Below are 57,447 nucleotides of genomic sequence, written 5' to 3' on the forward strand. Positions count from 1 at the left end.
CTCCTTATCTGGATGCCAAATCCGATACACGCCCATTTCAGGGAGCGCCGGCTCGAGTCGGTCCCCGAGTCGATATGGCTCAGACCACTCGAGTCCCATCCAGTTCGATCCAACTATATCCTCACTGTGCTCCCATGGAATCGGACCACGTCCAGCCGCGCAGTTCGGTTCGACCTCATCCATGCTCATAAATATATCCTCTGGTACTTATTAATGAAACCCAAGACTATATTGGAAATCAAAATATTGTTCTTAGAAGTGATCTACGAGATAGACAATAACAGTAAAAATGAGAGCTGCGATCACTCCAGTACGCATCGATTCCCAGAAGGAGTCTTCGCCGAAAAAAAGCCAGAAAATACTCCAAGCAAAAAGAAATCCACAGATTGTCAGAAGAACGTATCGAATGCGTGTCATCCTCATAGACCCGTGTTCAGAGGTATTGTCCTTACTCATGAAAGTACATGTTCCAAATTTTACTTCCAATGAATATATTTCTTTCGGGCTCTGGTGAATCGCCGGATAGCACGGACTTCGACCGTCAAATCTAGGAAGGTGAAGCGGGAAACGGCAGATGGTTCATGTCCAAAATCTCCCGCTTCACTGAGAATGTTGTGACGTGAGTTCCGTGAAATCATCCTGATGTGTCGTCTACAATATCAGGCGTGCCGTTACACAGTAAAATCCAACGCTCTATGGCAATTCACCACGGCCCTGACACTCTATAATAAAATTTGAGCTATATTAAGCGAGACATGTTGAACCTGTACTTACTGTTTGTCGGGTAGTCAGAGAGAGGGTGGGAACTTTTCTATGACACCCTGCTACTCGTGGTAGTCCAGAGTCGAGTTGCGAACGGAAACGCGAGGAGGCCGGTCGTGACGAGGCCGGCATTGAATAGCAACGCCAAGAGAGTCGCTTCCCCGCCTATCACTGAAAACGGGTCACCTGGCCACGTGTAGGTAGTCGAGAGCGCAGCACTAACCACCAAAGTCCCGACAGCAGCGAGTGGAGTGAGTACGCCGGTCGTAATTCGGAACTTCGCGGTCGTGTGTTCCATACCGGTTATTGTACTACCAGGAGGAACACCGTTCATCCGATACGTTTCGTCTGCTTATATATCCGCGAGGGCCGTAGACTAGCTCTAGGACGAATACGGCGACTTACAGGTCTGTTTCGAGTAGTTGACTGATCGCATGTGCCTCTCCTCGACGAAGGAGTTCCGAGGCGGTCGAGATGGCACAGTCGAGTTCAGCTGCGACAGTCTCGATTCCGTTTCGTCGTGGCACGTCGAAGTACCCAACATCCCACGCGACTCGGAGTGCGTCCTGTTGGCGCTCGGATATCGAGGTCTCAAACGTCATGACGCCGTCGCCGATTTTTAGGATCTCGATCGAAATTCCCTCGGGGATCGAATCCGAAACGGCTCTGAGATCGTCAGGATGACCAACGACGGTCATTCGCATCGTCTGATCGGAGCGAAACTCGATCGGAGGGACGATCACGACCGTGTCCTGTGCGAGCGAATCCATCATCGACAGTCCCTGCGGACCGAGCTCCTGCCGGAGGTAGACGAAGAACCCGTTCTCGTCGGTCGTGAGATCGTACTCGAGAACCGATTCCTGCTCGGCCAGTATGGACTCGTAGGCGTCCGGGCTCCCGTAGACGAACGAACTGATGGTTTCAACGCCGTCGACAGACTGGCCACCCAGAATGATCTCCCGGTCCAGAGCAGGTGACTCACAGAGCCCCCTGTGGAGGGGGATAAGCGCCTCGTCGCTGTACCGGAGCTCTACAGACATCGATTTCATTAGCTACGCCATTGGAGCGAGACTACTTGAATCACCGATACGCTTCGGGAATGGAGCCAACCCAACTGTCGATCAAGTCATACTATGCGAATTCGATCGCGCCGAGGGTTGATTCTCGGCGGACTCGCACTCGGTACCGCCGCCTGGTTGCACCGGTCTCTGCGTCGTTCCGACTCTTCTTCGACGGACGAGTTCATCGACGAGCGGCACATGCGGGCGTTCCTCGTTCGTCGCCGTATCGATCCACAACACGTCGACGCGATCAGAGAGGCTGTCTCAAAAGCGATGTTCGAGGACGAGCCAAGCGCGCTCCTCAGCCTCGACGGCGCAACGACAGCGTCGCTCTTCCTCAACCGAGATCCGACCACTCCTGAACTCGTCTGGTACGTCGAACTGCCTCGGTCTACGATCGCCGACTGGGATGATCCCGAGGCGACTGTCTCAGAGGCGTTCCCCCTCACCCACGACGCGCTGGCCGACACTGACGAGACGATCGAGCGTGAATTACTCGTCCACGCGGTGAATCCGCTTCGGCCCCGGACGGATGTCTCCGACGGAGTGGCGTCCCAGCGTATCACGGATGCTGGGGGTGAGCGAACGGCGGATATAGCGTTAGTGAGCGTGTGGATCGCCGCCGGCCTTCCCGAACGTCTCGCAGACTGGTTCACGGCCCTCACGCATCGATTTAAAACAGGCGAATTGAATCTCGGCCCAATTGAGACGTGGAGTGTCGAGATGATCGATATGGAGAACATGTATACGGAAACACTGTTCCTCGAACGCAGCGCGACCGGGTACGAACTACTGAGTTACATGGAGGCCGACGAGATGCAACGAGTCTACGACGCTTACTACGACACGTGGAATCCGGTCGCTCGTGTGTCGGAGATCGCTCTCAACTGGGCGCTCAGAGATCCGAGCCCGATCCTTGACTATCCGCTCGAAACCGACTTCGAACTACTCGCTCATGCCGTCACACCGAATCGACCACGACGAGTGCCAGACCTCCCTGGTCATCACGAGGGCGCTGGTGAACCACGAGACGGCGACAACTTGGGATGAGAAACTACGTCGACCGGATGTCTCTCTGGAGAGTGCACTAAAACTTGCCTTCCGGTAGCACAGAATGATTCAAGAAGATTCGTCACCTACCCTTCCTATCACCAGCTAATGGCGTCCAAAAATTCTTCTGAAATTCCTGAGGACACGTACGTAGAGCTCATCGAAGCGACGATTTCAGCAGTATACGAGACCGGATATGCCGACCTCGGTGTACGGGACATTGACGCTAAATTCAGCAAGAGCCGCCAACTCATTCACCATTATTTCGACGGGAAAGACGAACTGATCACCGAATTGCTGGTATACCTTCTTAGCGATGAACACGAGGAGATCGCGAGTTCGATGGACGCCGATCCATTGACGAAGCTCAACGCTGAACTCGACAATATTTTGCTGAGTACGTACATGGACGACGACGAGTTCTGGAAGGTCTTCACGGTCGTCTACGAAATCCAGGCCCAGGCCCACCACAACGCAGAGCACCAGCGACTTCTCAACGACCTCACCGATGAGTACGTCGCCCACCTGAGCGAAATTCTTCAAGACGGAATCGATAAGGGAATCTTCAATGACGTAGACCCGCAACAGATAGCGATGCTGATTAACGATCTCATCGCTGGTGCTCACATTCGGAAGATCCACCTCGGACAGGACGAGGCACCTGGCAATGCACGCGAGACGATCGACCAACTCATCGTTTCTCGCTTGTTGGTCAATTCGTCGACGGACACCATGTCGGGAATATGATCCGCTGTCCACGTGGGTTTGCTACTCGTTTGACGGTATAACTCACGGCAACAACCGAGTAGCTATTGTGATCGTACCGGTTCCGGCTAGCCGACATCGTGGGTGTCATAGACGTCTTCCTGCAGTGTTGATCTCACTCTCTTTTATGGTGTACCGGCCGCTGAGTAGGCCTGCGAGTACAACGGCTGTTCAAGTTCGCGCGTGGTAGTTCACTACGTTAGGCCCCACACCACACCGAGAAAGATACCGAGAACCATACCAAATGGAATCCCTATCGTGATATCACCCAGTGCGAGTCCAAGAGCGGCTCCTAGTAGCGGTCCGAACGCAATCCCCAGAGCCATCTTATTCGAATCTATTTGGTCGTCTTCTTCGTCAAACACGTGCTGTCTTTGGACTTTCGGTGAGATAAACCCAGAGATCTAGTGGCATGTGAGTTCCCTAGCAGTACCGCAGTCTCTCAAGATAGTCCGCGGCGAGAAGCGGTCATTCGTTACCCGCGTGTGGGAATCGGATGGTGGAGATCGTACTGAAAACCGGTGTGAGAGTTCAGACCGCAGGAAGGCTCGAAACACTTGGGCGGCTAAAAAGTCGTATTAACTGCCAGATAGAGCTCTGACTGCTATTGTTTCAAATAGTTGCATAGCGAAGAAGCCGCGTTAATCACTCGATAGTGTTATGACTGGTATTTGTGCGTACTCGTGTAGTTATGTGGAAAAGACGTTCTGTGCTAGCGACTGGAGCAGCGCTGTCGGTCGGGACCGGACTCGCTTCGGTGGGGGCTGGAGCCTCTGAGGCTGACGTCGACGAACTTCCGGATCCGGATCGCGAGCCGGGACCGAACGAGGACTGGCCGTCACACCGAGGCGACCCCGGTCACGCCAGATACATCGCGGACGGCCACGAGTTCAGCGGCGGTGAACTCGAGGCCGCGTGGTCCGTGGAGGGCGCGGGCGCGGGTACTGTTGCCGTCGCCGACGAGACGGTCTATACGTCGACCGACGATGGCGTCGTCGCCCTCGATGCGACGGACGGCACCGTCCGTTGGGAGAATACGGATATTGATGCGGAAACGCCGTCGGTCGCCGGCGAAAGCGTCTATCTCAGCGGGACCGAGGTCGTCGCACTCGACCGGTCCGATGGGAGCGTTCGCTGGGAAACCGAGTTCGATCCCGAGGAGGAGATCGTCTGGCAGACGGTCGCCTACGGGGGCGTGTACGCCGTCGCCGACGGCACGCTGTACGCACTCGAGGCCGACGACGGCTCGGTTCGGTGGGAAAAGGAGTCGATCACCGCTGCGCCGTTCGGTAACGAGGAGGACGAGTACGAGTTCGTGACGCCGCCTGCCGCGGCAAACGGCGTGATCTACAGCGTCACGGGTGCCGGTCCGATCGCTCTCGAACCCGAGACAGGTACCGAAGTCTGGCAGGAAGGAACCTACATTGGCCCCCGTGTCAATACCATCTACGCAACGTCGGCAGCGGTCGGTTACGACGCCGGTGCCGAGGTGGGGTGGCCGTTGTACGATGCCCAAACTGGCGAGTCTATAGCCATAGGCGACGGGATGAGTGAAATAGCGTTCGGCGAGGAGATCCATGTCGGCAGCGCCACCAACCAGGGGTACTCCGGCGGTTCGATCCGCGGCGACGAATACAATTGGGATCTCGACGTTACGTACACCTACGGGCAACCCGTCATCAGCGGAAAAACTGTGTACGCGTATCTCACTCAGGACACGCTCAATTCCGAGGAGCGGAACTACGATGAGGTCCTCGTCGCCCTGGACAAGTATGACGGGTCCGAGAAGTGGGTGCTCTCGAAGGATGATATGCCGGTCGGATCGATTCGTGCGATCAGCGGCGAGACGATCTACGTCGACCACGACGGCGAACTCGTGGCGCTTCGAGACGAAAGCGGCGAGGACGACCAGCCCGACGAGGGTGACGAGAACGACGATACGGACGACGGCAACGACGAGGGAGATGGATCCGATGAGAGTGACGAGAACGACGACGTGGATAGAGAAAACGACAAGCAGGATGGTTCCGACGAGGAAGACGACCAGCAGGACGGCGAGAACGACGATACGGACGACGGCAACGACGGAGAGTCCGCCGATGACGATAACAGCGATATCGGGAACGGGAACGACGGCATGGAGGACGCTGGAAACGAAACGGACACCGAGAACGACACTGACGACAACGTGCCCGGCTTCACGACCGGTACCGGACTTTTTGGCGGGGCGCTCGGCCTCGAGTGGCTGCGCCGAAAAGCCGGCGTCGACGAATCGACCAGCGCGAATGACCCGTCTGAGTAAGGGTCCCGGGTCGAGAAAAGTAGGACGAGATCGCTGAGCAACAGACCGGAATCCTCGCCTGGCCGATTACGTTTTCACCGTGTCCGTCGCACTCGGATATTCTCTATCCGTAGAAAAATCTCAGCAGATCACAACCCATTGCGTTATATCGGTTCCCTGTACTGGCCGTTTGCCGGGTAGTCACAGAGAGGATATGGGAACTGTTCTATGATACCCTGAACACTAGCAAGCTATTTACCGGTCGGAAAATATGGGTGTGGTATGGATACCATTAAAACGAATTCGCTTAGTCGGCGGTTTGGCGATGTGAACGCCGTTGAGTCACTGGATCTCACGGTCCAGAAAGGAGAGATCTACGGATTTCTCGGACCGAATGGGGCCGGAAAGTCGACGACAATCAATATGCTCCTCGGGTTTACCCCACCGTCGTCGGGATCGGGAACAGTGCTCGGCTACGATCTCGAGTACGAATCGGTGGCCGTTCGCCAATCAATCGGCGTCCTTCCGGAGGATTTCGGGGTATACGGTCGTCTGACCGCGCGAAAGCACGTTCGCTTCGCTATCGAGACGAAAGGCGCGAACGACGATCCGGACGACCTTCTAGCGCGTGTCGAACTCGCGGACGTAGCTGACCGGACCGCCGGCGGCTTTTCAACCGGGATGAAGCAACGTCTCGCGCTGGCGATGGCGCTGGCCGGAAATCCGGATCTCCTTATTCTGGACGAACCCTCGTCCGGTCTCGATCCGAACGGAGCCAGGGAGATGCGCGCGATCATCCGTGAGGAGAACGAACGTGGGACGACCGTCTTCTTCTCGAGTCACATCATGGAGCAAGTAGAGGCGATCTGTGACCGTGTCGGCATTATGCGTGACGGGCGCCTAATCGCCGAGGACGCCATCGACTCGCTCAAAGACAGATTCGACGCTGATTCTCGACTCGTGTTCACGCTCGATACCGTTGCAGACGATATTGTTCCCGCCTTAGAAACGATGAACGGCGTCACCGACGTCAACGTCGATGGAAACGACGTGTCGGTCGTCGTGGCCGACGCCAGCCGGAAGGCACCTGTTATCGAGGCGGTCGGAGCAAGCGGTGTGACCATCGAGGACATCCGGATTGATGATTCCTCACTCGAGGATCTCTTCGCGACGCTCACTACCGGCGAGCGTCCGACTTCACGGCATGCAGAAGAGAACGCCGCCAATACCACTCAACTGATCAGAGAGGCGGACCAATGAGCTGGATACACGTCGCCCGGAAGGACTTTGCGGACGCGCTTCGGTCGAAGTTACTCTGGGTTCTGTCGGCCCTCATGATTTTAGTCGTCGCAGGCATTTCTACGATTCCTCAACTGTTGTATATTCCCGGCGAGGGGCCTGCTCCGGGATTCGACGAGGGGATGAGCTTCATGTTTACATGGATGACCATGATGGTCTCGCTCATCGGATTGGTCGTCGGGTATCGAGCGATCGTTGGAGAGCGCGAATCCGGAAGTATTCGATTTCTCCTCGGACTGCCGAACTCTCGACGCGACGTCGTCGTCGGGAAGGTGCTCGGCCGTGCCACTGTCGTCGCGGTGCCAACAGTGATCGGCTTTCTCGTGGGTGCGGTCGTGATCCTCGCCCTCTACGACGGCTTTGCCGTGACCGACTACATCGGCTTGCTGGTGTTCGCACTCGTCATCGGACTGGTGTACGTCTCGGTTGCCGTCGCCGTCTCCGCTAGCGTCAACACACGAGCGAAAGCCGTCGGCGGCGTACTCGGGATCTACCTGATCTTCGATTTGCTCTGGTGGGCGGTCCCGATGGCAATTTACTGGCTCCTTGAGCGCGAGTTACCCGGCTCGACGGATCTACCGGCGTGGTACGTCCTAGTCGAACGCCTCGGGATCTGGGAACCACTCGGGATACTTTCGGGGACGCTCGTCGACATTGCCGGCGTGGAAACCGTCTCCACGGCCGACCGACTCGCAGGCGATGTCCCGTTCTTCCTCGAGACGTGGTTCGCCTGGGTGATCGTTGTCGCATGGATCGTGATTCCACTCGGTATTGGCTACTATCGGTTCAATCGAGCGGTGATGAGCTAACTTCTCGAAAACCGTTGGAAGCCGCGCAAACTGAACGGAGAACGATCGAGAACTGGACGGGACCGACCACGTTGCTCGCCACCGCCTGTGTCACGCAGTGTCCGTTATCGGAGTACTCTGGTATCTATCACGAGTATACAGCACCGTCGAGAAGGTGAGCTTCGAGATCACCAGCATACTGGACTTTACAACCGTGTGCACAGAAGCAGCAGTTCCACGTTCTGGTCTATTGACCCACCTCCAACTCTCCGCTGGCCGTTACGTTTTCGGAAACGTCCGAGTGAACTGCGCTCGTTCAATCATCACGTCGGGTGTCTGCCGGAGCGAACGCCGTGCACAAAACTGTTGTGCGTAGGACATGAGATCGGCGATATGAGCACGACTACTGCAACAAAGCGCCTTCCATCACGGGTAGCATGGGTGTTGGGAAGTATTTCCCTCGTACTTGGGGTCACCGCCGCCGAGTATCTCGGGGCGGGTCCTGTCGGGGCGGTTGTCGGAACTGCTGTTCTGATGGTACTACTAGCGCTCGTGTATGAATCTGTGTCCTACTGAGATACCGTCTATTTCTCGTAGAAGAGTCGTAGGAGGAGAAGCGGACCAGTTGTTCACTCCGCGAGGCAACAGCTATTCTCGCTGAATCAGGCGTTGAACGCTCTCACGGAGTGGTTTGTAAGGCTCTGTTGAAATCAGCAGCGGCTAACAAATTTTGAGCGGAAGTACAGAGCACTCACCTACCGTCGCGCAGTGATAGCTACGTTGCCGTCACCAAAGTTCATTTCATGATACGTAACCAAGGGAGCGTATGGATACTCTCGAGCTTGTCTGTTCTTCGTGTGGGCGGACCTATACCGATCAGTGGCGGTGTGAGTGTGGCGGCGTCCTTGACTTCACTCATCAACCACTTCCGGCGTCCGACCGGCCAGATCCCGGTCAGTTCGATACGCGAGACGGACTCTGGTCGTTCGATATGTTCCTCCCCGTCGAGAAAGGCCCCTCTTTAGGTGAAGGGATGACGCCGCTTGTCTCGTCAACAACGTGGGATGCCGAGTACAAACTCGAATACATCTCCCCGACGGGCAGCTTCAAAGATCGAGGTGCAACCACGACGATCAGCCATGCAATCCAGTGTGGCGCAGATCGAGTCGTCGAAGATTCATCGGGGAATGCTGGGGCTGCCATCGCGACCTATGCGGCTCACGCTGGACTCGACGCGGAGATCTACGTTCCAGCATCGGTGAAAGACGCGAAACTCCAAGCAATCGAACGGGCCGGTGCAACGCCTGTTCGAATCGAAGGTGGACGCCAAGCCGTGACTAATGCATGCATCGAGGCTGTCGAATCGGGCGATGCATGGTACGCGAGTCACTCGTGGAGTCCAGCGTTCTTTGCTGGGACGGCGACGTTCGCATACGAAGTCGCACTCCAGCGTGACTGGAACGTCCCTGACGCGATCGTGATGCCACTCGGCCATGGAACGCTGTTCCTGGGCGTGTACCGTGGATTCAAGGCGTTGTCCGAAGCAGGGTGGATCGATACGGTACCACGTCTGCTCGGCGCGCAAGCCACAGGATATGCCCCGATTGCGAGCGAACTCAACGTAGTCCCCGAGAGCGAGAACGATGTCGCAGATGGCATTCAGATCCGGGAGCCAACGCGAAAACAACAACTTCTGGATGCGATTGCTGAGACCGACGGTGATGCGATTGCGATTACGGAAGATGCGGTGCAAACGGAGTTAGATCGACTCCACGAGCACGGATTCTACATAGAACCGACATCAGCGATTGCGCCTGCGGCACTTGCGGCGTATCGAGAGCGTGGAACGCTTGAGCCAGATGCAGACGTGGTTATGCCACTCACGGGGCATGGATTAAAGACGTAACCGGACGGAACGCTCATCGATACGTTCGCATCTGTAGTGTGCGTGTGTTTCACGCTAAAATATATCTGAGAAATATTATTTAAACAGAGACGTTTGTAATTAGGTATGGCGGCTGGCTGATAGCGACGCTGGCCTGCCGGTGTCTAGAAGAGCAGTGCTCTCGTGCGGTTCATCGGAACACTCCGCGTTCTGAGGACGTTTCACCGTCGCGGGTCACTATTGGTGAAATTGCTATCAAGATTAACGGTGAGTGGTCTTCCAAAGTTGAAGACGACAGTGAGTTGGACTCAGGTGTTTGTGAGAGACGCACGTGAATATCTAACACGGAGCTTTTAAACATAGCACCGAGTTTCTGTGTGAAATCATGCCGATTCGGATCGAAGTCCGTATTGATGGCGACTCTTACCACCAACGATGGTGTCGGACTGTACTACGAAACACAGGGTGAGGGACCACCGCTCGTATTCGTCACTGCCTGGTCCAGCACGTTACGATTCTTCGAGAAAAACATTCCCGACCTCGCTGAAGACTACCAAGTAGTCGCATTCGATCATCGGGGCCACGGCGAATCGGAGAGACCCGGACACGGTTATCGCATCTCACGACTTGCGATGGATCTCAAAGAATTAGTAGATCACCTGGATCTCACTGATGTTACCGCAGTCGGATGGTCAATGGGAGCAGTCGTACTGTGGTCGCATCTGGAACTATTCGGCAGTGATCGCATTTCGAAACTGGTCTGTATCGATCAATCCCCAAAAGAAAATCTCGTCCCGCAGGACTGGGACCAACAGCGGTGCTTCGATGTCGAAGCGTTCACGAAACTTGCGAAGGACATCGAATACGCCGAAGAAGACGTCTTCAGCCGGATGGCCGGTCGGTACGATTCCCTAACGCTCGGAGAATCAGGGTTTGTGGACGAGATGGTGAACTGCTCGAAGACGGCGAAAATCGAACTCATGCGGGATATTCTCAATCTTGATTGGCGGACATTCCTTTCCGAGATCGAAATCCCGACGCTGGTGTTCGTCGGCAGAGATAGCCGAGCAACGCCTCCGGAAGAGAGCGCGTACGTCGGCGACCAAATACCCAATGCTGAAACTGTGTTCTTCGACGACGCTGGCCATATGCTGTTCTGGGAGAACCCGGAGCAATTCAACGAAATAGTCCGAAACTTCACTAACTGAAGAGCAGGTACTTAGTCGCTATCTGTCTCCTATTGTGCTGCTTCTGCGACAAAATTCTTGATAACCCGACTCTCGGCTCGGTGGCGCAACCGACTTACCGCGGATTTGTGGATGTCAAGAACGTCCCCCAACTCGGCGAGCGTACAGTTCCGAGGAGTCTCGTAGAACCCCCGCTCGACTGCCTCGGTAATGAACTCCCATTGGCGATCCGTGAGTATCTCACTTACAGCGTGTGATTGGACGAGCGACACAATCTCGTACGGAATGCCAGCCGCTGCTAACTCGTCGGTATACTTCGATAGCCGTTCGTGTGAGGCCGCTAGTTCGACGGAAAACCATCCATTGCGCAGGATCGTTGGGTAAATTGAGATATTCTTCGACTTGCGGAGCGGATCATACGATTTCGTTGCTGAGGTCTGAAACTGGAGCAACACCATCCGCTCATCGGTATGGTAGACATCAACTGCGTCTACTTCGGGTGTGTTCTCGAATCGCCGAACGAGTTCATCTCCCTTGGGCGTCAGTACTTCGAGAATAACGAACGCACCGTCGTCCCGTAGCTGGGTCGCCAGCAATCTGAACTCGGCATCGGGGAACTCGCTCGAGATCGTTGCCAGCCAACCGTCCACCGCTGTCCCGTCGAGTTTCACCTGAATTTTGGGCATCTCAGCGGAGAGTCGGCTCCCGAGGTATATAAAGGCAGAAACTTGTTCCTGTGAAGGCACACGATTATCGCTCGCATAGTACCAGACGTGGTTGCAGTGAACTCACAGACCGATACCTGCACTGACACCGACGAGGAACAGTATCAATGACGGACTCACCACCAACCGCCCAATTAGAGGCGAATAAGCAACTTGTCCGCCGCATTCCCGAAGAGATCTTTGCGGAGGGTGATCTCGATCTGCTCGACGAACTGTATGCCGAAGACGCTGTCGAACGCAATGCGATGGGAACTCACCGGGGCCGACCGGCGATTCGAGAGTCCTATAACAGTTTTCTCACCGCGTTCCCCGATGTCTCGCAGACCGTCGAGAATATCGTTGCGGAAGGAGATCTAGTCGCAGTGCGTATCACGAGTCGTGGGACACACACGGGTGAGCTTGGAGGGATCGGACCAACCGGAACGGAGATCGAGGTTCAGCAGATGTTTTTTGCCCGCATAGAGGACGGGGTGATCGCTGAACGATGGTTCTTGCCGGATAATCTCAGTCTCTTGCAACAGCTTGGTGTCATCGACTTTCCACCGACGTGATAACCGAAGGCCCACCGCGTTACTGAGCAGGAGTCGAAGTGTGGCTCCAGTAGCACCGTCAGTTGGCTCACACTGTCACACGATAACGGCAAAGTAGGATCGCTCACAACGACACAGAAGGAGAATCCTACACGGGTGACGGAAGAGGCACAATGGGACCAATTCGATGGTTCAGCACCTCTAGTAGACCGACTCGAGGCTCTCACTATCATCAAAGAAGTTAATAGGTCAAAAATTTGGTGACTTCCCTCATCACGGATGGGGACGACGATAGCCGACACCAGATGCATTATATAGGAGATGTCCGTGTTAAGCCCTCCAATGAACGCATCGGCGGTGCCCCAAGCGCCTCGGAGAACAACATGAAGAAGTATCTATGTTTTAATAATATTCAACTTGTTTCCGTTGTGACTCGCCATCTGATCTATCAAATTCGTTCCGGAAGTATCTCTTCCTTGCCGTCGAATTCATTCACGATCCATGTCTCAGAGGAATGACTCGAACGATGTGAGGGTGTGGCGGCGGTGGACGGCAAGCAGTCTCTTGCTTCTCGCCGCCCTCGGTGCGGTATATGCGTTCGGGACCTCTATTACGGCTGTCCGAACAGCCGGTCCCGAGGCGGTAATCGCCGAGAGCTGGCGGCTCTTTGGTCTTCTCGTCTTCGCCGGAATCTTTCTGTTACTTGCAGTTCGACCGCGACTGTACCCTGGCATCTGGGAACTGGCAATCTTCCACAAGGCTGTGACGGCAACGTACCTGTTTACCTTCGCCAGCGATGCTCCGGACGCCACGGGCACGGCTATCGCCGACGGTGTGTTGGCCGTCGTAATCATCGTCGCGTATCTGCTCGTCAGGGCGGACAGGAACTGGGAGGGGTTCCGAGACCGCCAGCCGACTGAAGAGAGATCAGTTCGATAGTCCGGTTGCTGGCCACGTGTACCCGAGCAATGACTGACCGAGTCGGAGGCTGCATCGACTAGCCTCCTTCGACGTGTAACGGAGAGACAGCACGACCGCCGAATCAGCCACCGGAACCGCGGACCAAAGTAGGCGCTTTATCCGACGATGTGGCTAAATATATGCGCCCCTAACGTTCAACCAGATGGTTGATCAACAGTCGGACGATCAGGACCTCGACGCGATCTTCCAAGCGCTGTCGCACCCAACGCGACGCGCGCTCATCGAGGAACTCGCCGAGGGGCCAAAGAGCGTCTCGGAACTCGCAGAGCCCCACGACGTCTCGCTGGCCGCGGTATCCAAACACCTGCAGGTTCTCGAGGATGCGGGCCTCGTCACGGGGGAGAAGGACGGACGAGTTCGGCGGTGTCACCTAGACGCCGCTCCGCTTGGCGAGGCGTTCGGCTGGCTGACCCGTTACCGCGTCTTCTGGGAGGATCGATTCGACGCGCTGGCCGACCACCTGGAGACGGACGAACGATGAGACCCAACACGACAGATGAAACGTACCGAAACGACGGACGCGATCCTCAGCATCCGGCGGACGTTCGACGCATCACGAGAGCGCGTGTTCGACGCGTGGACTGATTCTGAGCAGGTCGACCAGTGGGTGGGGGCCGACGTCACGGCCACGACCGAAGAGATGGACGTGCGACCGGATGGTGTCCGGCGATTCGAGATGGCGGATCTCGAAGGCGAACCGTTCCTAAATCGGGCTGTCTATAACGAAGTTGAGCGGCCTGGGCGTCTGGCGTACACGCACGTCTCGCCAGGTGGCCCTGAGCAGTTCCAAGTGGCGGTATCCTTCGATGACGGAGGCGGAGGAAAACGGATCTCACCACGGAGATGCGCCTTCCGTCGGCTGTAGTTCTTGATTAGGCTGTGGAGTCCGGTGCCGACGACGGGCCGTGGGGAGACCACCCGTTCGAGAGACACTGGGGCAAAAACCGCCGTTTCGGGCACCAGTCTTCGTCCGCACGCACCACGCTCGCCCGCCGCTGGAAAAGGACGATGGTCCCTCGTTCACCTGCGTGACCGACGGCGTCGAGAGCGCACTCGAACAGGCACGGGAAGCCGCGGACGAGCGTCGTTCGGCAGTTGATCACCACTAGACTGCTCGACGAGCTGGAGCTCCACATAGCTCCGTCCTCCTTGGATCCGGAGCCAGGATGATCGAAAACCAAAATCAGACGGTTGCGACGAATCCATCCGTTCGTTGCCTGTATGGCAACTCCGTTGAAAAACTGTAGAGTACGTTGATTAGTTAGCCTGATCAATTAGCCCGATTGATTAACCTAACTCGTACGTCCGCCCGGTCGAATCGGCCACCGACAAGTACTGCTCGCGAGCGCAATCGAGCGAGTAGGTCGGACAGTTCACAAAACGCTATACGACTGGAATACAAGAGTTCTGCAAGATGAATGCGCTAAAGCTTGACATGGTCCAGTACGATTGTCCGTACATTCGGACCACTCGAGAACACGATGTCGCCTTTCACACCCAACACTGGGATTTCAACCAGGCGGATCGGACGCTCGAGACACGGTTGCTCGTGGTCGGGGAGAGCCCGGAAGAGTTACACGGCGCACTCGAGACGCTCAACGGCTACGAGATGCTTCGGGGGTACGAACTCCTGTCTCGGAAACAGAATACGGCGCTCGTCCGCTCGCGGATCGGTGAAACTGACGCCATGCAAACGATCCGTGAGAACGCCGGTTACGTGACCGGCCCGTTCGTGATTCGAAACGGCAGTGAAATCTGGAACGTCGGCTTCGATAGATCGAAGTCAGCAGAAGACGCGCTCTCAGAACTCGATGCGTCGAACGAGTTCACGATCAAGGGGAACGATTCGATCCATATCGATGACTTCTTCGATATCCTTCAGAACGTCGAATCCATCGGTTCGATGCTTCGGGCGCTCCAGAATCTGACGGACAGGGAGCGCGATACGCTCGAGGCCGCGGTCGAGAAGGGCTATTTTTCGACGCCGCGGGGAGCGACCCTAGACGACGTTGCTGCGGAGTTCGACATCTCGAAGATGGGTGCCTCGAAGAACCTTCGCCGGAGCCAGCGAAAGGTTCTCCGACGAGTTGTTCGCGTGATGAACGACGTCGAAGCCCAGATGGAGTTAGAGGACGAACGATGGGATTAGGGGAGACGTGTCGACCGCTCAGGAGCGGTAGAAACCCGTAGATGCTCCGAGGAGTGATCGGATCGTTCCCATCGAACTCTTCATGCAGGAGTCAGCGGGGCCCGCCTATATTTTCAAGAAGAGAACGACCAGGTTGATCACCATCATCGCGACGAAGCCAACGAGCCAGAGTTCCATATCTTTCACCTCCGTTAGAGTTTGAAGATCGGTTTGACGTGTTCTGGGACGTTCTCACCGCTGGCCCCTTCGGTCAGAGACGAGACGAAGATCGTCACGGCGATCGAAACGGAGATCGCGATGAAGTAAAAGTCCATCCCGATCGGAAACGCGTACCCAAGCTGTGTCGCAGCCAGCAGCGTGACGTTGAGGAAGAGCGACGCGGCAAGTCCAGCAGTGACTCCCTCTCTACTCGCGCCTTTCCAGAGCAGCCCGACGACCACAGCAGGAATTGTCCCGCTAACGAACGTGCCCCAGCCGAATGTTCCGAGGATCGCGACAAGGTGGCCGCCGTACAGGCCGAAGATAACCGAACCGACGCCGACGACGAGGACCGCCGCTCGTCCCAACCACGTTTCCCGCTGTTCGGAAACCTCCCAGCCCATCGCCCGCACGAAATCGCGGGCGATCGCGCCGGAGGCGACCGAGAGGAAAAATGCCGCGGTGGACATGATCGCAGCGACCAGCCCCGCGTAAATGACCATCTGTAAGACGATGTGCAACCGATCGACGAACTCGAAGGCGGCCATGTCGGGGTCTGCGAGCGGTTCGACGCTTCCGGACGCAACCAGGTAGAGCGCAACGAAGCCGATGAGCAACCAGAGGATGCTCCCCACAGCATAGGTGACACCGCTGACGAGGCCGACGGTTCGGAGTCCTTTCGGATCGTCAATCGAGAACATTCGCTGGAGGACCTGTGGCTGTCCCATGACGCCGATACTGAAGACGACTGGCCAGATTAACAGCAGGCCAGGTGCAGACTCTTCGGCGAGCCCCCAGCCGTCGAGCATCTGGGGAGCAAACGCCTTCGTCACATCTGCGCCGGTGAGTTCGCCGGCCTCGACGACAGTCATCGTCGTGTTTTCCATCCCGCCGGCGATCTGGAAGAACCCGACGACGACGCCGACGACGCCCACGAGCATCACCGCGCCCGTGTACGCGCCCGCAAGCTGGGCCGACGCCATACCACCGACGGCGACGTAGACGATAATCAGGCCGAACACGAGCCAGACGGCGGTCTCCATCGGGATACCGAGGATCACCGAGAGGACGTAGCCGCCGCCAGCAACTTGCGAGGCGAGGTACGCCCAACACGCGATAAAGAGAATCAATGCGAGTATCCCGCGGATCGCGCCGCTGTTGAATCGCTCGTCGGCGATGTCTCCGAGCGTGCCGATGTCGGCGATATCGGCCATCCCGCGGACGCGCTTCCCGACGATCCAGTAAGCCATTGCGAACCCGAGGCCGCTGGCGAAGGTCATCCACAGCGAGGACGTCCCCATCTGGTAGACGAGCCCCGGACCGCCGATAAATCCGAAGGCGCTCATAACCCCGGACATACTCGCCAAAGTAATGACCGCCGCACCGAACATCTTCGTCGCGCCATAGAACTCGTCGGAGGAGTCGATCAGGCGCTTGCTGTAGAGACCGACGGCGAACACCGAGAGGATAAACAACGCGACGAAGCCAGGGACGAGCAAATCGATCATCGATTACGCACCTCCACAGCCTCGTCGGCTTCCCGTCGCTCGCTCTCCGCGTTCACCCGCTCGACTTCCTCGAGGAACCGGTCCCACTCCCCTTCCGGCAGGAAGTGCTTGCGAAAGTAAATCCCGTAGCCGAGGGTGATCGTCATGAACCCACCGACCCAGTAGAGCCAGTAGACGGCGGCGAAGGACGGATGCATGCCGGTGACCAGAAACGCCGGTGAGCCGCCTGCGAACGCGTTCGAGTAGTACTCGGTCAGGACGAACGCCGATAGCTGGAGGACAGTCCATATTCCGAGAGGATAGACGAGCAACTTCGTCGAAATCGTCCCGTTTGAACTCGCGCCGATGATGAACCACGGATGAAAGAGAAACACCGAGACCAGCAGGGCGACGAACCAATAGCCGGCCAGCCCGAGTCCGAGCACGGCAGTCCATAGAACGCCGCTTGCGAGCATCAGTTCCGAGGTTACTCCCTCCACGTTGAACTCGCTGTCTAACATGCGCTTGCCCCCTCAACGGTCGACCCGCAGCTTCGATTCTCCCGTTCCACTTCGCACCGTGATAGCCGAGTTGTATAGTCCATGTGTGCATCACTCGTACGTGTTCACGAAGCCGCCGTCCCAGAGCAAGTCACCGCCGTTAAGGTGTTTGCCGTGGCGTGAGAGCCCGAAAGCGAACAGGTTGCCCGCCTCGACCGGTTCCATCATCTCGGCGGCCCGCGCCTGTCCGAGCATCACGTCCTCGACGACCTCTCGCTCGGTAATCCCGCGTTCTTCGGCCGTATCCGAAATCTGATCCAGTACGAGCGGTGTCTTGACGTAGCCCGTGCTGACCGTGAACGCGCGGATATCTCCGTCACCTTCGGCCGCAGTCGACCTGGTAAGCCCTCGAAGACCGAATTTCATCGTATTATATGCGACCTTATCGCGGGTCACGTAGTGACCGTGGACGGATGCCATATTGGCGATGGCACCGACGCCATCTTCGGCCTCGCGGATGTGTGGAAGCGCCAGTTTCGTGAGATACATCGGCGCGCGGAGCATCACCTGGTAGAGCGAGTCGAACTTCTCCATCGGGAACGACGCGATCGGCGAGATGTGCTGTATACCAGCTATATTCGCGACGTACCGAAGCTGTCCCGCATCGTCGGCCGTCTCGACGAGCGCCTCGATCTCGGTGTCGTCAGTCAGATCACAGGCGACCGTCTCGAGGTCACCCTCGACTGCGAGGCCGTCTGCTTTCTCGGCCGTCTCGTGGAGACCACCCTCGTCAACATCGGTTGCGATCGTCGTCACGCCATTGGCCGCCAAGACGAGCGCCGTCGCACGACCGATCCCCGACGCTGCGCCAGTCACGATCGCCACGTTCTCGCTGGTAAACCGTGGATCGTCGATGTGATGGATCGAATCGGCGGTAAGCTCGGGTGGTTCGATACTGTTGTGAGTGTCGGATTCCCCGCTCATGTGGTTGGAACGACGGTCGCTACCGGGTTCAAACAGAAGGTTGATATGTAACCATCGCCGCCGGCTTGTGGTTTTGATGTCCACTGCGTGTCGCCAATCGATACTGTCTACCGTCGCTGCTGCCAATATCAGTGTGAACCGGATTCGTCGTCGAACACCGCCGTATTGGCTTCCCCGAGTTCACTCGCTTCGATGTGGGAGTACATCTGTGAGGTCGTCTTCGGATCGGCGTGTCGGAGCGTTCGTTGGGCGCGCTGTGCGCCGTGCTCTCTGAAAAGCGCCTCACCGACGCCACGGCGTGCACCGTGGAGGGTGAGATACTCGCCGTTTTCCGTATCCAGATCGGGGATGGGTGCCTCGCTAGAAAGCCGTTTCAGCACCGTCCGCGCTCCGGATGTGCTCATCGAGGGCGGTTCGATACCGTTTTCGAGCATGAACTCCCAGGGATCGCCATCTGGAACGTCGTATCCCGCAGCACGGATGTTCTCGTACAACGATGGCGGGTGTCGAGAGGGGAATACCGGCCACGAGTTCGCGGGCGAGTCAAGGAGTGTCCGCAGTCGCTGTAACGGTTCGATTGTCTGGCCCGTAAGCCCGACTTCCTCGTTCGGGTTTTGACTCTTGCCGAGGACCGTGATGACGCCGTTTTCGAGATCGACGTCGCCCCACCGTAACCCGTTCCGTCGCTCGTCGCGATAGTCGGCAAGGACCTCCGACCCCCGAACGCCGGTGTAGGCGAGAACGGTAATCAGCGTTCGGTTGCGAATCGCTTCGAAGGCGTCGGTCCCTTGCTCGTCGATCGCCTCGCGGGCACGCTCGTCGACGTAGTTGGTGATCGCGTGCCGTTGTTCGGGCTGCCAGAACTGCTGCTCGCCGCTGTTGGTCCGTGCAGTCGGCAGCGGTTTCTTTGCTCTCCGCTTTTCGGCCGGGTTTTCATGGAGGTATTCGACCTCGACGGCCCACGTTAATAGCGCTGAAACGTAGTTGTAGTACGTCCGGGCCGTCGACGCGCTAATTCCGTCTCCGCCAGCGAGCTTCGAGCGCCGCTTGAGAAACGACGCATAGTGGCGCATCGTCAGCGGTGTCACGTCATCGAGTGTCCGTATATCCCGGTCGGCACACCAGTTAGTCCACTTCTCGAGGACGTACTCGAGATTCTGCGCGTAGTTGCCGTCGCGCTCGGCGATGAATTCGGCTGTTGCCGCCTCGAGCGGCGTTTCTCGTCGTGAACTCCCGGAATCGCGATCTGTCATCGACTTGGCTTCCCCGAGGGCAGCGGCCTACCTAAATCCACCGCACATTATTGGTCTAATGTGCAGTGTATCTTCTCAATCCATGATATCGAAGATACAACCCATGAGGAGACAGATACCGGGCATCTCACGCTAACTAGGATTGGGGATAAATCATATTATGCGATATAGAATCTTCTGACCAATGCAACACAGGTTCGGCGTTTGGATTTCTACAAAGCACCACCTACTGATAAATCGCTAACTGCAAGCTTCGAATAGGAGGGCCATGCATTAAGAGCATTAGTCTCAACTTCTGCTCAAAGATGCTCTATGGATAGTATCATGCTTATCACTGCCGGCGCCGTAACCGTGATTGATGTCTGCAGAACTCGGTTCAGAGCTTGACGGACAGGTAGCGATTGTCACGGGTGCATCCTCGGGGATCGGGGAGGCGACGGCGAGCGCGCTCGCCCAACGCGGTGCGAACATCGTGCTCGCGGCTCGCCGTGTGGACGAACTCGAAGCGCTCGCCAATGATATCGAATCTGACGGCGGCGAAGCGCTCGCCGTTCCGACGGACGTCACGAGCGAGGACGACATCGATTCGCTCGTCGAGACCACTCTCAACGAGTTTGGTTCGATCGACGTGCTTGTGAACAACGCGGGCGTGATGTTGCTCGAACCCGTCGCGCGCGCCGACCGCGCGAACTTCCGGCAGATGGTGGAGGTTAACCTCCTCGGATTGATGAATCTCACTCACGCCGTTCTGCCGGTGATGCAAGACCAGGCGACGGGCCACATCGTCAACATTTCCTCGACTTCCGGCCGACAGGCGACCGCGAATTCCTCGGGCTATAACGCCACGAAGTTCGGTGTCAATGCGTTCACGGAGGCCCTCCGTCAGGAGGTCACCGCTGAGGGAATCCGAACCACGATCATCGAACCTGGTGTGGTCGAGACCGAACTCAAGGACCACATCCCGGACGAAGGGGTCAAAGAGCAACTGGAGGAATACGTGTTCAGCGGCATGACCGCCCTTCAGAGCGAGGACATCGCTCGCGGGGTCGCCTACGCCGTCACCCAGCCACAGCACGTCAGCGTCAACGAGATGCTCATCCGACCGACCGACCAAAAACAGTTGGGATGAAGTAGATAGTGGTAATGGGAAAATGATAACTAAGTTGTACAGGGAGTTACATAGGAATCGGCTTAAGCACACGCAACCGGTGAATCGACAACAGGAGAGAAATAAACTAAACATTCGAACTGCTTATTACATGGATTAGTGAACACCAACGGACATGTACCAATAGATCTACTGATTCTGCAACTCCAGCAATCGGCTCCATACATTGAGAGTTCTAGTCTCAACTTCCATCGAGGGGTTGGAAGATGAGACTACATCAGGTATAGAGCGTCTATACCATCAGCAAGCGGATGGTTCGATTACTCGGTTTGTGAGATACTGGGACATGCTGTTTCGCTATGCCCTGACCAGCTCAGGTCGAACCTCGTCGCCGAGTCGACGGATACAGCTAGCCATCTCCTCCGTGCCTATGTTTGGATGGTACGATCGAAATATGATGTGGACATCATCGCCGAGGGCGTCGCGGTACGTCTGAAGTTCGTTAACGACTTGCTCGGCCGTGCCGAATATCGCTTGTTCTTTTAGATCCCGCTTTTGCTCAGTGGATAGTTCGTCGACAGGCTCGCCCGAGTCGATTTCTGCGTATCGACGTGTGGTATAGAAATAACCCTCACGCATTGTTTCCCACGCTAGCTCGTGGGAGTCCCCGACAAACCCATCCAAGACCAAATAGACCTGAAAATCGCTGTCGATCCCCTCATTTTCCCGAACGGTTTCGATGTCCGCGACACGCTTGCGAATGGCTTCGAGCGGGAGACCCTGGGGCGCACACCAGCCATCCCCGATACGGGCGGCACGCCGAACGGCTGGCTTTGCAACGCCACCGAACATGATCGGCACATCGTGTGCCGGTTTAGGCGTCACGTCGATATCGGCCGGTGTCTCGTGAAAATTCGACTCATAATTGAGTGGCCCCTCCGACCATGCACCCCGAATCACATCGATGGTGTCCGTCAGTCGATCGACTCGTTCATTCTCTGCGATTCCGAACGCGTTGAGCAAATCGATATTTGAACCGATCCCAAAGCCAAGTGTCGTCCGCCCGCCCGCGATCAGGTCGATCGTCGCGATGTCCTCCGCGAGTCGAATCGGGTTATACAGTGGGGCCAGTGCGATACACGGCCCGAGTTCAATGTCGTTGGTGACCGCTGCTAGCGCGCTCAGTGCAGGTATTATCCCCGGCATATACCCATCGTTAGAAAAGTGGTACTCGGACACCCATGCGCTGTCGAGGCCCGCATCGTCGATGATGCAGCCAAGTTCGAGCATTTCATCATATATTTTGTTCATCGGTCGGTCATCGTCCGGTCGCTGTTGACAGGTGAACTGACCAATTCCGAGTTGCATAGGGAATAATTACATAGGAATCGGCTTAAGCACTCGCAACCGGTGAATCGACAACAGGAGAGAAATAAACTAAACATTTGAACTGCTTATTACATGGATTAGTGAACACCAACGGACATGTGCCAATAGATCTACTGATTCTGCAAATCCAGCAATCGGCTCCATACATTGAGAGTTCTAGTCTCAACTTCCGCAGAATCAATGGGGACCCACAGATTTAGAGAATGAATTGCTTTCTCGTATTTTGACCGAGATTTAGATCGACCTTTCCATCCGAGGTTCTTGGACGAAGATGTCGTTATCGCCGAAAATCCATATACGTGCTCCCGATTAAGACCGTCAACAGGATCGCTATGCCTATTCGGTCGTTCGCTGAACTCGACGAGTAATCGTCTGTACACTCGCTCGCGAATTGTTTCCGTCTTACAGTCCGAGTTCGTTTCGCGGAAAAGCGCGATGAGGCCACACAATCGCGGATCCGATGGTCTACTATACTCTTTCGCTCATCCCGATAGATCGTAACATCAATTTCGCTGGCGAATTACGAAGCCGTCAACGATGGACGAGGAGTCAGCACAGGTCTTCCTTCCACCGCGTGAGCGATGCTTCGAGCGTCTCCGTCTCGCCCGGTTCGGCGAGATATAGACGTGTGTCCATTGGGCTGCATTGAATCACTAGACGGCGTCGAGGTGCCGCAGTAGACCAAAGGAGTTGAAGCGGGGTAGTGGCGATTGGCATGAACGTCACTACCCGCTTCGGCGAGGAGTTAGTGTCGCTCGCAAAAAGTTATTCCGACGATGCTGGCGAACCTGCCGCTCCGGAAGGTGGCGGCAGATGCGCAGAATACGCGATGATTTCCCTCCACGGGATGCGGATTTTCCTTGAGAAGTCCTACGAGATGGCACTTGACATTCTTGCAACGATGACGCCATTACTCGGGAACGTTTTTTGTCAGAACGGATCGCTGTGCTGTCGATAGGAGAGTTCATCGTGAGGGATCGATGAAAGATCGTGTTTAGTTAAGCGTGAAAGGTGAGCGGTGTGGTTCCTTAGTGCCTATGCCAGAAATCCCGCCTCAGCGGACATAGGGAGTGGATCGATTTGGAGTTTGTGGAGCGTGAGCGGACACCCGAGCCAGCGATGGAAGTTGGTATTCAATCGCACGTTGCGGGGCTGTCATTGTCGAATACCGTCGAATCACTCGCAGACCTGGGTGTCGATCGGAGTCGCAAAGCGATCCACGATTGGGTCTAGAAAGCCGATCTACAGCCCGAATCTGGCCAATCACCGAATCAGATTGCGCTTGACGAGACAGTAATTCGGATCAACGACCAGCAGTTCTGGCTATACGCCGCCGCAGACCCCCAAACAAACGAACTGCTCCACGTCCGGCTCTTTTCAACGACTACGACATCTCTCACCGAGATCTTCCTCCGAGAACTGCGACAAAAACACGATATCGAAAACGTTGTCTTTCACGTCGATGGTGCTCAACACCTCCAAACCGCGCTGCAACGAGCTGGGCTCCGATTTCAAATGTGTCGCCACGGAAATCGCAACGTCGTCGAACGAATTTTTCGGGAACTAAAGCGCCGAACGTCGTCGTTTTCGAACTGCTTCAGCCACGCTGAACCGGAAACTGCAGAATCATGGCTTAAAACATTCGTTCGCTGACACAATATCACTAACTAAACACCGCCATGAGAACGATACAAGTTTCTCCGGTTACTACTCTCATTATACTCACAAAGGTATGACGTCCACGCCATCTAATTCGATTCCTGACGATACGTACGAAGAACTCATTCAGGCGACAATCGCTGCCCTATCCAAGCACGGCTATGCACAGGTCGGAGTTCGTGATATTGACGAGGAATTCAGCAAGAGCAGACAACTTATCAATCATTATTTCGATGGGAAGAACGACTTGATAACCGAACTCCTATTGTATCTTATAGAATCCAACGATGGAGAATGGGCTACATCCGCGGATGATGATCCACTGTCGCGACTGAACCAGACGGTTGATGAGACACTTCTCGGAACGCAGACAGATGATTCTCGGTTCTGGCCGGTCGTGTCTGCTATGTATGAAATACAATCACAGGCACATTACCATCAGGAACACCAGGAGCTGATCAATCAGACCGATGCTAGGTTTATCAATCATATAAGCAAGATACTAGAAGATGGCATTGAACAAGGTGTTTTCAATGACGTCGACACTGAGCGTGTCGCGAGAATCATCGACGACCTCATCACCGGTTCACATATCAGGAAGATTTGTCTCGGCCAAGACGACGCACCCGTCGATACTCGAGAGTCAATCGATCGATTCATCGTTTCTCAGCTGCTTGTTGATTCTGACGCGGAGTGACCGCGTTTCCTGCCCGCTACGTTCGGTCAATGCTTGGAGGATTGACGGCGAATTCATACTGTTAGCGCCTTGTTCGTCACGCCAACACCGGACGAACGTGCTGGATCACCTCGGAGCTACACCTTGAGATATTTGCCCGATTTTCCGCCGAAACCGTCATTTGCGCCGCACTCCCTACGGTGGTCTGTTAAGCTGATCAATCCTGGTGAGACTCCTCATCTAGAGGTCAGAGTTTGCCTGGTTGTGAATACAATCGTGTGTGAGCATCTCTAGGGCAAGTGGAAATCGGAACTTATTTGCCGATCGGAAAAATATCGATAGTCGATGGATGCCATTCAAACGAATTCTCTCACGCGCCGGTTCGGGAATCTAACAGCCGTTGAATCCCTGGATCTAACGGTTCAGGAGGGGGAAAATATACGGATTTCTCGGACCGAACGGGGCGGGGAAGTCGACGACGATCAACATGCTACTCGGGTTCACACCACCTTCGACGGGTTCGGGAACAGTGCTCGGTTACGACATCGAATCCGAGTCGCTCGCTGTCCGTCAATCAATCGGCGTTCTCCCCGAGGATTTTGGAATGTACAATCGGCTGACTGCTCGGAAACACGTTCAGTTCGCCATCGACGCAAAAGGGGCGTCTAACGACCCTGACGAGCTCTTAGCGCGCGTCGGACTCACTGAGGCAGCCGATCGAAAAGCTGGCGGGTTCTCGACCGGGATGAAACAACGCGTTGCTCTCGCGATGGCGCTCGTCGGCGAGCCCGATCTGATCGTCCTGGACGAGCCCAGCTCCGGGATCGATCCGAACGGCGCCCGGGAGATGCGCGAGATCATTCGCGAGGAGAACGCTCGCGGCGCGACCGTTTTCTTCTCGAGTCACATCATGGAGCAGGTCGAGGCCGTCTGCGACCGCGTCGGGATCATGCGCGGCGGCGAGCTCGTCGCCGAGGATAGCATCGACGCGCTCAAGTCACAGTTCGACGCCGACTCTCGGCTCGTGCTGACCGTCGACGCGGTGCCCGACGGCGTTCGCGAGGCCGTCGCCGCACTCCCCGGCGTCACCGAAGTACGCGTTGAGGGCGTCGAGATCATTGCGACCCTCTCCGAGTCGAGCCGGAAGGCGACCGTCATCAACGCCGTCGAGGACGCCGGCTGCGCGGTCGAGGACATCACCAGCGAGGAACCGTCGCTCGAGGATCTGTTCGCCGCGTTCACCACCGGCGACCGGCCGATGCGCGGCAGGCGCGACGGCAGCACGGAGGTAGTGGACGCATGAGCGGCGCCCACGACACTTCCCAGGCGGAGAGCGGTGGGAGGCACACCAAATGGATCGCGATCGCGCGAAAGGACTTCGCGGATGCCGCACGCGCGAAGATGCTCTGGGCGCTGACCGCGCTGTTGATTCTACTCGTCGCGGGCGTCTCAGCGATCCCATACCTGCTCCACAGCGACGGCCCCGCCCCCGAGTTCGCCGACGCCGTCAGCTTTCTCTACTCGCCGATCGGGACGCTGGTTCCGATCATCGGCCTGATCGTCGGCTATCAGGCGATCGTCAAAGAGCGCGAGTCCGGGAGCATCCGCTTCTTGCTCGGTCTCCCGTTCACGCGCCTCGACGTGCTCCTCGGGAAAGTCGCCGGACGAGCCGGCGTCGTCGCCCTCCCGACGGTGATCGGCTTCCTGGTCGGCAGCGTCGTGATCGCCGCCCTCTACGACGGCTTCGTCATCGCTGACTACCTCGGCCTGCTGGCGTTTTCGCTCATCATGGGGCTCGTCTACGTCGCGATCGCCGTCGGCGTCTCCGCGAGCGTGAGCAGCCGGGCGAAGGCCGTCGCGGGCGTGCTCGGCATCTACGTCGTCTTCGACTTCCTCTGGAGTTTCGTCCCGGTGGCGATCTACTGGGTCTTCGAGCGCGAAGTGCCCCTGTTCACGGGCGAACCCGTCCCCGCCTGGTACCTCCTCGTCGAGCGGCTCAGCCCCGGCCAGGCGCTGACCGTGATCGCGTACGACCTCATCGACTTCGTCGGCGCGGAGGATGTCGACCTGACGACGGCTGGTCGGATCGCCGGTGACATCCCGTTCTACCTCGAGACCTGGGTCGCCTGGGTGATCGTCCTCGCATGGATCGTCGTCCCGCTCGTGATCGGCTACTACCGGTTCGAGCGCGCGATCATCAGCTAAGGGACAAATTTTGCACACCTCTTTGGCCTGACTGACAACTGTTGCTCAGTAAGCAGGTGTCGTTAGCGTTCAGGAGTTTATCTTCACTCACTATTCTCTTCGGATTGGTCGTCTGTGATGGGCTCAAGGGATTCTTCCATCCGTTCGAAATGAGCTTCACGGAGCGCTTCCTCAGACGGCCCTTTCCGCACGACAGACGTATCCTCAGGCAGTTCTACGTCCTCATCCATCAACGGATCTACGTCGACAACCATTTTGCGAATCTCCATATCCCGATTGATTTTCCCGACCAGCTGCTCGAACGCCGTCTCACGTTCCTGCCGAATCCGCCGAAGCTCTCGGACCTTCCGCTCGAACTCCGTCTGCACTGCCCAATCATACACGCGACGCCCAAGGATCGTGAGCTCATACCGCTTCTCTGCCCCATGCTCGGTTGGCCTGTGACTCACCGTGAACACGTCGCGCTCAACACCTTCTGAGAGGCGTGAGGACACTGTCGATCCACTTATCGAAACCGCATCGACGAGTGCGTTGAACGTCGCTGTTCCCGTCCTGATCTCCGTAATGAGTTCCGCCGCTCCCTTCTTCCGAAGAAATGCTTCCAGTTCGTCCAACCCCATCGTACCTCTCTGTTCTCTACCTTTCACTATAAACCCAATCGAAATTTGATCCATACTGATTCTTGACCCACATCGAATTATAGCCACAATCAATTCTCCAAGTATAGCACGTATACCTCTTCATATGTCTCCCACTACAAGCCAAGAGCATACAATCGACGCTAATGCACAATCAAATTTTCACTCTATCCTATACTGATACTCACTCCTGCTCAGCAGACACGTCTACAAATCATCACTCCAGTATCTGGTCGACCGCAGCCCTGAAACAGAACAACTCGCCCCGGAGGTGGCTCAATGCCAACTGATCCGTCGGCTGTCGCTGAGTCAATCATTGTCCACGCGGAGACGCTCTGTGAGCGTGAAGACCACTTCTGGGACGTCATTCGTCAGCTATCGATCCCCGTCCCAACCTCGAGGATGCCCGCAATCAGAACCGCGTGACCTTTGGAACCGACGAGATGTTCCGCACGCTCCTATTCAAAGGAATTCGAGGCATCTCACAGAACAAATTAGCCCAACGACTTGGTCGGGAGCCGAGCTTAGTCAAGAGCTTCCACCTCGATATCACCGATCTCACGAATACACCGACCCAACAACAGCTCTCGTACACACACACACACGCGCAGTTCAGCGAGGATACTCAGAAAGTCCTCAATCGGACGGTTGCTGGCGTCCGGCAAGTTGCTCTCGATAATGATGTTCTCACGGAGGGATTGGTTCCGACAGTCCCAAGGGACGTTGAGGATGAGTCACCGAGCACAAACGAGTACAAAAAGGAGAAAGCCCAGAAGACGCTGACGCTCGCTCGAAAACACGTCATCCCTGAGTTCGACACCAACCGAGCGGCCCACAAGACGTACTCCAACGAGGTGATGCTGGATATGTTCGCGAGTATCTGCGCGAACAACGGCAGTGCCCACTCAGAAGCCGAGTACGGCTGGCTCACCAACGACGACCTCATTTGTGACGACTCGACCTTCCTACGGGCAATCAAGAAGATCGCGACACCGGAAGACTCGGACGGCCAGCTCACGTTCGAAGATTTCGAGGACGATGAGTCGATGCCCGAAATCGACCGGATTCGGGACGCAATTATGACAGCGTTCAACGCCGCGACGGAAAACATCATCAACTCAATTCGCGGAGACGACCCGTTCGACTCTCGGGAGACCGTCGCAGCGATCGACATCACGCATAAGCAGTTCCACGTCTGGCCGTGGGAGGACAAAGAAGCGGGTATCGTGAAGCCGGACTATCCGAAGATGGTGAGTGGGTACAAGAAAGACGGCGAGTACAAGCATGGATACAAGTACGCGACGATTACCTTAGTCGGGAACCCACGTACCGATTGTACTCGGCATCGAGCCGGTCAAAGAGAACTCTGCGTGGGAACCCGACGACTCTCCATCGTACTCGAAAGCCGACTTAGTAAGTCGGTTGCTTGACCGGGCCGAGCAGTTCGTCGACCTGGACATGGTGATGTTCGACCGTGGATTCTACGTCAATCGCGTGTACGCAGATGTTCACGAACGCGGGCTCACGTACCTCTCCCCCGTGCCGACGTACGAGGATGACTTGGCGGCGATTCAAGATATTCAGGAGCATCCGAGGGCGGACGCAGCTGTCAAGCACGACGTTCCGTTCGGAATCGATGGCGAGGTACATCACGAGGCAGAGTTCCTGTACGCGCCGAGCACGAGTGACGATGCCGAGGGGAAGGACGCGGTGTTCGTGACGAGTGAAGACCGCGTTGAACCCGAGGTGATTAGGAGTATCGTGAACGGGTACAGTCGGCGCTGGGATATCGAGAACCAGTACAAGTCGATCAAGGACTTCATGCCGAAGACGTCGTCGACGGACTACCGGCTTCGGCTGTGTAACTTCGCGCTGTCGACGCTGATTTATAATCTGTGGCGGCTCACAGACTATCTGATCAAGGTCGCGATCGACGAACCGATCTGGTCGCCGCCAGTGATTACGGCGAAGACGTTCGTGCGAGCGTTGGGCGACTTCCTCCGAGAGTTCGGGTAACGATTTTCTCATTCTGGGTTCACCGATTCGGTAGTGGTTGCTCTGTCGATTTTTTCGTGTTTTCGCACTACTTGTCATACGTGGTACTAATTCACAGTCGCTAATTCGATCTCGTCCGGTTTTCGCACCGAATCTAGAGTCACCAGTCCGGGAATTTCCTAGTTTCATTTGTAGGTTTATAAGAACGCGAAGAACGTGATGCAAAGCAGAGTCCGGTAACGAGTTCACAGCGGATCACGGTGCTACTAATAATCTAGCTCACTACAGCTGATTCTCCCCGAGTTGGGCGATAAGACATCCAAACCAGGAGACGCCAACTGGCACTCGAGGTTCGGGTTTTCGACGGTTTCACCATAACTAGGAATAATATGGAGAGTAATCAGTCGGTATGGATTCGACCCTCAGGCGACGACGGTTGCTGCAAGCGCTGAGCGGAGGCGTTGCAGCGAGTGGGGCCGGTTGCACTAGCCAAGCTGACAGCGGCGCACTCGAGATGACGGTTCCACGGAGCATCACGAATATCAGTCCGATCCAAACGCCATCGAAATACGCGAACTTCGTTCCGATCCGGATGCTGTACTCGCAACTCTCTCGGATCACTTACGACATGGAACGCGAGGACGACCTCGCAACGGGGTGGGAGGAGCAAAACGACGACCTCACCCGCTGGGTAGTCACCATTCGCGATGACGCTACGTTCCACTACAGCGGTGAGTCCGTTACTGCCGAAGATGTCGTTTACACGTACAAGACGATCGTCGAAGGCGGCTATCCGGGGACGGGCAATCTCGGTGGGATAGTCGACATCAACCACGTCGACGAGTTCACCGTCGAGTTCGAACTCGATCGTTCGAACCCAGACTTTCCTCGCTATCAAGCGCTTGCTTGGGCGTCAATCGTTCCGAAAGAAATCCTCGAGGGAGACCTCGAATCGCTCCAAACCGAAGCATACGGTAGCGGACCATTCGTTCTGGACTCGTTCCCCGGCAACGACGAGATTACGCTGCGTCGAAATCCGGAGTTTTATCTGACGGACGAGGACGGAAACGCGCTCCCCTACGCGGACGAACTCGTGCTCAGTCATGTTCCAGATGCCGGGACGGAAGTCACGCGCCTCCAAAACCGAGAGATCGACGTGATACACCGAACGGATACCGCGCAGTTCGCTCGCCTCGAGTCGATCTCCCACGTCGAACCACAGCGTGTGACCGCGGGTAACTTCGTCGCGTTCGTCATGAACACCGACCACGAACCGTGGGACGATGTCCGGGTGCGGCAGGCGATGAAACACGCGGTAAACAGGGAGGAGTTCGTCGAAAGCGTCCTTCAAGGATACGGGACGATCGGGCAGGACTCGGTACTCGCACCGCTGTTTCCGTTCTACGCGGAACTTCCGGATCGATCGCAGGATCTCGAGCGAGCGCGGGAACTCCTCGCCGAAGCGGGCTATCCGGACGGATTCCACCTCACCGAAGACTTCGGTATCACGTTTTACACGCCGACGGAGCCTCCGGAACAGCTGAACGCGGCGCTTCTGTTTCAGGAACAGTTCGGCGAAATCGGCGTCGAAATGGAACTCGAGCAGGTGAGTTACGATATCTTCGAGACGGAGATCTGGGGAGAGAAACCGACGTATTCGGTCCACTACGGGACGTATCTGAACGAAGACCACCTGTTGAGTAACTTGATCTGGTCGGAAGGGTCGTGGTGGGACGAGAACAGGTGGGAAAACGAAGAAAAGGACGAATTGATCGAACGGGCCCGACGAACGACGGACGAGGATGAGCGAAGCGAATTGTACGAACGAGTACAGGAACTCATGTACGAAGCGGGCCCGTACGTAATTCCGTTCCACATGGAGAACCTCGGAGCGAATGCGGCGCGGATCGAGGGCTGGGAGCGCCACCCGATGTTAGGACACGACCACCTGGAGAGAGTACGCTCGACCGACCGATGATCCGTGTAACTCGCCCGCGACGCGGCCCGCTCGGACGAAGCGACGGTCGCAGCGCACTCGATCGAAACGCGATCGGTTCCGAGCGTCTCAAAGACGAACGGACGAACGGGTGGCAACAAAGATGAACTCGTTTCACCGGTATCTCCTCAAGCGATTGGTATACGTGCTCCTCAACCTGGTCGGGCTGTCGGTGGTTGTGTTCTGTATAACGGTGGTACTTCCGGGGAACGCAGCCGAAACGATTCTCGGACGATATGCGACGCCGGAGAACGTTGCCACCCTCGAGCGCGAGCTCGGGCTTCATCGTCCGCATCACGTTCAATACCTCGACTGGGTCGCCGGATTCGTGACGGGTGATTGGGGGACGAGTTTTCGGCACAACCGGCCGGTGTTCGATCTCGTCGTAACGCGGGGTATTCGATCGGCGTATCTCGCCGTGATCTCCCTGGTCGCAATCGTCGCGATTTCGATTCCGGCTGGGATTATCGCTGCAGTCTATTCCGAGAGCACTCTCGATGCCGGAATTACCGGACTTGCGTACGTTGGAATCAGCGTTCCCGAGTTCGTCACGGGGACCGGGTTGCTCGTCTTGTTTGCCGGCCCGGTGTGGAGCGTCTTCCCCGCCGGGGGATACACACCGCTTTCAGCGGGCGGACCCGTTGAATGGGCCTCTCATCTCGTGTTGCCGGTGATAACGCTGACGTTCCTCTCCATCGCACACCTGGTCCGATTGACGCGGACCGAGATGATCGAGACGCTTCGGTCCGAGTACGTTCGGACCGCTCGACTGAAGGGGCTCGACGAACGGACGGTCGTTCTGAAACACGCGGTGAGGAACGGACTGTTACCGACCGTTACCCTGCTAGCGATGAACGTTGGGTATCTGGTTGGCGGTGTCGTCGTCGTCGAAGAGGTGTTTGCGTATCCGGGATTGGGGCGCTTGCTCGTCGGGGCGGTTCTCCACCGTGATATACCCGTGCTGCAGGCGACCGTTCTTCTGGTGGCAGGTATCTACATGTTCGCCAATCTCGGGGCCGACCTGCTCTACACCTATTTTGATCCGCGCATCAGCTACGGCAGCTCAGCGAGGTGACCGGTGATGGGGAGCCAACATACTGGAAGACGGAGTACGGCCGAAAACGCGCTGTGCGACCGGTTGAAGAACGGTTTGTGCGAGGTATTCGCAAATCGGCGGTGTACGATCGGAATAGCGATACTTGCACCGATCGTCTTCACAACGGTTCTTGCGCCGGTTATCGCACCGCATAACCCGACTGAAACACACATGGGTGCGCAGTTTGCCGCTCCGGGCGGCGAGTTCCTCCTCGGAACGGATCATCTCGGACGGGATCTGCTCTCCCGGGTACTGTACGGCGGCCGATCGAGCCTCGTGCTCGGATTCGCTGCGGCGGGGGTATCGATGCTCGTCGGCGTCCCGCTCGGACTCGCGTCCGGGTATCTCGGCGGCCGCATCGACGAGGGCGTCATGCGGCTACTGGATATGTTGCTGAGTATTCCGTCGCTCTTGCTCGCGCTACTGATCGTCGCGTTGTTGGGGTCGAGCCTTCTCAATGCGGTTCTTGCGATTGCCGTCGTGTACACGCCGCGGATCGCTCGCGTCGTCCGAAGCAGTACGCTCGCGGTGAAACAGGAAGAGTTCATCAAAGCTGCGGAGGCGCGCGGCGAATCGCGGGTGTACATCTGCTTCGGAGAGATCTTGCCGAATATCCTCTCACCGATTATCGTCGAGGGATCGATTCGGATCGGGTTCGCGATTCTGATCGGTGCGTCCCTTTCGTTTTCGGATTGGGAACGCAACCGCCGACGCCGGACTGGGGGTACATGATCTCGATCGCCCGTGATCACCTCTGGAGTACGACCTGGTACTGGTTGTGGCCGAGTCTCTGGCTCGGCCTTACCGTCTTCGGCTGTAACCTCCTCGGAGACGGCTTGCAAGACGTTCTCGACCCACAATCACATGTGTCAAAACGACCGTAATATGTCAAAACGAAACCACTCAGTTGTTCGAGACGAAGAAGAGAGCCTCATCGAAGTCGAATCGCTCACCGTAACGTACGACACGCCGGACGGTGACGTACATGCGCTCCGTGATATATCGCTGTCGCTGGACCGGGGAGAAACGCTCGGCATAGCCGGAGAGAGCGGAAGCGGAAAGAGTACGCTCGCGCTCGCGCTTCTCGACTATCTCGATGAAAACGGCCGGATTACGAGCGGATCCATACGGTACGACGGACGGCTAATCCACGACCTCTCGGCGGATGAACTGCGAGCGTTACGCGGAAACCGCCTTGCACACGTTCCGCAGGATCCGAACACAGCGTTGAATCCCGCATTACGTGTCGGTGAGCAGATCACCGAGACCATCCGAGAGCACACGGATAAGACGGCACGAGCGGCCCAAGAGAGGCTGTACGAGTTGCTGGAGACGGTTCAAATAGGCGACGCCGCATACACTGCTGACCAATACCCACACGAACTCTCCGGCGGCATGCAACAGCGGGTCCTCATCGCGATGGCGCTCTCGTGCGATCCGGATCTGCTGATCCTCGACGAACCGACGACCGGGCTAGATGTCACGACGCAGGCGACCGTTCTCGATCTCGTTCGAGACCTTAACGAATCGTTCAACACGACGATCGTGCTTATCACGCACGATCTTAGCGTCATCGCGAACACGTGTGAGAGGGCGATGATCCTCTACGCCGGCGAGGTCATAGAAACTGGGTCCGTTTCACAAGTGTTCAATTCCCCTGCACATCCCTACACGCAGGGGCTTCTCGCGGGCGTTCCACGCATCCGAGACGAGCGAACGATGAACTCGGTTCCGGGACGAACACCGGCCCTTGCGGAAATCCCCGAGGGGTGTGTGTTCGCGGATCGATGTGCGTTCTCCACTGCCGACTGCCGAGCCGCGCCGATAGACATGACCGCCGTCGATGCCGACGGTGAGGCACCGCATCGGACGCGGTGTTGCCACTGGGAAGACGCAGTTTCGGATCCGATCGAACCCGAAACGGTATCGGAACGGACCCGCGGGGAGACGTCGTCGGACGACAGCCCACTGCTCGACGCATCGAACGTGACCAAGTACTTCGATACGCCCACGTTTCTCGATCGAATCAGCGGTGGCAATCCGCCGGTCAAAGCCGTCGATGGAGTCGATCTATCCGTGCAGAGAGGGGAAACGCTGGCGCTCGTCGGCGAAAGCGGTTGTGGAAAGAGCACGCTCGGTGCCTGTCTGGTGGACGTACTAGAGCGGACGAGCGGAGAGATTACGTTCAACGGGGACCGCCTTGCCGATTTGCGCGGTTCCGCTCGCGACGAGTTCCGCTCGAACGCACAAATCGTCTTCCAGAATCCCCACTCGAGTCTCAACCCGCGAAAGCGGATCGGCGATCAGTTACACCGAGCCGTAACAACGCTCACCGATCTCGATCGGACGGCACGGCGCGACCGAGTCGAGGAACTGCTCGACCACGTCGGCCTCGATAGCACTCATGCGGCACGCTATCCGCACGAACTCTCCGGCGGCGAAAAACAACGCGTCGCGATCGCGCGGGCGTTCGCCGGAAACCCTGCGTTCGTCGTTCTCGACGAACCGGTCAGCGCGCTCGACGTGAGCGTGCAAGCGAACATCCTCGACTTACTCGACAGGCTCCGCGAGGAATACGATACCTCGTATCTGTTTATCAGCCACGATCTACGCGTCGTCAAACACAGTAGCGATCGGGTAGCCGTCATGTACCTCGGGCAAATCGTCGAAGTCGGCTCACGAGAATCCGTCTTCAACCCGCCGTATCACCCGTATACAAGGGCGCTCCTCTCGGCAAATCCGGATTTGGATCCGGAAACAGACGCGGAACGAATCCAACTCGACGGGGATGTCCCAAGCGCCCGCGATCCACCGACCGGCTGTCCGTTCCACACCCGTTGCCCCCAGTATATCGGCGAAAAATGTGACCGGCAGGAACCGGAACTGACGCCCGTCGAAACGGCGGACGGCAACACGCATCACATCGCGTGTCACTTGAGCGCCGACGAACTCGAGGACGGCTTGGAGTTGTAAGCGTCTCGCCGACGACCGACGATCTACCGGGCGGCGGTCTCGAGTGCGCACCTGAACTCGTCGGGGACGGAGATGCTACTGGCTCCGTTCACGGGAACGCAGACGCGGTGTTCGGTACCCTCGAATACGGTCGTTCCGTCGTGGATGGCCCGGTAGTGAAAGCGAATGCTCGAGTCACCGACGGTTGTCTCGAGTCGAATCTCGACCTCGTCGCCGCCGCTGACCTGTCCCGTGAAATCGAAGTCCATCGAGACGAGCGGGATGCCGATTTCGTGGACGTCTATGAGGTCCCAGAGCGGCCAGCCGATCGACTCCAAGAAGAGTTCGGAGGTCTCGTGAATCGCCTCGATCAGCCGCGGATAGTGAGCGATACCGAACGGGTCCGTATCCGAGAAGCGGACGGTCCAGGTGCGCGTGAAACTCATTTCCAACAGTCGGCTAGCAGTATTGCAGCCGGTATAACGATAGTGATAGTGGCAGCGGTGCTCGATGAGCGATCCGATCGCAAAGAACGAATCGGACGTGACGGTGATCGCGAGTCGTCGACAACTTTTTCGATATGAACCGCTATGTTACTGCGGCTCGAACCGGTAGAAGACGCGATCTTCGTCGGTCGGCCCGTCGATGTCGACGATCTTCAGCGAGACCGAGTCGCCGATCTCGAGGTCGGAGTAGGCCGCGTCGTCGATGCGACCCGAGAGCCGGATGGGGCCCAGGTCGACGACGCCGACGACGTACGGCACCTCGTGCTCACGCAATCCGAGCGGAAGCCCGCCGCGGACCGCCGAGAAGGCAAAGAGTTCACCGTCGTGCGGAAGGTCGACGTACTCGAGGGCGTCGCCGGTACACTCGGGACAGACGATCCGCGGCGGGAAGTGGATCGCGTCGCACTCGGTACACCGCGTCGTCGTGAGCTGTCCCGCTCGAAGATTGTCGTAGAACTCGTGGATCTGAGTCTGGTCTGCCGTCTGCAGGTCGTAGAAGTCGAGCAGTCGGGGGAACTCGATCTCCGAGGGGACCGAAACCTGTTCTCGTTCGTCGTCGGTCGAAGTATCAGTCATTGTGGATCACGGTCGAGGACCATCACGCTGTGAACCGAGCCGCTGCCGCTGAGATTGTGGATGAGACCGGTCGCTGCGTCGTCTACCTGCCGGTCGTTCGTCACGTCGCCCTGGAACTGCTGGGTGATCTCGAGGGCCTGCGAGACGCCCGTTGCGCCGAGCGGATGGCCGCAGCCGAGGAGTCCGCCGCGCGGGTTGACCGCAACGTCGCCGTCAAGGTGACTGCGGCCGTCCTCGATGAACTGGCCGCCCTCGCCGCGCTCGGCGAAGCCGAGTTCTTCGTACTCGATGATCTCGCTGATCGAGAAGCAGTCGTGGACCTCCGCCACGTCGATTTCGGCCAGCGGGTCGTCGATGCCGGCCTGGTCGTACGCGTTCTGCGATGCCTCGCGAGCCTGTGGCCAGCCGCTGAACGACGGCAGGTTGTTGATCGAGTTCCCCGCCATCGTGGACTGGCCGCTGCCGGTGATCCAGGCTGCAGTGTCGGTCACTTCGCGGGCTTTTTCCTCGCTCATCAGGATCGCGCCGGCCGCACCGTCCGTGATACCGCTGCAGTCATAGAGGTGCAACGGCGGCGCGATCTCTGGCGAGTCGGTCACCTCGTCAGGGTCGACCGTCGACTGGAACTGGGCGAAGTCCGTCCGGGAGGCATTCGTCTTGTTCTTCGCGGCGACCAGCGAGAGTTGCTCGCGGGTCGTCCCGAACTCGTGCATGTGGCGCTGGGCGTACCACGCGAAAAACGGCGGCGCGGCCAGCCCGTTGACGCCGTCGAACTCGCGGTCTAAGACGTTCGCCATCGACGACTGCACCTCGGGCATGTGCTCGCGCCCGAGGTTCATCTTCTCGACGCCGAGTACCAGCGCGACGTCGAGTTGGCCGGCCGCGATCGCCAGCCACGCATATCGCAGCGCGGCCTGCCCGCTCGCACACGCGAGTTCGGTTCGAGCGATCATTTCGGTAACCTCGATCCCGAGGAGTTCGGCGACCAGCGGCGCGACGTGGGTCTGGTTGGCAAAGCGTTCGGGCTGGACCGCGCCGACGAACAGCCCCTCGACGTCGTCAGGGCCGACGCCGGGAACCGCGTCGAACGTCGCCTTGCCGACCTCCTGTGCGAGGTCCTTCCAGGTTGCGTCTCGTTCGCCCCAGGTTGTCTGTCCGCCGCCGACGATGGCAACGTTTCGAGTCGCAGTCATTTACTCACCCTCGAACTCGGGGTCGCGGTTCTCTCGGAACGCCGTGACGCCCTCGTACATGTCGTCGGTCGTCGACAGCAGCGCGAACGATTGTTTCTCCATGGCGAGTGCCGCGTCGAGACCGGCTTCCTGCCCCTCGTTGATGACCCGTTTTGCGGCCTTGAGTGCGATCGGCGGGCCCGACACCAGATCGTCGACGATGTCACCGACGACGGTTTCGAACTCGGCTTCGGGAACGGCGTGGTTGATCACGCCCCACTCCTCGGCCCGTTCGGCATCGATCTGGAGCCCGCGGAAAATCAACTCCTTCGTTCGTGCCTCGCCGACGAGTCGCACGAGGCGCTGGGTCGCACCGCCGCCGGGGATCAGCCCCAGCGTCGTCTCGGGCGTTCCGATCGTCGATCCCTCGGTCGCCACGCGGATGTCGCAGGCCAACGCCAGTTCGATGCCGGCCCCCAGACAGAAGCCGTCGATTTTCGCGACCGTCGGCCGGTCGAACTCGGAGACCGTCCGGAAGACTTCGTCGACGTCCATGATGTCGGTCGGTTCGCCCGCGGTAAAGCCGGTGATGTCCGCGCCGGAACTGAACGCCTTGTCGCCCGCGCCGGTAAAGACGACGCAGGAAACGTCGTCGGTGTCGACCTCGGTGAGGAGGCGGTCGATTTCCATGAACACGTCTTCGGACATCGAGTTCATCCGCTCCTGGCGGTCGATGGTGACCTCGAGAACGCCGTCGTCGTCGATGTCCCAGTCGAGGTAGTGATACGGGGGATCGACGCGGTAGTCGTAGAAGCCCTTTCCGGCGTCTTCGCCGGTGAATCCGTCTTCGACGAGTTCGACGAGATAGCTGGCCGGTTCGTAGCGATCGGCACCGTGGGTCTCGTGCAGCGTTTCGAGTTTTTCGAGGACCGTATCGAGTCCGAGTCGGTCGCCCCGGCGGCAGACGCCTTCGGGGAAGTTCCCGCCGAGTCGGAGGCCAGTGTCGATCGCTTCGGGCGTGGCAACATCGGTGCCGATGAGCCAGGCGGCCTTGTTGATCATCACGGCTTCGGTGCGGAGGGTGTCGAAGTCGGTGATATCCTCGGGGTCGTAGTCGACGCCGTCACCGTTTTCGTAGTCGTAAAACCCCTTCCCGCTTTTCTTTCCGAGGGCGTCGTTCTCGACTTTCTGTGCGATAACTGGCGGGACGGGCTGATCCGAGGCGTCCCGAAAGTGGTAGGCGATGTCGATGCCGCCGAAGTCGTTGAGTTCGAAGGGGCCCATGGGATAGCCCCGCTCGTAGACCATCGTCGCGTCGGCCGCCCGAACCGTCGTTTCGTCGTTCGACAGCATCCAGGCCGGTTCCTCCATGAACGGAACGAGGACGGTGTTGACGACGAAGCCGTGGACGTCCTTGCGGACGTAGATCGGCGTTTTGTCGATCGACTCGGCCCACTCGTAGGCGAGTTCGGCCGTCTCGTCGGTCGTCGCTTCGCCGTAGGTGACCTCGATGAGGTCCATCTTCACCGGCGGATTGAAAAAGTGGAGTCCGACGACCTGTTCGGGTCGGTTCGTCGCGGACGCGATGGCAGAGATCGAGAGGCTGGAGGTGTTCGACGCCAGAATCGCGTGTTCGGGCGCGTATTCATCGACCGTCGAGAACGTGTCCTCCTTGATGTCGAGTCGCTCCGGCACGGCCTCGATAACGAGATCCGCGTCGGCGACGGCTGCCGCGAGATCGGTCGTCGTCTCGACTCGGTCGAGAACGGTCTCGGCGGACTCGTCGAGTTGTCCCTTCTCCGCGAGCTTTTCGACGCTCCACTCGATGTTGTCGTACCCGTCTTCGACGAGTTCTGGTTCGATGTCACGAATCGTGACGTCGTAGCCGCCGAGGGCTGCGACTTCGGCGATACCGTGACCCATGCTACCGGCTCCAAGAACCGCTACTCGTTGGACTGTCTCGCACGTCATCACGGCCTACTCTGTCATACTTCCACATAGGTCTTTGGACGGCGGATGGACGAGAGCGCCAACGGTGACGATCGACTGGTCCAACATAGTCGAACAGTTTACTAGCAGCAGTCGTTTACGCGTGGGCATGGCTGGCACGACAGCGCCGATGACGTCGGTGAAGCGGGCCTTCGACGTGATCGACGCGCTCTGGAAACTCGACGGTGCAGGGTCGACTGAACTCGCACGGACGATGGACATACGCCTATTTAATCCTTGGAGTGATTCCTGGATGTCCTGTACTTCCGTCATCCCGTGCATCCACATCGCTAGATAGCGTTCCGGACCAGCTGCGGGACGAAACGACGCAGTGATCGGCGGACACTGATTAGAGCAGACCCAGAAGTGAGACACCGTGAGTCAGCGCCGCGCTGATGGGGATCAGGACGAGCGTTCGGACGGCGAAAATCGCAGCGATATCCCGAAAGCGAACCGGGATATCCGTGAACATATCCATCATCATCGGCCCGGAGGCGGCGAGAAAGAGAATCTGGCCGCTGACGACGAGAATCACGAAGAACTGCGCTGCAGACGCGAGGCCGGTGGCCGTAAGCGCTCCCACGTACATGTCGGCAAAGCCGATGATGAGCGCGGAAGCGACGACGTCCGCATTCGGGATTCCGAACGCGGCGATGATCGGCTCCAGTGGAACGGCGATGACCTGAAAGAGGGACGTGTTGTGGTAGAGGACGAGAACGGTCGTTCCGATGGCGACGACGGTCCCGGTCATCGTCGCCGTCAGCACGATTCCGTCGACGAGACCCTTCCAGGCGGCCCGCGGTGAGGACGTTCCTCTCGACTCGTCGATCGCCTCGCTGATGGCGAGACGGATGTAGTCGGCGGCCGATCCCGTCAGATTCGGTTCGACGACCGGTTCCGAGACGTACTCCTTTGGAACGCGTGACAGCGGCGGCAATCGGATCGTCACAACCGCTGCTGCGACGATTGCGATCAGGTAGGCGAGCAGGATGACGGGGAAGATGTGAAGCATGTCGAACGCGGCCGCGAAGACCCCGATCGTCCCGATACTGCCAGTCCCGAAACAAGAACAGATGATGAATACCTCTCGTTTGTTGTAGCCACCGCGGTCGAAGACCTTCCGAGTAACGTAGAACCCGATCGCAAAGGACCCCGCCCAGGAGGCGGCACCATCGAGCGCGGATCGTCCCGGAAGCCGGAAGAGCGGTTTCATGATCGGACGGGCGAGCGTGCCGACGAACTCCAGTGCGCCACACTCGATGAGCAGATTGACGAAAATCGATCCGAGCGGGATAATAATGACGACACTCAACATCAACGTCTCCCAGACGACGCCCGAGACCGCGGGGTCGAGGATCAACGCCGGCCCGCTCTCGAAGACGAACCCGGTTGCAACCACTGCACCAACGATCCGGAGTATCCAGAACGCGGTATTCGTCTCCCAGAGATCGAGGTTCAGTCGAGACGCAGTTTCAGTATCGATATCGATGAGACCGCGATGATACGTTTCCGTCACCGTCGTGAGGACGGCTGCGCCGACGACCATGAGCCAGGCCATTCCCAGCACGTACCGCGCGAGATTGGCTTCGATCAGGCCGACGAAGATGTCGAACGGCACCGTGATCGTGTTCTCCCACGGAACTGGCAGCACGAAAAACGCGACTCCGACAACGAAGATAGTCACAAACCGAAGAAACGGAACCGTCTCCGTTTCGGTCAGTGACTCGTCGTCGATCGTTTGATCGTCCGCCTCGGTCTCCTCCCAGACATCCGTATCGCTACGCCACGCGTCTTGGCGAAACATATCATGGTATGAGATACCAACACTGTATAAATGTATCGGAAATATTGTCCGCAAGAGCGCGAGCGAACGGCAACGCGTTCGACAATCGTGATCCAACACTAGTGGACCACCGTCCAACCGAAGTCGGACATCGCCCAGAATTACACACATACGCCTGTAAATCATTGGCGATATAGCGAGACGAGTTCAGTCCGTGCACGGTGGCGGCCACACTGATGAACTCGCATTCTCTTGCAGTCGGACGGGCAAAATAGCCACACGCAGTGCCGAGGAGAGACCAACGACAGCTGGGTGGGTGCGTCCGACAATAGTAGACGAGAGGGTGCTGTGGCGGGGAGATGGATTGTGGTGGGGAGTACTCGAGTGGGGCCGGGATGTCGGCGGCGTCAGGTCGGCGGTGATCGGCACACGGACGGTGGCTGAAGAGTGCGTTCGACGCGGTGCAAAACCGTGGATAGTCGCGTGAGCGGTCCACGTATCCTGAACGCAAGCGATGGGGACGGGTGAAAGACAGCCTCGCTGTCGCCCCGGGAGAGTGTCACGATAACCCATATACTTAGGTACCAGGAGTCGTACTGTCGAGTATGGACGTTACGGTCCCATTCGAGCAGCGGGCAATGCTCGAAGAAATCCGCCGATTCGGTGAAAACGAAATCGGCCCGGTCGCCGACGAGTTCGATCGAGCGGAGGAATACCCGGCAGCGATCATGGACGAGGCCGCCGAAATTGGGTTGCTCGGCTCGCGCTTTCCGGTCGAATACGGCGGGGCCGGCGACGTGGACGATTTCGATGCCCAACGCTTCTACCGGGACAAAGATCACCCAGCTCTATGAGGGGACAACCGAGGTGCAAAAAGAACGTGATCGCGCGCGAACCACTCTCGTAATGACAGGTAGTCCGACTCCGGCAACACAGACCGCCATAACCAACGTACGTTCACCAGAATTCAACCGACTACAGAATCAACGATGATGGATTACGACCTGACATTGACGAAAACGCTTACCCGAGCGACCGACCAGTTCGGCCACAAAGAAATCGTTACCAAACTCGACGACGGCGGGTATCACCGCTACACCTACACCGACGCCTACGAACGAATCTGCCAGTTAGCACACGCACTAGACGAGTACGGACTCGAACGGGGGGATCGCGTCTCCGTTATGGCAGCGAATCACTACCGCCATTACGAGCTGTACTACGGCCCCTCCTGCAGCGGCCGGAGCATCCACATGACGAACCACCGGCTTCCCGAGGAGCACCTGGTCACGATCATCAACGAAGCCGAGGACCGGCTGCTGTTCGTCGATCCCGCGTTCATCGAGACGATCGAATCCATCGAAACTGAACTCGAGACAGTCGAGCAGTACGTGGTGCTCGACGATACCGTGCCCGACACGACGCTCTCGCCGGTTACGGACTACGAGTCGTTCATCGACGGACATCCGACCGAGTACGAGTGGCCGGACCTCGACGAGGAAACGGAGTGTGGCATCTGTTATACCTCCGGCACGACGGGCTTGCCGAAGGGCGCGAGTTACTCCCATCGGGGGCTGTACCTGCTCAGTATGTCCTACGGCGCGAAAGATAGCTTCGGAATCTGCGAGGAAGATGTGATCCTCCCCGTAGTGCCGATGTTTCACGTCAACGGCTGGTCACTCCCCTACAGCGGAACGCTGTACGGATCGTCGTTCGTTCTCCCGGGCGCGCACACCGACCTCGAGAGCATCGAGGAACTGATCCGCAAGGAGTCGGTCACGATCGCCGCGGCCGTTCCCACCATCTGGACCGAGATGGCGTCGTACATCGACGACAACCCGACGGCGGATATCGGCACGCTCGACCGCATCCTCACCGGCGGGAGTTCGCCGCCGCCGGCAATTATGCGCCGCTTCGACGAGGAGTTCAACGCGCCGATCATTCAGGGCTACGGGATGACCGAAGCCTCCCCGCACTTGGTCAACACGCTTGTGACGACGGAAGTGCAGGACCTCCCGGAGGAGGAGCAGTACGATCTCCGCACGAAACCGGGACAGCCGACGCCCGGGGCCGAACTCAGACTCCGCGACGAGGACGGCGATCCCGTCCCGCACGACGGCGAGTCGACGGGCGAGATTCAAGCCCGCAGTCCGTGGGTCATCGACGAATATTACGCCCGCCCGGAGGCGACCCGGGAGTCGTTTACCGACGACGGCTGGTTCAAGACGGGCGACATCGGGACGATCGACGAGTACGGCTACCTCGACGTCGTCGATCGAGTCGACGACATCATCAAGAGCGGCGGCGAGTGGATCTCGTCGGTCGAACTCGAGAACGAACTGATGGCCCACGGCGATGTCGTCGAAGCGTCCGTCGTCAGCGTCGACCACGAACGGTGGCAGGAACGGCCGGTCGTGTACGTCGTCGGCGGCGACGGCGTGACCGAAGACGCCCTCCGAAATCATCTCCGCGGTCGGTTCCCGAAGTGGTGGCTCCCGGATCTATTCGTCTTCACCGACGAGATCCCGCGCACGTCGACGGGAAAGTACGACAAGCAGTCCCTTCGGACGGCGTTCCAGCACGAACACGGGTCACTACCGATCGAGTCAAGCGGTGAGCCATCACGGTCACACGAAGACTGATCTCCCGTCTCCGCCGATGCATACTGTGACTGGTAGAGATCGTTATGGAAGGTTCCATTTCGGTGAGACGATTCGATCCCTGGATGCGATCGTGTAACTATGACGTATCTCGTTTGCAATGCGATATGGAAACTATGCAATTCGATACAGGAACGGGAGAACTCGAAACACTATCGTCGACCACAATTGGGGGCTTACTGGTCCCACGATGGTGCCGATCGGCGAGTCGATCAGTGGCCGTACCGATACTTGATCGTGATCGAATCGACCGTCTCCTGAAGCTTCTGTATGAGCGTTTGCCGGTACTCCTCGTTTTTGACCCGCTCTGTCGGCGTCACGATTCCGACGGCACCCGCGACCTGCTCGTCGATGCTGATCGGGATTCCGACGAGTCCCATCCCGACGACCTGCTGGTTCCAATCGACGGCGTACCCGGCATCGCGAATATCCGCCAGCTCCGACCGAAGAACGCTCTCGTCCGTGATCGTCTGCTCCGTCACCGGCTCCAGCCCCTGCGTTTCGATGATCTCGTCGACCCGCTCATCTGGAAGCTGTGCGAGGATCGCTTTCCCCGTCGCGTTCGTATGGAGCGGGGTCGTCATCCCTGAGTACAGTCCCAATTCGAGCGACCGATCGCCGCGCTCCGTGTGGAGTATCACCGTCTCGTCGTGCTGTTCGACGACGAGCGTCACCAGTTCGTCGGTCTCCGCGGCGAGTTCACCGAGTAGTTGCTCGGAGACGCGAAAGAGACTGTTTCGGTGTTTGATCCGCGAGCCGGTCATCAGAAACCGGTAGCTCAGGGAGTATTCGCCGCCGTCGTTTACGACGTAGCCGGTTTCCGCCAGGGTTCGCAGATAGACGTGGGCGGTGCTCTTCGGAATCGACATTCGGGTTGCGATTTCAGACGGCCCCGCGCGCTTTACCTCCCAGAGAACGGTGATGATATCGAACGCCCGCAGCACCGATGTCATCGTCGATGTTCCGTCTGTTGTCATGGTACCACCGAACACGAATGGCGAGTTAAGTCGTTCGATTATAGTGGACGACGAGACCATCCATCGCCGAAACGAACGCCCCGAAGAGCTACCGACCCGACAAATGCGCCGAGTCAGTGGGCAGTTCGCGAGACGCAGGAAAAGAAGGCGATAGAGTTGCCGACTGCCGGCACTCGAAGCCCAGTCCGTCTATCAATAGTGGACGAAGTCCGGCCACAATCAGCGACGCTCTCCGTCGATCGGTAGCGATCCGTATTCCGCGGCGAACCCCTCGCGAAGCACCTTCTTGTCGAGTTTGCCGGTCGAGGTCTTCGGAATCGATTCGACGACGAAGAACTCGTCCGGCAGCCACCACTTCGGGAATCGATCGCGGAGATGCTCCCGAAGCGCATCCTCGGCGATCGATTCCCCCAGTACGACGTACGCGATGGGCCGCTCGTCCCACGTTTCGTGGTCGACGCCGAGTACCGTCGCCTCGTCGACGCCGTCGTGGGCCGTCAGTTCGTTTTCGAGTTCGACTGACGAGATCCACTCGCCGCCGCTCTTGATGACATCGTCGAGGCGGTCGACGACCTCGAGATAGCCGAACTCGTCGATGACGCCGACATCCCCGGTCTTGAACCAGCCGTCGTCGGTAAACGAGTCGTCGGTTTCCGCTGGGCGATTGTAGTACTCGTCGATGAGCCACGGCGCACGGGCCTGTATTTCGCCCGTCGACTCGCCGTCGTGAGGAACCGGGTCGCCGTTTAGATCACGGAGTCGGATGCGACAGCCGGGGGCAGGAAGCCCAGGTTTCAGTTGCTGTTGGTACTGCTCGCGTTCGGAGAGTTCCTGCACTTCGGTCGTCGTCATGGTATTGACGAGGTGGGGCGCGGCTTCGGTCATCCCGTACCCCTGCTTGATCGGCGCATCGATCTCTTTGTCAAACGTCTCCATGAGCCACTCAGGGGGAGACGTGCCGCCGATGAGCACGCGATCGAGACTCTCGAGGTTGAACTCGTCGTCCGCATCGGTCCCACCGGCTGTATCGTAGTAGTCGGCCATTTCTAGCCACACCGTCGTGACCGCCGCGGTGACGGTCACGTTCTCGCGGTCGATGAGGTCGGCAATCTGTTTGGTCCCGGTCTTCGAACCGGGGAGCACGAGCTTCGAACCGCACATCGTCGCCGTGTAGGGGAGGCCCCAGCCGTTGACGTGGTACATCGGCACGACCGGCATCACGACATCGCGCTCGCTAATGGCGAAGACGTCGACGTGGCTGTGGGTCACCGTGTGGAGGTACAGATCGCGGTGGGAGTAAGCTGCGCCCTTCGGAAGCCCGGTCGTCCCGGAGGTGTAGCAGATTCCCGCCTCCTGGTTCTCGTCGATGGCGGGCCAGTCGTAGTCGGCATCTTTCCCTTCGAGGAGGTCCTCGTAGGCGTGGATCGGCTCGAGACTGGTCTCGGGGACTTCGTCGGCAAGGACGACGTACTGCTCGACCGTCTCGAGCCGGTCGGCGACGGCCTCGACGGTATCGACGAGATGGGGATCGACGAAGACGACTTCGTCTTCGGCTTCGGTGATGATCTCGACGATGTGCTCGTCCGGCAGCATGTGGTTCGTCATGTGGATACTCCGGCCGCTACAGGGGAGCGCGAAGTAGAGTTCGTAGTGGCGGTGGTGGTTGAGCGCCATCACCGACAGTCGCGTTTCGGGGGAGACGCCGAGTTCGTCGAGTGCGTGTGCGAGTTGTCCCATTCGGTCGGACGCATCGGCGTACGTGTAGCGGTGGGTCCGTCCGTCGAGTTCTTCGGAGACGATTTCTTTGTGGGAAAAGAGGTCAGTGGCCCGTTCGAGCATGACCTGTAGTGTGAGTTCGTAATCGTTCATCGGGGGTCACCGTATGGGTGGATCGGAGCGAAGCTGACGCGGGCGATCCGTCCGTGCGATCGCGGGGATCGGGGTGTGGTGGGTACTGTCGGGAACGTCGTTCCTTCGGCCCGGGGCGATGTTCGCAAGGCCGCGTCTGACCGTGGAGCCGTTGGGCGAGGCGATTGCAGCGAGTTGTTGACTCGCGGTGGTACCGGCGTGGACGGTGGCGTATCGTCTACCCACAGACACCATTACGAAATTATGTGGTAGGATAGCATATATACCTTTTGTAGAACAGTTTCTCAACGGTGCGATCGGTGGCTACAGTTCCGCTTCGAATTCACGAACGGTATCGCGGACGTTGCGAACGCGTTCGGCCTGGCTGTCGTTGGTTTCGGAGAGCGTTTCGATCTCGGTTGCGATGTCCCGAATCTGGTCGACGGACGAGTCGAGCATGCTCGCGATCTCTTCGGCGCTTGCGGCTTGGTCGTCGGTTGCGTCGGCAATTTGATCGACGCCGGTGGCTGCCTCGGTGGCTGCGGTCTCGATTTCGGACTGTTTGTCGTCGACGACCCGTGCGTGTTCGATGGCGTCGTCGACGCGATCGAGCGTCGTTTCGACGCTTTCGATGGTTTCGGCGGTGTTGGTTCGGATCTCTCCGACGATGTCTTCGATGGTGTCGACTTCCGATTTCGATTGATCGGCGAGTTCTTTGACTTCGCTGGCGACGACGCGAAAGCCCGCGGCGTTGGTGTCTGCCTGTGCCGCCTGAATGTTGGCGTTCAGCGCCAGTAGGTTGGTCTCGTCCGCGATATTGTCGATGACATCGACGACCGTATCGATTTCTTCGACCCGGTCTTCCAGGAGGCGACTGTTCTCGGCGAGCGTCGTCGTCGCGTCGCGAACCTCGTCGATCGAGGAGACGATTTCCGTGGTCGCCGCCCTGGATTCGTCGGCCAGTTCGGCCGCGGTCGAGCTCTGGTCGCTGACCTCGGTGGCGCTGGCGGCGATTTCCTCGACGGTCGCCGAGAGCGATTCCATCTCGTCGCGGACCGATTCGAGGTTCGCGACCTGGTCGTCGGCGAACGCTTCGAGTTCGGCGTTGGTCTCAGCGGTGGTCTCGCTCGCGGCGAGCAACTCTTCGACCGCACCGTTGACGGTATCACTGATCGATTCCTGCACGCGTTTTACGTCCTCGCGCTGTTCGACCAGATCGGTAACGATGCTCACGTACTCGAACGCGCCGATAACGTCGCCGTCGGGAGCTTCGAGGGGTGTCCCAGCGGCGCGAATGTGCCACTCGTCGCCATCGTTCTGACCGGATCGGACATCGTCCTCCCTGACCGATTCGCCCGTTCTGGCGATTTCTTCTGCCAGCGTTTCGTCGACCCCATCGGTCCCGATAACGTCGATCGCCTTCTCTCCGATCGCCCCCTCGTGGCTGATCCCGGTGAGCGCCGCGTGTTCCTCGTTCCAGTGGGTGATGACGCCGTCGTCGTTAACGACCAACACCGGTTCGGGGAACTCTTCGACTAACTGGTCGAAAAGGTGTCGCCAGAAGTTCCGTTCCTCTCGCAGCCGATCCGCTTCAGTTCGCGTATCCTCGCTCTCGGAGCGTGTGAGATCCGAGCGCGGGCACAAACTCGTACTAGCCATTACGACCTGTTTGCTGAACAAGTACTAAATATCTACTGGCAGTTGCGGCCGGAGGCGGGCCGGACGTCACAGCTATCGTGGTAACGACGCATTCGTCAGAAGCGAATACTCCTTCTGGACGACCGAAGCATCATCGGAAAGGATTCCGGTTTCGGTACGGATATTTTTACATAGGTATGGTTGTAATACTCCGTATCAGCGTCGTCTCGGCTGTGAGAGACGGAACACAGCAAGTGAACGCATTTCCGCGGGTTGAACTCGAGCGACGATCAGGAACCCGTAGCCGAACAGGGGTTCGTATTTCACGAACGAGGGTCAGCGAGTTCCGAATCGAACAGCAGCCGGTTCATCGGCTCGTGACGTGGCGGGTCGAGAGGACGCGACCGGTCCGGCGGCGGATTACCGTATCGACTACGAGTACGTCTGGTTGAGTTCGATAATCGTCGCCGCATGGCGGAGTTTCGGCAGGATCGACTCCTGGATTCGGTCCTCGTCCAGTCGGCTGCTCGGACCGGAAACGCTGATGGCACCGGAGATCCGGTCGTCTCTAAAGACGGGCACTGCGACGCAGTGTAACCCGTTGATACGCTCTTCCCGGTCGTACGCGACCTCCTGTTGTCTGATCGTTTCGAGTTCGTCGAGCAGCGACTCCCGGTCGGTGATCGTCCGGTCCGTTTTCGCCGGGAGACCGTGACTGTCGATGATTTGTGCTCGTCGCTCCGGCGGGAGATAGGCGAGTACGGTCTTGCCGAGCGCCGTCGTATGCAAGTGCACGCATTGGCCGGTGTAGGAATCGATACTGACGGCATCCGAGCCTCGCTCTCGGACGATGAACACACCGTACCCGTTCTCTTCGACGAGGAGATTGGCCAGTTCACCGGTCTCGTCGGCGACGGTTCTGAGTTCGGGTTTGCCGACGTCGTACAGCTTCTTTTGCGTTCGAGCGTACGCCCCGAGGTCGAGGAACCGAAGGCCGAGTTCGTACGTCCGGCCGTCACTGACGACGTAGCCCTCGTGTTCCAGCGTTTTGAGATAGTTGTAGGCGCTGCTCTTTGGCAGCTCGAGTCGGTCGGCGATCGCCGTTACGGTCGCCCCGTCGAGTTCTTTGAGCGCTTCGACGATTCGAAACGTCGTCTGTGCCGTTTTCACGGGTGTTTCCGGTTTCGTGTCGCTCGTTGTCATTGTACACGATAGACTGTTCGCAATGTACTAATAGCTATTCGTCCGTGGCAACTGTTTCAGACGGCCTGCTGTAACAATTGACCGACGAAACCGCAAACCGACCCGCGGCTGGCCGGAACTGACTGCCAGCGATCCTCCTACCCATCGACACAGCAGGGATCGCGGCGGGTGAACTCGTCGCCTGGCTCGTCGAACCGGGCGATTCCGTCGAGAAAGGGCAACTGGTCGCGGAAGTCGAGACCGACAAACGCTCGTCGAGATTCCGTCGGCGTACGACGGCGTCGTCGCGGCACTGCTCTTGCTCGAGTCGCGTCAGTAGGAGACGGTTTTCGTGATCGCTTCCTCGATCCGCGGCGGGTGCGGAACGTAATAGTCCTCCATCGAGAGCAGCGGAACGGGGATGTCGAAGCCGGTCACGCGCTCGATCGGCGCTTCCAGATACAGCAAGACCTCGTCGTTGATCGTCGCGACGAGTTCGCCGGCGAACCCGCCCGTCTTGGCCGCCTCGTGGACCACGACGCAGCGGCCGGTCTTTCGAACCGACTCGGTGACCGTCTCCCGGTCGAGCGGGGAGATCGTCCGCAGGTCGATCACCTCGGCGTCGACGCCGTCGAGGTTGTCGACGGCCTCGAGCGTCTTGTGCATCATCGCACCCCACGAGACGACGGTCACGTCTTCGCCTTCCCGCCGGATCGCCGCTTCGCCGAGCGGCTCGGTGTAGTCTCCCTCGGGGATGTCCTCGCGCAGCGAACGATAGACGTGTTTCGGCTCCATGAACAGAACCGGATCGGGATCGCGAATGGCACTGATGAGCATCCCCTTGGCGTCGTGCGGCGTCGACGGGATCGCGACCGTAAGCCCCGGAACGTGGCCGTACGCTCCCTCCAGACTCTCGGAGTGGTGTTCGAGCGCCCTGACGCCGGCCCCGTAGGGCGTCCGAACGACCATCGGCGCGGTGAGTTCGCCGCGCGTTCGCCAGCGAATCCGGCTGGCGTTCGTGACCAACTGGTCGAACGCCGGCGGTAGAAAGCCGGAGAACTGAATCTCCGCGATCGGTCGGAACCCGTGAGTCGCCAGGCCGACCGCGCTACCGACGATCGCGATCTCCGAGAGGGGCGTATCGAGGACCCGATCCGACCCGAACGCCGCTAAGAGCCCGTCCGTCGCCCGAAAGACGCCGCCGGACTCGGCAACGTCCTGCCCGAAGACCAGCGTCCGGTCGTCGTTTCGCATCTCCGTGTGCAGTGCGTCGTTGATCGCATCGATGATTGTTGCGTTCATGACATCACCCCTTCGGCCGCTGTTCGATGAACTCGTACATGTCCGGTCGCTCCTCCAGCAGGTCGCGCAATTCCTCGAGTTGGCGCTCCAACTCGGGCGGCATCTCCTCGTGGAGGTACGCGAAGAGTTCGTCGATGCCGCGTTCTTCGACGGCGTCGGCGGCGTCGACCGCCTCGTCGAACTCCGCCTCGACCTCCTCGCGGATCGTGTCCTCGTCGATCGCGCCCCAGCGTCCGGTCTGCTCCAAGAACGCCCGGTATCGCGCTAACGGATCGCGTTCCTCCCACTCGTCGACCTCGTCGCCGGAGCGATACCGCGTCGGATCGTCGCTCGTCGTGTGCGCGCTGCGCCGGTAAGTGACGGCTTCGACCAGAACCGGCGCTCCCTCGAGGGCGCGTTCGCGAGCCGCCGAGACCGCGTTGTAGACCGCAAGCACGTCGTTCCCGTCGACGCGGATGCCGTCGACGCCGTACGCCAGGGCCTTCTGGGCGACCGTCTCGGCGTTCGTCTGTTCGTCAAACGGCAGCGAGATCGCGTACTGGTTGTTCTGACAGAAGAATACGGCCGGGACACCGAGGACGCCGGCGAAGTTCAGCCCCTCGTGGAACGCGCCGGTCGAGGTCGCCCCGTCGCCGAGATTCGCGAACGCGATGGCGTCCTCGCCGTCGAGTTCGAGTCCCCAGGCCTTGCCGGTCGCAAGCGGGATGTGCGACCCGATCGAGATGGCCATGCCGAAGACGTTCGCCCCCTCCATTCGCGAGGCGTCTTCGATGCCTCGCCAGTACAACAGCAGGTCGCGCATCGAGAGACCGTGTAACAACAACGCGCCGGCCTCGCGGCCGTACGGAAAGATCCAGTCGTCGCGCGAGAGTGCGTAGCCGCTGCCGATGATGCTGGCCTCCTGGCCGTGGCCTGACGCGATCGTCCCGAGGCGGCCGCGTCGCTGGAGTTTCGTCGCTCGCTCGTCGTAGATGCGTTGCAGAAGCATCCAGCGGTAGAGATCGCGGAAGGCCTCGTCGTCGAGATCCGGAACTCGTTCGGCGGCGAACGAGCCGTCGGAACGTACCACGCGGTACGTTTCGATCTCTAGATCCCCCTGCGAGAGCGGATCGACGCCGACGTCGGCCGCTGCTGGAGGCACTGTTCGTGGGCTGTCGTCCATAGTACGCCTCAACATGGCTCCATCAGCCGTATAAATCTTTGCGACTGATTCTCAACGGCAGTTACACGAGTGCAAGACGCAGTTTCATGACGACAAGGCGCGGCCCGATGGACCGCCGAGCGACGAAAGCCCGCCGCATGGTTATCGCCTCTTTCGCCGACCGAATCGGCGATCCGTGCCCGGCGTCGTGAGTGCCGGTTGATCACAATCTTTTTACCACCTTACGAGAATTGAGAGGTGTATGCTACCACGTGACAGGAGGACATTCCTCAAGAGTGGGGCCACAGCCACCGTCGGCCTGACCGGACTGGCCGGCTGTCTCGGCGGGGGAAGCGGTGATGGGACGCTCGGATTCAACTTCACCGTCCCGGTCGAGAACCTGGGTTCCTTGCTGGATATCCCCGACATCCAGGACCAACTCGACAACATCGGTGCGGAGTACGAACTCGACGTCTCGCAGAACTCGAGCACTCCGGATTCGTTGAACGCGCTGGCAGCCGGGGAGTCCGATCTCTGTCTCGTGACGACGGTGAGTTACGCCTCCGCGGTGATGCAGGAAGCCGTCCCCGGAAACATCACGATGCTCGCGACGGACTTCTGGGACGCTCACGCGGACCACTACGGGTTCACGATCTTCTCGCACGGCGACTCGGACATTACCGAACCGGCGGATATGGAGGGAGCGACGCTTGGCGTCAACGCTCTGGGAACCGGCATTCACTCGGTGTACCAGCGCCAACTCCTCGACCTCGGACTCGATCCCGACGAAGACGTCGAGTTCGTCGAGCAGGATTTCCCGACGTTCACGGCCGGTCTCGAAGACGGTATCTTCGATGTCGCGATCTACCCCGCGCTGTTCGCGCCCCAGGCTCGAGACAACGGCTTCAATGAGGTGTTTTCCAGCCAGGACGTCTGGGACGAGGCGTATCCGTTCGCGTACATCGTCGCCTCGAACACCGCTCTCGAAGAGAAAGAGTCGGCCGTGCGGTCGTGGATGGAAGACTACGTTACAGTCGTCGACTACATGTTCGAGAACCGGGACGAGGTTGTCTCCCTGGCCAGCGACCACTTCGAGCTTCCCGAACCGTTAGTCGATTCGTTCTTCCTGACCGAGGCGGATTACTATCGGGACGATATCGAGATCGATACCGAGCGCCTCCAGTACGCGATGGACGAGATGCACGACATGGGGTTCACCGACGACACGTTCGACGTCGAGGAGTACGCGACCAACGAATACCTCCCGTGAGGACCACGAGATCAGACCATGAATCGAACGCAGGCCCACCGACAGCGCCACCCCCCGAACGCAGAATCGACATACGAGACGATGGTTGACGGACACGTGACGATCACCGAACTCGAAAAGGTGTACGAATCGGGAGACGAACGAACGACGGCGATCGAGGACTTCTCGGTGACGGTTCCGAGCGGCGAGTTCCTCGGCGTTGTCGGTCCGAGCGGCTGTGGCAAGAGTACGCTACTCTATCTCGTCGCCGGCTTTCTCGAACAGACGACGGGAACGATCGCCGTCGACGGCGACCCGATCGACGGCCCCGGGACCGACCGCGGCGTCGTCTTCCAGGACTACGCGCTCTTTCCGTGGCGAACGGTCATGGGAAACGTCACGTACGGACTCGAAGAAAAGGGCGTCGGCAAGGAAGAGCGTCGGGCGACCGCCCAGCGGTTCATCGACATGATGGATCTCGACGGCTTCGAGGACAAGTACCCGAAAGAGCTGTCCGGCGGGATGAAACAGCGCGTCGCGCTCGCCAGAACGCTCGCGTACGATCCGAAGATCCTCCTGATGGACGAACCCTTCGGCGCGCTCGATCAGCCGCTACGCGAATCCCTCCAGGACCACCTCATCGACATCTGGCGCGACCTCGAAAAGACGGTCATCTTCATCACCCACGACGTCGAGGAGGCGGTGTATCTCTCCGAACGCGTGCTGATCATGACCCGCCACCCGGGGACCAAAAAGACCACCGTCGGTATCGACCTGGACCGCACGCAGCCCCGCGAAGAACTCGTTCTGTCCGACGAGTACACTGCCACGAAGAACGACGTGTGGCAATCGCTCCGGGAAGAAACGACGCCCGGGGGAGAACGCTGAGCGCATGTCGTACGCCGACTTCCGACTGGAGACGGTTGCGGAAACGATACCGAATCCGCTCAGACGGATCGTCCGATTCGTCTTCGAGTGGATTCCGATCGCGATCGTCGCGGGACTGTGGGAACTGGCGAGTGGCACCGTCGTTTCGAGCGAGATACTCCCGCCGCCGTCCGCCGTCTTCGCGGTCTCGTGGGAACTGCTCGTTTCCGGACGGATCCTCCCGCACTTGCAGGTGTCGCTCTACCGGATCGGCGTCGGACTCGGCCTGAGCATCGTCGTCGGCGTCGCACTCGGCGTCGGAATGGCCCGCGTGAAGCCGATCGAGAACTTCTTCGAGGTGTTCCTGGCGCTGATCTACCCCGTCCCGAAGGCCGCACTCGTGCCGCTTGCGATCCTCTGGCTCGGCGTCGGCACGGAGACGGCGATCCTGATCGTCTTCCTCGCCTGTTTGCTTCCGATCGTCCTGAACAGCTACAACGCCGCGCGAAACGTCGATCGAAACCTGCTCTGGTCGGCGCGGATGATGGGAATGCCCACGTGGAAACTCCCGATCAAGGTCGTCGTCCCGGCGACGATACCGAGTATCCTCACCGGGATTCGACAGGCGATCCCGATCGCGTTCATCGCGCTGGTCAGCGCCGAACTCATCGCCTCGAACCGCGGCGTCGGCTTCGAAATCCTGCGGCACGGACAGATCGGAAACTACACGTCGATGTTCGCCGTCCTCGTCGTCATCTCCGGGACGGCATTCGTCGCCGTCCGCGGCTACGAGTGGCTCGAACGGCGGGTGGTCACATGGACGTGACCAGAACGGTCGGCCTCGATCGCAACGATGCGATCGCCGCCGCCAAATCGATCTACTCGCTCGTACTGCTGTTGCTCCTGTGGGAGTTCGTCGCGCAGTACGACATGGTCCACTCCTACTTCCTGCCGCCGTTATCGGACGTGCTGGCTACGTTCTACGAGTTGACTGCCGACGGCACGATGCTCGAACACGCGTACCTGACGTTCCGCCGGGCGATGGCCGGTCTCCTGCTCGCGTGTCTCCTCGGTATCGTCGTCGGCGTGCTCGCCGCCCGAAACCGCATCATGGGCTGGTTCTGGGACCCGATCATCGAGGTCGGCTACCCGGTGCCGGTGATCGCGCTCGTTCCCGTCTTCATGTTCTGGTTCGGAACCGGCGACCTGCCGAAGATCATGCTGGTCGCCGTCGGCTGCTTCTGGCCGGTCGCGATCAACGCCCGCAACGCAACCCGCGAGGTCGACGAGAACCTCGTCTGGTCGGCGCGAATGATGGGTACCTCGGATCGCCGACTGCTCCGACGGGTCGTCGTTCCGGCGGCAGCACCAGGGATCATCTCGGGCGTGCAAATCGCGCTGCCGATCGCGCTGATCGTCACGTTCGTCTTCGAGATGGTCGCCGGCGGCGGCGGGCTGGGCCACCTCGAAATCCAGGGCGTCCGGTCGTTCGAGTCGGCGCAGGTGTACGCATCGCTCATCGCAATTATGATCGTGGGATTCACCCTCGACCGCGGGCTGCGATACCTTCGCGGCCGGCTCCTCGCGTGGACCTGACCGACGGAGACCACAGATCGGTACCCGCTCACGAACGGGTTACTGCCGACCTCGAACTGTCAGAACTGGTCGGCTCCCTGAACTCGTTACGGCCTGGGGTAAATCACACTATCCGGTTCATCAGTGGACACCGTATTGCCGGTGAAAATACCGACGCTGCGGGCGCTATCGCGGAAAAACAAGCCTCACGCGGACGAGAGAAAACGGCTATCCGACGCGATACACAACCAGCCTGACGCCTGTCGGCTGGCGTGTTCCGGCGGCGACGAAGACGTGCCGCGTGAGCCAGTCTAGTTCCGGGTCGACGGTTTCGAACGACGGCACCGAGCGAAAGTAGACGGCATCGGAATCGACCGGATCGCCGTCGCGGAGCCGTTCGCTCGCCTCCGACGGAGCCCGCCGGATGCCGCGATTTTCCACGTACACCCGCGAACCGTCGTCGGTTTCGAAGGCGTACTTCGCTACCAACTCCGTCGGCCGTTCGGCGCGAAAGAGCTGGTAATCCGCGCCGGCCGACAGCACTCGTCCGTTACACCGCCCCGTCACTGTACCGCCGCTAATCGGGATGATGCGGCGGTGTCCGTCGCCCGTCTCGCCGATCTCGATCGGTTCTTCGACCTCGACGGTCAACCCGAGAACGCGCTCGAGTTCAGGTTCGGGTGCAGACGTCCCATGTGAATTGTGATCGTCACCCATGAAAAGAAACGTGAACGCGCCGATACATAACTATTGTCGGTTGAGGTGGGCGGCTGCCGTCACCGGGGCGAACCGAACGAGGGGGTGGGTACCAGTGTCCGAGGACGGACTGATCCGTCGGCGGCGTTCGAGAATTCTTATAGGACTCGACCCTCTCGGTACGAGACACCACATGAGTTTCACACGAACGTGGACGGTTCGATTCTCGGATACGGATCCGTTCGGCATCGCACACTACCCGCGGATGATCGATGCGATTCACGAGACTTCGGATATGTTCATGGAATCGATCGGCTGGCCCTTCTGGGAACTGACCGACGAACACGGGATCGGGCTCCCGCTCGTCTCGATGGATTTCGACTTCACGGGCCAGGTGGAAGCCGGCGACGACGTCGAGATCGAACTGACGCCGACGGTCGGCGAATCGAGCGTGCAACTGGAATACCGAGCCACGCACGACGAGACCGTCGTCTTCAGCGGGACGGAACACCGCGTCTGCGTTCCCGTCGACGGCGACGGCGGCGTGCCGGTCCCCAACGAACTCAGAACTGCTCTCGACGGCGTTGCCGACTGAGTCGTCCCACTGAGACGACCGTGGACGAGCGAATTTGGACGATGAGACCGTGGGCCGGTGACGAGTGCGTTCGTAGCACGACGAAACCGTGT

At 58.6% G+C, this 57,447-nt stretch carries 51 protein-coding genes and 4 pseudogenes; 33 read left to right on the forward strand and 22 right to left on the reverse strand.

Annotated elements, in window-relative coordinates; genetic code table 11:
• Positions 1 to 811: 811 nt before the first annotated feature.
• Positions 812 to 1,060, reverse strand: coding sequence for a hypothetical protein (locus SM755_RS19465; RefSeq protein WP_323174109.1), 249 nt, complete (start codon positions 1,058 to 1,060; stop codon positions 812 to 814).
• Between the two features lie 103 nt (positions 1,061 to 1,163).
• On the reverse strand, positions 1,164 to 1,811 hold the full coding sequence (locus SM755_RS19470) for a helix-turn-helix domain-containing protein (protein WP_323174110.1): 648 nt from the start codon (positions 1,809 to 1,811) through the stop codon (positions 1,164 to 1,166).
• 84 nt (positions 1,812 to 1,895) lie between these two features.
• Between SM755_RS19470 and SM755_RS19475 the strand changes: the two genes are divergently transcribed.
• Both SM755_RS19475 and SM755_RS19480 read left to right on the forward strand, forming a co-directional pair.
• A complete protein-coding gene (locus tag SM755_RS19475) occupies positions 1,896 to 2,873 on the forward strand; it encodes a hypothetical protein (RefSeq protein WP_323174111.1) in 978 nt (325 codons plus the stop codon).
• Positions 2,874 to 2,981: 108 nt separating this feature from the next.
• On the forward strand, positions 2,982 to 3,620 hold the full coding sequence (locus SM755_RS19480) for a TetR/AcrR family transcriptional regulator (RefSeq protein ID WP_323174112.1): 639 nt from the start codon (positions 2,982 to 2,984) through the stop codon (positions 3,618 to 3,620).
• Between the two features lie 212 nt (positions 3,621 to 3,832).
• Here SM755_RS19480 and SM755_RS19485 read toward each other — a convergent pair whose 3' ends face one another.
• Positions 3,833 to 4,003, reverse strand: coding sequence for a hypothetical protein (locus SM755_RS19485; protein ID WP_006666894.1), 171 nt, complete (start codon positions 4,001 to 4,003; stop codon positions 3,833 to 3,835).
• Between the two features lie 326 nt (positions 4,004 to 4,329).
• On the opposite strand from SM755_RS19485, the gene SM755_RS19490 reads away from it, so the two are divergent.
• The 5 genes from SM755_RS19490 (at position 4,330) to SM755_RS19510 (ending at position 11,099) form a co-directional block, all read left to right on the forward strand.
• Positions 4,330 to 5,940: a PQQ-binding-like beta-propeller repeat protein gene (locus SM755_RS19490; protein WP_323174113.1), complete on the forward strand. Its 1,611-nt coding sequence runs from the start codon at positions 4,330 to 4,332 to the stop codon at positions 5,938 to 5,940.
• Between the two features lie 261 nt (positions 5,941 to 6,201).
• Positions 6,202 to 7,179 (forward strand): ABC transporter ATP-binding protein, encoded by a 978-nt coding sequence (locus SM755_RS19495; protein WP_323174114.1) that lies wholly within the window; start codon positions 6,202 to 6,204, stop codon positions 7,177 to 7,179.
• Positions 7,176 to 8,027, forward strand: a complete 852-nt coding sequence (locus SM755_RS19500) for an ABC transporter permease subunit (protein ID WP_323174115.1) — start codon at positions 7,176 to 7,178, stop codon at positions 8,025 to 8,027. The genes SM755_RS19495 and SM755_RS19500 overlap by 4 nt, the downstream gene beginning before the upstream one ends.
• 805 nt (positions 8,028 to 8,832) lie before the next feature.
• Positions 8,833 to 9,912 (forward strand): pyridoxal-phosphate dependent enzyme, encoded by a 1,080-nt coding sequence (locus SM755_RS19505; protein WP_323174116.1) that lies wholly within the window; start codon positions 8,833 to 8,835, stop codon positions 9,910 to 9,912.
• 392 nt (positions 9,913 to 10,304) lie between these two features.
• Positions 10,305 to 11,099, forward strand: coding sequence for an alpha/beta hydrolase (locus tag SM755_RS19510; protein WP_323174117.1), 795 nt, complete (start codon positions 10,305 to 10,307; stop codon positions 11,097 to 11,099).
• A 29-nt stretch (positions 11,100 to 11,128) separates the two neighbouring features.
• Here SM755_RS19510 and SM755_RS19515 read toward each other — a convergent pair whose 3' ends face one another.
• Entirely contained in the window at positions 11,129 to 11,764 is a 636-nt protein-coding gene (locus tag SM755_RS19515; protein ID WP_323174118.1) for a helix-turn-helix domain-containing protein, read from the reverse strand.
• Between the two features lie 146 nt (positions 11,765 to 11,910).
• On the opposite strand from SM755_RS19515, the gene SM755_RS19520 reads away from it, so the two are divergent.
• The 6 genes from SM755_RS19520 to SM755_RS19545 all read left to right on the forward strand — a co-directional run bounded on the left by SM755_RS19520 (position 11,911) and on the right by SM755_RS19545 (position 15,463).
• Complete coding sequence (locus tag SM755_RS19520; protein WP_323174119.1) at positions 11,911 to 12,354, forward strand: ester cyclase; 444 nt, start codon at positions 11,911 to 11,913, stop codon at positions 12,352 to 12,354.
• A 480-nt stretch (positions 12,355 to 12,834) separates the two neighbouring features.
• Complete coding sequence (locus tag SM755_RS19525) at positions 12,835 to 13,272, forward strand: hypothetical protein (RefSeq protein ID WP_323174120.1); 438 nt, start codon at positions 12,835 to 12,837, stop codon at positions 13,270 to 13,272.
• Positions 13,273 to 13,456: 184 nt separating this feature from the next.
• Positions 13,457 to 13,795 (forward strand): metalloregulator ArsR/SmtB family transcription factor, encoded by a 339-nt coding sequence (locus SM755_RS19530; protein ID WP_323174121.1) that lies wholly within the window; start codon positions 13,457 to 13,459, stop codon positions 13,793 to 13,795.
• A 15-nt stretch (positions 13,796 to 13,810) separates the two neighbouring features.
• Positions 13,811 to 14,179 carry an SRPBCC domain-containing protein gene (locus tag SM755_RS19535; RefSeq protein WP_323174122.1) on the forward strand — a complete coding sequence of 123 codons (369 nt, stop codon included), beginning with the start codon at positions 13,811 to 13,813 and terminating at the stop codon, positions 14,177 to 14,179.
• Positions 14,180 to 14,219: 40 nt separating this feature from the next.
• Positions 14,220 to 14,423: a hypothetical protein gene (locus SM755_RS19540; RefSeq protein ID WP_323174123.1), complete on the forward strand. Its 204-nt coding sequence runs from the start codon at positions 14,220 to 14,222 to the stop codon at positions 14,421 to 14,423.
• Between the two features lie 326 nt (positions 14,424 to 14,749).
• Positions 14,750 to 15,463 (forward strand): helix-turn-helix domain-containing protein, encoded by a 714-nt coding sequence (locus SM755_RS19545; protein WP_323174124.1) that lies wholly within the window; start codon positions 14,750 to 14,752, stop codon positions 15,461 to 15,463.
• 191 nt (positions 15,464 to 15,654) lie between these two features.
• Here SM755_RS19545 and SM755_RS19550 read toward each other — a convergent pair whose 3' ends face one another.
• The 4 genes from SM755_RS19550 to SM755_RS19565 all read right to left on the reverse strand — a co-directional run bounded on the left by SM755_RS19550 (position 15,655) and on the right by SM755_RS19565 (position 19,885).
• Positions 15,655 to 17,169, reverse strand: coding sequence for a sodium:proline symporter (locus SM755_RS19550; RefSeq protein WP_323174125.1), 1,515 nt, complete (start codon positions 17,167 to 17,169; stop codon positions 15,655 to 15,657).
• On the reverse strand, positions 17,166 to 17,669 hold the full coding sequence (locus SM755_RS19555) for a hypothetical protein (RefSeq protein WP_323174126.1): 504 nt from the start codon (positions 17,667 to 17,669) through the stop codon (positions 17,166 to 17,168). Before SM755_RS19555 ends, SM755_RS19550 begins: the two co-directional genes overlap by 4 nt.
• A 90-nt stretch (positions 17,670 to 17,759) precedes the next feature.
• A complete protein-coding gene (locus SM755_RS19560; RefSeq protein WP_323174127.1) occupies positions 17,760 to 18,632 on the reverse strand; it encodes an SDR family NAD(P)-dependent oxidoreductase in 873 nt (290 codons plus the stop codon).
• Between the two features lie 128 nt (positions 18,633 to 18,760).
• On the reverse strand, positions 18,761 to 19,885 hold the full coding sequence (locus tag SM755_RS19565; RefSeq protein WP_323174128.1) for a site-specific integrase: 1,125 nt from the start codon (positions 19,883 to 19,885) through the stop codon (positions 18,761 to 18,763).
• Between the two features lie 358 nt (positions 19,886 to 20,243).
• Here SM755_RS19565 and SM755_RS19570 point away from each other — a divergent pair, with 358 nt between their 5' ends.
• Positions 20,244 to 21,014 carry an SDR family NAD(P)-dependent oxidoreductase gene (locus SM755_RS19570; RefSeq protein WP_323174129.1) on the forward strand — a complete coding sequence of 257 codons (771 nt, stop codon included), beginning with the start codon at positions 20,244 to 20,246 and terminating at the stop codon, positions 21,012 to 21,014.
• Positions 21,015 to 21,350: 336 nt separating this feature from the next.
• On the opposite strand, the gene SM755_RS19575 is transcribed toward SM755_RS19570, so the two are convergent.
• Entirely contained in the window at positions 21,351 to 22,361 is a 1,011-nt protein-coding gene (locus SM755_RS19575; RefSeq protein WP_323174130.1) for an LLM class flavin-dependent oxidoreductase, read from the reverse strand.
• Positions 22,362 to 23,097: 736 nt separating this feature from the next.
• Between SM755_RS19575 and SM755_RS19580 the strand changes: the two genes are divergently transcribed.
• The 5 genes and pseudogenes from SM755_RS19580 (at position 23,098) to SM755_RS19600 (ending at position 26,922) form a co-directional block, all read left to right on the forward strand.
• On the forward strand, positions 23,098 to 23,340 hold the full coding sequence (locus SM755_RS19580) for a hypothetical protein (RefSeq protein ID WP_323174131.1): 243 nt from the start codon (positions 23,098 to 23,100) through the stop codon (positions 23,338 to 23,340).
• 116 nt (positions 23,341 to 23,456) lie between these two features.
• Positions 23,457 to 24,035, forward strand: a pseudogene (locus SM755_RS19585) (IS6 family transposase).
• Positions 24,036 to 24,114: 79 nt separating this feature from the next.
• Entirely contained in the window at positions 24,115 to 24,738 is a 624-nt protein-coding gene (locus SM755_RS19590) for a TetR family transcriptional regulator (RefSeq protein ID WP_323174132.1), read from the forward strand.
• Positions 24,739 to 25,062: 324 nt separating this feature from the next.
• Positions 25,063 to 26,020 (forward strand): annotated as a pseudogene (locus tag SM755_RS19595) (ATP-binding cassette domain-containing protein).
• Positions 26,017 to 26,922 carry an ABC transporter permease gene (locus SM755_RS19600; protein WP_323174133.1) on the forward strand — a complete coding sequence of 302 codons (906 nt, stop codon included), beginning with the start codon at positions 26,017 to 26,019 and terminating at the stop codon, positions 26,920 to 26,922. The pseudogene SM755_RS19595 and the gene SM755_RS19600 overlap by 4 nt, the downstream one beginning before the upstream one ends.
• Before the next feature lie 83 nt (positions 26,923 to 27,005).
• Here SM755_RS19600 and SM755_RS19605 read toward each other — a convergent pair whose 3' ends face one another.
• A complete protein-coding gene (locus SM755_RS19605; protein ID WP_323174134.1) occupies positions 27,006 to 27,542 on the reverse strand; it encodes a hypothetical protein in 537 nt (178 codons plus the stop codon).
• Between the two features lie 297 nt (positions 27,543 to 27,839).
• Between SM755_RS19605 and SM755_RS19610 the strand changes: the two are divergent.
• The 5 genes and pseudogenes from SM755_RS19610 to SM755_RS19630 all read left to right on the forward strand — a co-directional run bounded on the left by SM755_RS19610 (position 27,840) and on the right by SM755_RS19630 (position 35,620).
• A pseudogene (locus tag SM755_RS19610) lies at positions 27,840 to 29,576 on the forward strand (transposase).
• Between the two features lie 388 nt (positions 29,577 to 29,964).
• Positions 29,965 to 31,533, forward strand: coding sequence for an ABC transporter substrate-binding protein (locus SM755_RS19615; RefSeq protein ID WP_323174135.1), 1,569 nt, complete (start codon positions 29,965 to 29,967; stop codon positions 31,531 to 31,533).
• Positions 31,534 to 31,654: 121 nt separating this feature from the next.
• Entirely contained in the window at positions 31,655 to 32,626 is a 972-nt protein-coding gene (locus SM755_RS19620; RefSeq protein ID WP_323174136.1) for an ABC transporter permease, read from the forward strand.
• A gap of 192 nt (positions 32,627 to 32,818) precedes the next feature.
• Entirely contained in the window at positions 32,819 to 33,379 is a 561-nt protein-coding gene (locus SM755_RS19625) for an ABC transporter permease (RefSeq protein WP_323174137.1), read from the forward strand.
• Positions 33,380 to 33,532: 153 nt separating this feature from the next.
• Positions 33,533 to 35,620 carry an ABC transporter ATP-binding protein gene (locus SM755_RS19630; protein WP_323174138.1) on the forward strand — a complete coding sequence of 696 codons (2,088 nt, stop codon included), beginning with the start codon at positions 33,533 to 33,535 and terminating at the stop codon, positions 35,618 to 35,620.
• A 23-nt stretch (positions 35,621 to 35,643) separates the two neighbouring features.
• On the opposite strand, the gene SM755_RS19635 is transcribed toward SM755_RS19630, so the two are convergent.
• The 4 genes from SM755_RS19635 to SM755_RS19650 all read right to left on the reverse strand — a co-directional run bounded on the left by SM755_RS19635 (position 35,644) and on the right by SM755_RS19650 (position 39,824).
• On the reverse strand, positions 35,644 to 36,045 hold the full coding sequence (locus tag SM755_RS19635) for a thioesterase family protein (RefSeq protein ID WP_323174139.1): 402 nt from the start codon (positions 36,043 to 36,045) through the stop codon (positions 35,644 to 35,646).
• Positions 36,046 to 36,192: 147 nt separating this feature from the next.
• On the reverse strand, positions 36,193 to 36,681 hold the full coding sequence (locus SM755_RS19640) for a Zn-ribbon domain-containing OB-fold protein (protein ID WP_323174140.1): 489 nt from the start codon (positions 36,679 to 36,681) through the stop codon (positions 36,193 to 36,195).
• Positions 36,678 to 37,874 (reverse strand): 3-ketoacyl-CoA thiolase, encoded by a 1,197-nt coding sequence (locus SM755_RS19645; protein WP_323174141.1) that lies wholly within the window; start codon positions 37,872 to 37,874, stop codon positions 36,678 to 36,680. The genes SM755_RS19640 and SM755_RS19645 overlap by 4 nt, the downstream gene beginning before the upstream one ends.
• Positions 37,875 to 39,824, reverse strand: a complete 1,950-nt coding sequence (locus SM755_RS19650; protein ID WP_323174142.1) for a 3-hydroxyacyl-CoA dehydrogenase NAD-binding domain-containing protein — start codon at positions 39,822 to 39,824, stop codon at positions 37,875 to 37,877.
• A gap of 127 nt (positions 39,825 to 39,951) precedes the next feature.
• Between SM755_RS19650 and SM755_RS19655 the strand changes: the two genes are divergently transcribed.
• Positions 39,952 to 40,140, forward strand: coding sequence for a hypothetical protein (locus SM755_RS19655; RefSeq protein ID WP_323174143.1), 189 nt, complete (start codon positions 39,952 to 39,954; stop codon positions 40,138 to 40,140).
• A gap of 51 nt (positions 40,141 to 40,191) precedes the next feature.
• Here SM755_RS19655 and SM755_RS19660 read toward each other — a convergent pair whose 3' ends face one another.
• Complete coding sequence (locus SM755_RS19660; RefSeq protein WP_323174144.1) at positions 40,192 to 41,646, reverse strand: nucleoside recognition domain-containing protein; 1,455 nt, start codon at positions 41,644 to 41,646, stop codon at positions 40,192 to 40,194.
• Positions 41,647 to 42,230: 584 nt separating this feature from the next.
• Between SM755_RS19660 and SM755_RS19665 the strand changes: the two genes are divergently transcribed.
• Positions 42,231 to 42,479 carry an acyl-CoA dehydrogenase family protein gene (locus SM755_RS19665; RefSeq protein WP_323174145.1) on the forward strand — a complete coding sequence of 83 codons (249 nt, stop codon included), beginning with the start codon at positions 42,231 to 42,233 and terminating at the stop codon, positions 42,477 to 42,479.
• A gap of 138 nt (positions 42,480 to 42,617) precedes the next feature.
• The gene (locus SM755_RS19670) at positions 42,618 to 44,267 is read left to right on the forward strand and encodes a long-chain fatty acid--CoA ligase (RefSeq protein WP_323174349.1); all 1,650 of its coding nucleotides are present in this window, start codon (positions 42,618 to 42,620) and stop codon (positions 44,265 to 44,267) included.
• Positions 44,268 to 44,497: 230 nt separating this feature from the next.
• On the opposite strand, the gene SM755_RS19675 is transcribed toward SM755_RS19670, so the two are convergent.
• The 4 genes from SM755_RS19675 to SM755_RS19690 form a co-directional block, all read right to left on the reverse strand.
• Positions 44,498 to 45,262 (reverse strand): IclR family transcriptional regulator, encoded by a 765-nt coding sequence (locus SM755_RS19675; protein WP_323174146.1) that lies wholly within the window; start codon positions 45,260 to 45,262, stop codon positions 44,498 to 44,500.
• A gap of 219 nt (positions 45,263 to 45,481) precedes the next feature.
• A complete protein-coding gene (locus tag SM755_RS19680; protein WP_323174147.1) occupies positions 45,482 to 47,131 on the reverse strand; it encodes a long-chain-fatty-acid--CoA ligase in 1,650 nt (549 codons plus the stop codon).
• A gap of 303 nt (positions 47,132 to 47,434) precedes the next feature.
• Entirely contained in the window at positions 47,435 to 48,769 is a 1,335-nt protein-coding gene (locus SM755_RS19685; protein ID WP_323174148.1) for a methyl-accepting chemotaxis protein, read from the reverse strand.
• Between the two features lie 411 nt (positions 48,770 to 49,180).
• On the reverse strand, positions 49,181 to 49,951 hold the full coding sequence (locus SM755_RS19690) for an IclR family transcriptional regulator (RefSeq protein ID WP_323174149.1): 771 nt from the start codon (positions 49,949 to 49,951) through the stop codon (positions 49,181 to 49,183).
• Positions 49,952 to 50,073: 122 nt separating this feature from the next.
• Between SM755_RS19690 and SM755_RS19695 the strand changes: the two are divergent.
• Positions 50,074 to 50,237 (forward strand): annotated as a pseudogene (locus SM755_RS19695) (biotin/lipoyl-containing protein); the annotation flags it as partial.
• 26 nt (positions 50,238 to 50,263) lie between these two features.
• On the opposite strand, the gene SM755_RS19700 reads toward SM755_RS19695, so the two are convergent.
• Together SM755_RS19700 and SM755_RS19705 are read right to left on the reverse strand one after the other, a co-directional pair.
• Positions 50,264 to 51,232 carry an alpha-ketoacid dehydrogenase subunit beta gene (locus SM755_RS19700; protein ID WP_323174150.1) on the reverse strand — a complete coding sequence of 323 codons (969 nt, stop codon included), beginning with the start codon at positions 51,230 to 51,232 and terminating at the stop codon, positions 50,264 to 50,266.
• Between the two features lie 4 nt (positions 51,233 to 51,236).
• Complete coding sequence (locus SM755_RS19705) at positions 51,237 to 52,394, reverse strand: thiamine pyrophosphate-dependent dehydrogenase E1 component subunit alpha (RefSeq protein ID WP_323174151.1); 1,158 nt, start codon at positions 52,392 to 52,394, stop codon at positions 51,237 to 51,239.
• Between the two features lie 241 nt (positions 52,395 to 52,635).
• Here SM755_RS19705 and SM755_RS19710 point away from each other — a divergent pair, with 241 nt between their 5' ends.
• The 4 genes from SM755_RS19710 to SM755_RS19725 are packed head-to-tail and all read left to right on the forward strand — an operon-like array spanning position 52,636 to position 56,085.
• The gene (locus SM755_RS19710; protein WP_323174152.1) at positions 52,636 to 53,643 is read left to right on the forward strand and encodes an ABC transporter substrate-binding protein; all 1,008 of its coding nucleotides are present in this window, start codon (positions 52,636 to 52,638) and stop codon (positions 53,641 to 53,643) included.
• An 18-nt stretch (positions 53,644 to 53,661) separates the two neighbouring features.
• Complete coding sequence (locus SM755_RS19715) at positions 53,662 to 54,510, forward strand: ABC transporter ATP-binding protein (protein ID WP_323174153.1); 849 nt, start codon at positions 53,662 to 53,664, stop codon at positions 54,508 to 54,510.
• 4 nt (positions 54,511 to 54,514) lie between these two features.
• Positions 54,515 to 55,315 carry an ABC transporter permease gene (locus tag SM755_RS19720; RefSeq protein WP_323174154.1) on the forward strand — a complete coding sequence of 267 codons (801 nt, stop codon included), beginning with the start codon at positions 54,515 to 54,517 and terminating at the stop codon, positions 55,313 to 55,315.
• Positions 55,306 to 56,085 (forward strand): ABC transporter permease, encoded by a 780-nt coding sequence (locus SM755_RS19725; protein WP_323174155.1) that lies wholly within the window; start codon positions 55,306 to 55,308, stop codon positions 56,083 to 56,085. Before SM755_RS19720 ends, SM755_RS19725 begins: the two co-directional genes overlap by 10 nt.
• A gap of 207 nt (positions 56,086 to 56,292) precedes the next feature.
• Here SM755_RS19725 and SM755_RS19730 read toward each other — a convergent pair whose 3' ends face one another.
• Positions 56,293 to 56,781, reverse strand: coding sequence for a DUF3237 domain-containing protein (locus SM755_RS19730; protein ID WP_323174156.1), 489 nt, complete (start codon positions 56,779 to 56,781; stop codon positions 56,293 to 56,295).
• Positions 56,782 to 56,953: 172 nt separating this feature from the next.
• Between SM755_RS19730 and SM755_RS19735 the strand changes: the two genes are divergently transcribed.
• Positions 56,954 to 57,355, forward strand: coding sequence for an acyl-CoA thioesterase (locus SM755_RS19735; protein WP_323174157.1), 402 nt, complete (start codon positions 56,954 to 56,956; stop codon positions 57,353 to 57,355).
• Positions 57,356 to 57,447 lie beyond the last annotated feature (92 nt).

This window comes from Natrialba sp. PRR66 (genome assembly GCF_034808065.1).
In the GTDB taxonomy this organism is placed as follows: Archaea; Halobacteriota; Halobacteria; order Halobacteriales; family Natrialbaceae; genus Natrialba; species Natrialba aegyptia.

Bases quoted from the DNA above. Each gene is read 5' to 3' on its own strand.
- SM755_RS19685 (WP_323174148.1), bottom strand. From the start codon at position 48,769: ATGGCTAGTACGAGTTTGTGCCCGCGCTCGGATCTCACACGCTCCGAG.
- SM755_RS19470 (WP_323174110.1), bottom strand. From the start codon at position 1,811: ATGAAATCGATGTCTGTAGAGCTCCGGTACAGCGACGAGGCGCTTATC.
- SM755_RS19640 (WP_323174140.1), bottom strand. From the start codon at position 36,681: ATGACTGATACTTCGACCGACGACGAACGAGAACAGGTTTCGGTCCCC.
- SM755_RS19560 (WP_323174127.1), bottom strand. From the start codon at position 18,632: ATGAGCGGGGAATCCGACACTCACAACAGTATCGAACCACCCGAGCTT.
- SM755_RS19590 (WP_323174132.1), top strand. From the start codon at position 24,115: ATGACGTCCACGCCATCTAATTCGATTCCTGACGATACGTACGAAGAA.
- SM755_RS19665 (WP_323174145.1), top strand. From the start codon at position 42,231: ATGGACGTTACGGTCCCATTCGAGCAGCGGGCAATGCTCGAAGAAATC.
- SM755_RS19570 (WP_323174129.1), top strand. From the start codon at position 20,244: ATGTCTGCAGAACTCGGTTCAGAGCTTGACGGACAGGTAGCGATTGTC.
- SM755_RS19580 (WP_323174131.1), top strand. From the start codon at position 23,098: ATGAACGTCACTACCCGCTTCGGCGAGGAGTTAGTGTCGCTCGCAAAA.
- SM755_RS19625 (WP_323174137.1), top strand. From the start codon at position 32,819: ATGGGTGCGCAGTTTGCCGCTCCGGGCGGCGAGTTCCTCCTCGGAACG.
- SM755_RS19655 (WP_323174143.1), top strand. From the start codon at position 39,952: ATGGCTGGCACGACAGCGCCGATGACGTCGGTGAAGCGGGCCTTCGAC.
- SM755_RS19705 (WP_323174151.1), bottom strand. From the start codon at position 52,394: ATGGACGACAGCCCACGAACAGTGCCTCCAGCAGCGGCCGACGTCGGC.
- SM755_RS19710 (WP_323174152.1), top strand. From the start codon at position 52,636: ATGCTACCACGTGACAGGAGGACATTCCTCAAGAGTGGGGCCACAGCC.
- SM755_RS19645 (WP_323174141.1), bottom strand. From the start codon at position 37,874: ATGACTGCGACTCGAAACGTTGCCATCGTCGGCGGCGGACAGACAACC.
- SM755_RS19735 (WP_323174157.1), top strand. From the start codon at position 56,954: ATGAGTTTCACACGAACGTGGACGGTTCGATTCTCGGATACGGATCCG.
- SM755_RS19615 (WP_323174135.1), top strand. From the start codon at position 29,965: ATGGATTCGACCCTCAGGCGACGACGGTTGCTGCAAGCGCTGAGCGGA.
- SM755_RS19530 (WP_323174121.1), top strand. From the start codon at position 13,457: ATGGTTGATCAACAGTCGGACGATCAGGACCTCGACGCGATCTTCCAA.
- SM755_RS19520 (WP_323174119.1), top strand. From the start codon at position 11,911: ATGACGGACTCACCACCAACCGCCCAATTAGAGGCGAATAAGCAACTT.
- SM755_RS19680 (WP_323174147.1), bottom strand. From the start codon at position 47,131: ATGAACGATTACGAACTCACACTACAGGTCATGCTCGAACGGGCCACT.
- SM755_RS19660 (WP_323174144.1), bottom strand. From the start codon at position 41,646: ATGTTTCGCCAAGACGCGTGGCGTAGCGATACGGATGTCTGGGAGGAG.
- SM755_RS19635 (WP_323174139.1), bottom strand. From the start codon at position 36,045: ATGAGTTTCACGCGCACCTGGACCGTCCGCTTCTCGGATACGGACCCG.
- SM755_RS19505 (WP_323174116.1), top strand. From the start codon at position 8,833: ATGGATACTCTCGAGCTTGTCTGTTCTTCGTGTGGGCGGACCTATACC.
- SM755_RS19545 (WP_323174124.1), top strand. From the start codon at position 14,750: ATGGTCCAGTACGATTGTCCGTACATTCGGACCACTCGAGAACACGAT.
- SM755_RS19525 (WP_323174120.1), top strand. From the start codon at position 12,835: ATGTCTCAGAGGAATGACTCGAACGATGTGAGGGTGTGGCGGCGGTGG.
- SM755_RS19550 (WP_323174125.1), bottom strand. From the start codon at position 17,169: ATGATCGATTTGCTCGTCCCTGGCTTCGTCGCGTTGTTTATCCTCTCG.
- SM755_RS19605 (WP_323174134.1), bottom strand. From the start codon at position 27,542: ATGGGGTTGGACGAACTGGAAGCATTTCTTCGGAAGAAGGGAGCGGCG.
- SM755_RS19500 (WP_323174115.1), top strand. From the start codon at position 7,176: ATGAGCTGGATACACGTCGCCCGGAAGGACTTTGCGGACGCGCTTCGG.
- SM755_RS19630 (WP_323174138.1), top strand. From the start codon at position 33,533: ATGTCAAAACGAAACCACTCAGTTGTTCGAGACGAAGAAGAGAGCCTC.
- SM755_RS19670 (WP_323174349.1), top strand. From the start codon at position 42,618: ATGGATTACGACCTGACATTGACGAAAACGCTTACCCGAGCGACCGAC.
- SM755_RS19490 (WP_323174113.1), top strand. From the start codon at position 4,330: ATGTGGAAAAGACGTTCTGTGCTAGCGACTGGAGCAGCGCTGTCGGTC.
- SM755_RS19730 (WP_323174156.1), bottom strand. From the start codon at position 56,781: ATGGGTGACGATCACAATTCACATGGGACGTCTGCACCCGAACCTGAA.
- SM755_RS19650 (WP_323174142.1), bottom strand. From the start codon at position 39,824: ATGACGTGCGAGACAGTCCAACGAGTAGCGGTTCTTGGAGCCGGTAGC.
- SM755_RS19690 (WP_323174149.1), bottom strand. From the start codon at position 49,951: ATGACAACGAGCGACACGAAACCGGAAACACCCGTGAAAACGGCACAG.
- SM755_RS19700 (WP_323174150.1), bottom strand. From the start codon at position 51,232: ATGAACGCAACAATCATCGATGCGATCAACGACGCACTGCACACGGAG.
- SM755_RS19475 (WP_323174111.1), top strand. From the start codon at position 1,896: ATGCGAATTCGATCGCGCCGAGGGTTGATTCTCGGCGGACTCGCACTC.
- SM755_RS19620 (WP_323174136.1), top strand. From the start codon at position 31,655: ATGAACTCGTTTCACCGGTATCTCCTCAAGCGATTGGTATACGTGCTC.
- SM755_RS19555 (WP_323174126.1), bottom strand. From the start codon at position 17,669: ATGTTAGACAGCGAGTTCAACGTGGAGGGAGTAACCTCGGAACTGATG.
- SM755_RS19495 (WP_323174114.1), top strand. From the start codon at position 6,202: ATGGATACCATTAAAACGAATTCGCTTAGTCGGCGGTTTGGCGATGTG.
- SM755_RS19720 (WP_323174154.1), top strand. From the start codon at position 54,515: ATGTCGTACGCCGACTTCCGACTGGAGACGGTTGCGGAAACGATACCG.
- SM755_RS19535 (WP_323174122.1), top strand. From the start codon at position 13,811: ATGAAACGTACCGAAACGACGGACGCGATCCTCAGCATCCGGCGGACG.
- SM755_RS19575 (WP_323174130.1), bottom strand. From the start codon at position 22,361: ATGCAACTCGGAATTGGTCAGTTCACCTGTCAACAGCGACCGGACGAT.
- SM755_RS19465 (WP_323174109.1), bottom strand. From the start codon at position 1,060: ATGGAACACACGACCGCGAAGTTCCGAATTACGACCGGCGTACTCACT.
- SM755_RS19510 (WP_323174117.1), top strand. From the start codon at position 10,305: ATGGCGACTCTTACCACCAACGATGGTGTCGGACTGTACTACGAAACA.
- SM755_RS19675 (WP_323174146.1), bottom strand. From the start codon at position 45,262: ATGACAACAGACGGAACATCGACGATGACATCGGTGCTGCGGGCGTTC.
- SM755_RS19715 (WP_323174153.1), top strand. From the start codon at position 53,662: ATGAATCGAACGCAGGCCCACCGACAGCGCCACCCCCCGAACGCAGAA.
- SM755_RS19515 (WP_323174118.1), bottom strand. From the start codon at position 11,764: ATGCCCAAAATTCAGGTGAAACTCGACGGGACAGCGGTGGACGGTTGG.
- SM755_RS19565 (WP_323174128.1), bottom strand. From the start codon at position 19,885: ATGACAGATCGCGATTCCGGGAGTTCACGACGAGAAACGCCGCTCGAG.
- SM755_RS19725 (WP_323174155.1), top strand. From the start codon at position 55,306: ATGGACGTGACCAGAACGGTCGGCCTCGATCGCAACGATGCGATCGCC.
- SM755_RS19480 (WP_323174112.1), top strand. From the start codon at position 2,982: ATGGCGTCCAAAAATTCTTCTGAAATTCCTGAGGACACGTACGTAGAG.
- SM755_RS19600 (WP_323174133.1), top strand. From the start codon at position 26,017: ATGAGCGGCGCCCACGACACTTCCCAGGCGGAGAGCGGTGGGAGGCAC.